The organism is Brevibacillus composti, from assembly GCF_016406105.1.
GTDB lineage: Bacteria > Bacillota > Bacilli > Brevibacillales > Brevibacillaceae > Brevibacillus > Brevibacillus composti.
The window spans coordinates 455,515-497,500 of the sequence record NZ_CP066308.1 but is presented as its reverse complement, the minus strand read 5'-3'; the positions used below and the strand labels follow the sequence as shown (position 1 = coordinate 497,500).

The window sequence follows — 41,986 nt, the reverse complement described above, 5'->3', positions numbered from 1 at the left end:
CTCCTCATTGTTCGTATTCTTTTCGTTTGAAGAAGAAAAGCAGAATAGCCGTGGCGCTGGATATCATCAAAAACAGCACGACCGCAAGCGCGGAACCCAGTCCGATCGACTCCCCGCCATCCACCGAGCCAAAGGCCAAGCGATAAAAATAGGTCGCCAGCACGTCCGTGGAATAGTAGGGACCGCCCTGGGAGCCTTGCATCGCGAAGATCAGCTCAAACGCCTCAAAAGCGCCGATAAATGTCAGGATGGTCATCACCATCACCGCAGGCATCGCCAACGGCAGCGTGATCCGAAACAGCATCGTCAGACCCGATGCCCCGTCTACTTTGGCCGCGTCATAGATCTCCGAGGGGATCGCCTGCAAGCCGGCTAAGAAGATCAGCACCGCAAAGCCCAGCCCATACCAGCTGTTCACCAGGATAATCGTGTACAAGGCGGTGTCGGGACTGCCCAGCCAGGGTCTCGCCCACTCCTCCAGGCCAATAAAGGATAGAAACGTATTGAGCGCTCCGTAGGTCGGGTTTAGGATCAGGCTGAACAGAAAACCGACGACGATCACCGAGAGAAGCTTGGGCAAAAAGATCACCGTCTTGAAAAACTCTTTTCCGCGTATTTTGCTGGTAATGAGGAGCGCGAGAATAAACGCAACCATCAGTTTGGAAATTACGGTAACGATAAAAAAAATGACATTATGGCCAAAGCCGCGGTAAAACATCTCCTGAAAGGGCGACTCCGTAAACAGGCGAATGAAATTCTCAAGTCCGATAAATGTGCCTCGCTGCAGCCCGTTCCATGAGTAAAAGCTGTTCCAGAATGCGGAAAAAATCGGGTAGACCTGAAACCAGACATAGACCACCAGAGCAGGCAGGAGCAAAGCATGCACCAAATGCTTTTTCCAGTTCATCCTCTTTTTCACGGTGATCTGCCGCTTTTTGTCCGTCCATTTTTCCAACAGGGCCACTATTTTCGACCTCCCCCAGCTGATAAAAGCGGTACAGCCGCCAGGCTTCGGAAAGCCGCCAAGCTGTACCGCTCCCCCTCTCACGCAAATGGCATGGCGCCGTCTCTCACCTATTTCACCGGCTGAAACCACTTGTCCGCAGATGCTTGCGTGGCGTCGGCTACCTGCTCGACCGTCAATTTGTCGATATACATGCCTTGAAGCGAATCTTCAAAGGTCGTTTTGGTCGTCGGGGTTCCCTCGCCAAAATGAACCAGCATCAGATACGGCACCATGCTTTTTTCACTGAGCTGCGTCATTTTTTGGACGAGCGGATTTTTGGGAGTGACTCCCGGAATGGCGCTCAGGCGATTCAATTCATCGCTGAACCGCTGACCGAACTCTTGGGAGGCGAGGAATTCCATCAAAAGCTTCGCCTCTTCGGGATGTTTGGTCGATTTGACAATCCCGTAGGAGCCATCCACCCAGTTAACCATGGGGGCATCGCCTCCCTTTTCCTTGGCAAGTCCCGGGATGAAATCCAGCTCCATGTCCGGATTTAATTTTTCAAAGGTCTCCAGACGGTAGCTTCCATTGATGTACATCCCCGCCTTGCCCGTGTAGAAAAGGGCTTGCGCATCTTTGTCGTCGATCGCGACAAAATCTTGCGGGAAAAACGGCGCCAGCTCTTGCATCCGTTGGATCGACTCCACGAAAGCGGCGTCTTTAAAATTGCTCTCCCCTCTGAGCATCTTCTCGATATAATCATTTCCCCCAATGGAGCCGGGTGCGATCACGCTGTGGGTAATCGACAAGAGGTAAGCGGCTTTGCCGGATTGGGCGATCGGCGTGATTCCTTTGGCTTTCAGGGCTTCGCACACGGCGATCAATTCGTCCCACGTCTGCGGCGGCTGCAGGCCATTGTCGGCAAACAGCTTTTTATTATAGAAGATCACGGCCGAGTTAATCGACAGCGGCACGCCGTAGACCTTGCCGTCGCTTCCGCGTGCGGCATCGAGATAATCCTTGGGGATGTCGCTCACTCCTTTGAGATCGTCAAGCGGAAGCAGATAACCGGCATCCGCGATAGAGGCAGCGATCGTATACGGCCGCAGCTGCAGAATATCGACGCCCGATCCCGCTGTCAGGGTGTTGGTCACGATCGTGTTGTACTCCGTCGACTTAAAGGGCTTGAACTTGACCTTGATGTGCTCATGCTTCTTTTCAAACTCGGCAAGGATTTTGGCGTACGCGTCCTTGTCCTCCGTCCGCCAGCTGTACATTACCAGTTCCACAGGCTCTTTCTGGGGCTCTTGGGCGGCTGGCTGGCTGGTCCCTTCGGCGGGTTTGGCTGCCGGAGGACTCGCACTGCATGCAGCCAGGAAGAATACGAGCAGGAAAGAAAACAGAATGACGCCAACTCTTCTCATTGCTTCCATCTCCTCCACTTTCATTAACTGATAACGGACCGTTCTACAGAAATTGGAGTAAAATTTTGTTGTCCATAATAAAGTCGAGAAATATTTTTACAACCATAGTATTTGTACTTTTCCAAAAATAGTACATAGCAAAGGTGTGGAGAAGAAGAAAATCGGGAATGGAAAAAAGTCGGCGAGGAGCAAAAACAGGGGCATGGGAGGAAGCGTATCAATAAAAAAGAGACAGACCCTAAGGTCTGTCTCCCACGAAACGGCGGTCCGTTTCTTACATCATGCCCATGCCGCCCATGTCTGGCATGCCGGCCGGTCCTTTGTTTTCTTCTGGTTTGTCGGCAACGACTGCTTCTGTCGTCAGGAGCATAGCTGCGACGGATGCAGCGTTGGACAGAGCGGAACGAGTTACTTTCGCTGCGTCCACGATACCTGCTTCCAGCATGTTTACCCACTCTTCGGTAGCAGCGTTGAAGCCGATGCCTACCGGTTCTTTTTTCAGGCGCTCAACGATAACAGAGCCTTCGAGGCCTGCGTTGGCAGCGATTTGACGAACTGGCTCTTCCAGCGCGCGGAGTACGATTTGTACACCCACTGCCTCTTCGCCTTCTGCAACTACCTTCTCAACTGCTTTGATTGCATTTACGAGAGTCGTACCGCCACCAGGTACGATACCTTCTTCCACAGCAGCGCGAGTGGAGTTGAGGGCATCCTCGATGCGCAGTTTCTTCTCTTTCAGTTCGGTTTCGGTAGCAGCGCCCACTTTGATAACCGCTACGCCGCCGGACAGTTTCGCCAGACGCTCTTGCAGTTTTTCGCGGTCGAACTCGGAAGTGGTGTCTTCGATTTGTTGACGGATTTGAGCCACGCGTGCGTCGATGTCGGCTTTGTTGCCTTCGCCTTCGACGATGGTGGTGTTTTCTTTGGTAACGACAACTTTGCCGGCACGGCCCAGTTGATCCAGCTTGGTGGATTTCAGTTCGAGACCCAGTTCTTCGGTGATCACTTCACCGCCAGTCAGAGTCGCGATGTCACCCAGCATAGCTTTGCGGCGGTCGCCGAAGCCAGGAGCTTTTACCGCTACTGCTGTGAAGGTACCGCGCAGTTTGTTTACCACGAGGGTAGCCAGCGCTTCGCCTTCTACGTCTTCTGCGATGATCAGGAGAGGCTTGCCGCTTTGTACGACTTGCTCCAGAACAGGCAGGATTTCCTGGATGTTGGAGATTTTCTTGTCAGTGATCAGGATGTACGGGTTGTTCAGAACCGCTTCCATCTTGTCCGTATCGGTGATCATGTACGGAGAAGCATAACCGCGGTCGAATTGCATACCTTCTACTACATCCAGCTCAGTAGTAAAGCCTTTGGACTCCTCAACGGTGATGACGCCGTCTTTGCCCACTTTTTCCATGGCTTCCGCGATCAGTTCGCCTACTTCTTTGTCGTCAGCGGAGATAGCGGCTACTTGTGCGATCGCACCTTTGCTTTCTACCGGCTTCGCGATCGACTTGATTTCTTCTACAGCAGCGCGAACAGCTTTGTCCATACCGCGACGGATTACCATCGGGTTGGCGCCGGCTGTTACGTTTTTCAGACCTTCACGAATCATGGCATAAGCCAGAACGGTTGCAGTCGTAGTACCGTCACCGGCTACATCGTTGGTTTTGGTCGCGACTTCTTTTACCAGTTGCGCACCCATGTTTTCATAGGCGTCTTCCAGTTCGATTTCTTTTGCGATGGTCACGCCGTCATTGGTGATCAGCGGGGAACCGAATTTTTTCTCCAGAACCACGTTGCGGCCTTTTGGACCGAGGGTTACTTTAACGGCATTTGCCAATGTTTCAACACCGCGGAGCATCGCGCGGCGAGCATCTTCAGAGAACTTGATTTGTTTTGCCATCTGTACTCAACCTCCTGCGTTATGTGTATAACGATTGAAAATGGGTTTGGTCTGTACCTTGCCGTTTACATCCTTAGCCGATGATAGCCAGGATGTCGGATTCGCGAAGCACGAGGTATTCTTTGTTATCCACTTTCACTTCGGTGCCGGCGTATTTGGAGAAAATAACTTTGTCGCCTTCTTTTACTTCCAAAGCAATGCGCTCTCCGTTGTCGGAAACACGACCGGAACCTACTGCAACGACACGCCCTTCTTGCGGTTTTTCCTTCGCAGTGTCAGGGAGAACGATGCCGCTAGCGGTTGTCTCCTCTTTGGAAATTGGTTCGAGTACTACACGGTCACCCAATGGCTTCAGCACAAAAAACACCCTCCTCAAAAATGTTGGTTCAAGAAGTTTTTGTGTTGTTAGCACTCACCACGATGGAGTGCTAACACCCAATACTTATAATAATGAATCGCTATGTACTTTGCAAGTATTTTCCCTCACAATTTTCCAATCTGGTGTGCTGCCCTCCTGGTGACTCGGAAAGTATTCTCTCTTTCGGTTCTATCAAATCGGTTTGGCCATATACTCATAGAGAGAAACCTAGAATCGACCACAGTTCAAAGGGAGGATACCTGCATGAAAAAATGGCTCTGGATCGGCGTGTTTGCTCTCTCCGCAGCAGGCATAGGCAAGCTGTACCCTGCGGATGGCTCGTCCATGATTCTCGCATCCATCCAGCCTGTGAAACTATATTGGGACGGAAAAGAAGTAACGGCCCCGGACAAGCCCGGCTACTACCCGACGCAAAGCGGCGACCAACCGGCCACGCTGTCGTACAAGGGGAATATGTACATCCCCCTGACCCTGGCCGGCCGACTCGAAAATAAACCGGTGAAGCAGGACCACACCGCTGCTTTTGTGGGACAGGCTCCCGTCGGCGGGGATGATCAAGCTGCCGGAGCACGGAGCGGATCAGGCAAAGCCGACGGGGAGCCGCCGCAGATGCACGCGGCAGACGGAGCGCAATCCGGTCAGCCGGCCACCCGCCGCTCCGATGCCGCTGCTCCCGCCGATTCGTCCGCCAAACAGCCTGCTCCCTCATCCCCTGCCACTGCCGCCCGGACGGCTGCCGCCAGGGAATCTGTGAAGACAGCGGCAGAGACTACCCTGTTCGGAATTGCGCTGGGAATGACTGAGGCCGACGTGATCGAGTCGCTGGGCCGGCCCGACCGGGAGGAGCCGAGCGGACTGGGCTATCAATGGCTCATCTATAACCGCAATCCGGCCCGCTATCTGCAGGTGGGGATCATGGACGGCAAGGTGGTGGACCTCTATTCCAACGCCGCCGAAGTGAAGCTGGGCCAAGTCGGGATCGGCACCAGCCTGTCTGCCTTGGGCCGCCAGTACAAGCTGCAGCCCACGCTCTCCTTTTCCTATCAGCGCGCCCAGGTGCAGATCACCAATCAACCCAGCCTGCGGCCGCTGGTGATTGAGGACGGCATCCCCCGTATCTTCTATCTGGACAAGCAAAACCGCGACAAAGTGACAGGCATTCGCCTGATCGACACCTTGATTCTGATGAGAGGCGGCTACTATGAGACACGCTGGACCTACCAAGGAGAAGCGCCCCATTTTGACCCGCCGCCCCTGACCATCAAGCAGCAGGAGGCCGTCAATGCCGCTCGGGAAAAACAGGTGCTCGACCTGGTCAATGTGATCCGCTACCGCTACAACCTCCCGAAAGTCCAATGGAGCGAACAGGCTGCTCAGGTCGCGCGCGGACACAGCCAGGACATGAAAAACCATGACTACTTTGATCACGTCTCGGCCACCACCGGGATGGATCCCTTCGAACGCCTTCGCAAGGCTGGACTCTCCTACAGCATGGCCGGAGAAAACATCGCCGCCGGCTATCCGGACTCCATCGAAGCCCATGAGAGCTGGATGAACAGCCTGGGCCACCGGAAAAACGTTCTGGAGAAAGGCTTTACCCACCTGGGCGTGGGCGTGAAAGCTGATTACTACACGCAGGCATTTTTGACACCCAAGCCGTGACAAAGAACTGCCTCTTCCCGCTTAAATGCCCGACTGCATGCGTTAAGGCAGTCGGGCTCTTCCCTTCTCCCTGCCCTGCTTTCCTCTCGTCATTTTTACGGCAAGCGAGCCAGCTTGCGAAGCTGTCCCACATCCCCGGCGAATTCCACCAGCAAGGTCTCTTCTTCTTTTGTATGCAGGATCATCCACGGCCGCCGGCTCCCTTCCTTTGGCATGATGACAAACATACTGGCGATCATCGTATCGATCTGCGCTTGCCGGTGGACCAGTTTCTGAGGAGGAGCCAGCGGAATTTTGACAATCAAGGCATGCGACAGAGACGGCTGCAAATCCAGGACTCGTCCGCTGACGGTCTTGAGCAGCGTTTGCGCCTCTTGCTGAAACAAGGTGGTATTTTCGTAGGTTTTGACTACGCGTTCTTTGTCCGTGTCAAACAGCTCCACCTGCTCCGCCGCAATCGTGTCGGCCCTGTCGATTGCGCCGCTGTCCCCGTCCTGGCGCTGTGCGGAGACGATCCCGCTGCTGTTATGCTGGACCAAGAGAATCGCTCCTCCCAAGAGCCCCAGCGTCAACACGATAAAAGAAGCGGTCCGCCACATTTTTGTCACCTCCCATGCTTTCCCTCACTAGTATGTCCGCTTTTCCTCCATAGCTCCGGTCAAAAAAAAAAAATCTTCCGCCATTCGGCAGAAGATTTTCCTCGGGTCAGCGGACGGCCTCATCCGCTTCCAGTTTGTATTCTTGTTCCCATTCTTCGTCTGTTTTCAACTGTCTGCGATAGACGATCTTGGATAGCCAGATGCTCACCTCGTACAAGAGCAGGAGAGGCACCGTCACCAGAATGTCGCTGACGATCTCCGGGGGCGTCAGGGTAATCCCGACCACAGCCAGTCCAAAATAGGCGAATCTGCGCATCTTGGCCAGGCGCATCGGGTTTAAAATTCTCAGCCTGGTCAGGAAGATGACGATAATCGGCAACTGAAACAAAATCCCAAACGGTATCACCAGATTAAACAAAAAGCCGAAATACTCCGCGATTCCGTAGTTGGGCTTCACGTCCATCCCCAGCGAGATGCCTGTTACGAACAGCATGATCATGGGAAAGACGACATAGTAGCCAAACAGGACGCCGAGGATAAACAAAAAGAATGCGGCCGGAATGAAGTACAGGGTAACCCGCCGTTCATTTGCCTGCAGACCCGGAGAGACGAACCTCCAGATATGGAACAAGGCCACCGGCAGCGTAACCACGGCCCCTACCAAAAACGCGAACTGCATGTAGACGCGCAGGGTATCCGAGGGATGCAGGGAGATGAGCGGTACTCCCTGTGTGATCGGTTTTTCCTTCAAGTATTCGATGAGCGGACCGGCGCAGAAGAATCCGGCGATCAGGGCGACGACGAATACCGCCAGCACCCAGATGATGCGCGTGCGCAATTCGGTCAGATGCTCAACTACCGTCATTTCACGATCTTCAGACATGGCATCCACCTTATCCGGTTACGCCTTTTGTTGGGCGTTCTCTGCCTGCAAGCGTTCCTGCTCCAGTTTTTCCCGGATTTCCTTCTCGATACGCTCCCGCTCCAGTCTTTCGCGAATTTCCTGCTCCATCTTTTCGCGGTCAAAGGCGTCCTTTTCCGTAACGACCGTTGTCTTTGCCGCCTGCTGCTGCGGCAGCTGCTGCTGCGCCTTAGCATCGTCATCCTCGTCGTCGTCGCGGGTCAGGCCGCGGGTCGCATTTTTAAATTCCTTCAACGTATGGCCGACCGCTCTTCCCAGCTCGGGCAGCTTTTTCGGCCCAAACAGCACCAACGCCAGCACCAAGATTAAAATAAGACCAGGTACTCCAATCGTACTCATGCACTTCACTCCTTTTTTCCTGTCATTTGACAGTGTAACCAGCTAGCACTTCCGCAATCCGCCGTATCCCAAGCGGGTCATATCCGCCTCGACGATTTTTTCCCCCGCGAGGATCCGCGGCAAAAAGACGTCAAAAGAGGTGAACGGCTCGTGCATGACCGCCCCTGGCAAGCCGAGGATGGGGATCTCTCCCTTGTAGGCGACCATCAGCATGGAGCCGGGAAGCATCGGTGTACCGTAGCGGACGACTTCTGCTCCTGTCCCTGCGATCGCCCCCGGCGTGCGGTCGTCGGGATCTACCGACATGCCGCCTGTCACCAGGATGAGATCGACACCGCTGTCCAGAAAGCGGATGATTTCCTGCTCGATCAGCTCTTTGTCGTCGGGTGCAAAACGCTGCTCGACGACCGTGGAGCCGAGTGCTTCTACTTTTGAACGGATGGTTGGACCGAATTTATCGGAAATCCTTCCCGAGAACACTTCCCCGCCTGTAGTGACCACTCCCACACGCTTTGGCAAGAAGGGCTTCACCTCTACGATGCTGCCCGCAAACTGGCGCGCCAGCTCTTCCAGGCGCACGATCCGCTCTTCTTCGATGATCAGCGGAATGATACGGGTAGCCGCGACCGAGTCTCCCTGCCGGACCACCTGGTCGCTGTAAATCGTCGAAAACGCGATGCCCACCAGCTCGTTGAGCGCGTGGACCGCCTCTTCGTTCACCTTGGCCAGACCGTGATGCGCCGCTTTCATCGAGACTTTTCCTTCGTAGGGCTCGGTGAGGACCAGGCCCCCTCCCGCCACGGCCTGCGCGATCCGGATGCCGGCCTCTTCCTCGTGGATATACCCCGGCGGCATTTCCAGCACGTAGATATGCTCCTTGCCGATGGAGAGCAACGGCTCGATGTCCGCCTCTGTGACGACATGTCCTTTTTTAAACAGGCGCCCCTTGAACTCTCCCGGGAGAATCTGTGTCATGTCATGCGGGAGCATCATGCCGACCGCTTCTCGGACAGGCACTTCCTTCAGCTTCGGTTTTTCTACCAACCCAATCCTCCCCAATCTTCATTGGCCTCTCCGGTTCCCTGCAGGATGTGCAAAGCGTCGGAGAGCATGTCTCCGATGGCATTGAAACAAATCTCGACGCCCTTGGGATTGCCCGGCAGATTGATAATCAGCGAATTTCCTCGCGTGCCTGCGACCGCACGGGTCAGCATCGCCCGCCGCGACTGCTGCAGGCCGGCACGGCGCATCTCTTCCGCCAGTCCCGGCACCGGCCGGTCGATGACCCAGGCGGTTACCTCCGGCGTGACGTCACGCGGGCTGAGGCCCGTCCCCCCTGTTACGATCAACAGGTCGCATTTTTCACGATCCACGCATTCGATCATGTTTTCCTTCAATTCTTCCATATCATCTGCCACAGATCGATAGACGGACACCTCAGCGGACAGCCACTCTTTTGCCAGCTTGCGGATAATCGGAATGCGGTTATCCTCCCGCTCCCCTCTCGCAATGGAATCGCTTGCCGAAATGACGCCAATTTTCCAGTTAGTCACAGCCCATTCCTCCAATAGTTCTTCTCTGTATTGTACACGTTTTTGCCCACGATGTAGATAGGGCAGGGGCAAATGACGCAATCCTGACACAAAACGTCATTTCCAGAGAGTGGCAAGGCTGCTAGCGGCCTTTTTCGCCGCATACGGCGACACCCGCCTCGGTGGCGATGAAATCAAGCGGAATGTCGTGAGGCTCCATCGGGACGCGCGAAACGACCTGCAGCTCAAACGCACAGCCAATCAGCAGCGGACGCCGGGAAAGGGAGGAGAGAAAACGATCGTAATACCCTGCTCCATAGCCCATTCGCCCTCCCCCTCGGTCGAAGGCCACACCGGGTACAAGCACTGCATCCAGGTCGCGCGTGTTGCCCTCTTGGGCCCGAGCTGGATCCGGTTCGCAGATGCCGTACGCCCCCTGCTTCAGGTCGGCTGCCCCGGTGTAGATGTACGGTACGATCCTCCGCTCTTTTTGAACCGTCAGCGGCAGCCAGATCTCCTGTCCGCGTTCGCGCGCAGCTTCCAAAAACGGCACGATATCCAGCTCGTCGCGAAACGGGAAAAAGGCCATGATCACGCGGCATTCCTGCAAGGGGTCAAACGCGAAAAGGGAGCGGCAAAACTCCGCGGAACGGCGGCGGTGCTCCTCCGGACTCAGTTTGGCCCGCTCCGCCAAGATTCTCTGGCGCAGCTCCTTCTTTTGGTTGATGAGTTCCATGCGCACCCTCTCCTCCCTTATATTTCGTGCGATTCTTCCGGTGGCAGGGTTGTCCCTGAGACGGTCCCTACGCTACACTGGACAGATAGAATTCTTTTTATCTAGTTATTTTCTCGGCATTTCGCAAAGAGGTGGAATTCATGATATTGCTTCAAGCTGAACATATACAAAAAACCTATGGAATCGAGACCATTTTACAGGACATCTCCCTGCAAATACAAACCGGGGAGCGCGTCGGACTGGTCGGCGTCAACGGTGCCGGAAAATCGACATTGATGAAGATTTTGGCCGGGCAGCTCAGCTATGACAGCGGCACCGTGCGCATACCCAAAGACGTAACGCTGGGCTATCTGGCCCAAAACAGCGGACTGGAGTCGGAGCGCTCCATCTGGGACGAGATGCTTACCGTCTTCGCCCACTTGCAACAAGAGGAGCGGGAGCTGCGCAAGCTGGAGGCGCTGATGGGCGACCCGGCTGTCCTGGCGGATGAAAAGCGCTACCAGCAGATCCTCGAGGACTATTCCCGCCGTTCGGAGGCATTCAAGGAACGGGGCGGCTACAGTTACGAAGCGATGATCCGCGGCGTCTTGCACGGCCTGCGGTTCGCCGATTTTGACTACCAGACGCCGATCAAGACGCTGAGCGGCGGACAAAAAACCAGACTCGCCCTGGCCAAGCTGCTTCTCCAGGCGCCGTCGATTCTGCTACTGGACGAGCCGACCAACTACCTGGATATCGAGACGCTGACCTGGCTGGAAAATTACCTGCAAAACTATCCAGGCGCGATTCTGGTCGTCTCTCACGACCGCTACTTCTTGGACAAACTGGTCACCGTCGTCTATGAAATCGAGCGGACCCGGGCCACGCGGTACACAGGCAACTACAGTCAATTTCTCGATCAAAAGGCGGCGCGGCTGGAGCAAGAGATGAAACGCTACGAACGGCAGCAGGAGGAGATCGCCAAGCTGGAGGACTTCATCGCCCGCAATATCGCCCGGGCGACGACGACCAAGCGGGCCCAAAGCAGACGAAAAACCCTGGAGAAGATCGATCGTCTGGACAAGCCGATCATGAACAACAAATCGGTCAACTTCTCCTTCGAGATCGCCAAGATGAGCGGCACGGTCGTGATGAAGGCGCACAACGTCAGCATCGGCTATCCGGATGCCGTCCTCTCCCGACACCTGTCTTTTGAGCTGGAGCGGGAAGAGCGCGTGGCGCTGGTCGGCCCCAACGGGATCGGCAAATCGACGCTGCTCAAAACCATCGTCGAGCAGCTTCCGGCGCTGTCCGGCAATATCCAGTTCGGCAGCAATGTCACGATCGGCTATTACGATCAGGAGCACCGCAATCTGAACGAACAAAACACGGTCCTCAGCGAGATCTGGAATGAATACCCCCTGATGCTGGAGCGGGACGTGCGGACGCTGCTGGGCAATTTTCTCTTTACCGGCGACGATGTGCAAAAACGCATCGCCGATCTCTCCGGGGGGGAGCGCGCCCGTGTCTCTCTGGCCAAATTAATGTTGAAGCAGGCCAACTTCCTGATTTTTGACGAGCCGACCAACCACCTGGATATCTTCAGCAAGGAAGTGCTGGAAAACGCCTTGTACGACTATCCGGGCACGATTTTGTTCGTCTCCCATGACCGCTATTTTCTCAACAAAATCGCCACCCGGGTGCTGGAGCTGGCTCCTGAGGGCGTCACCAGCTATCTCGGCAATTACGACTACTATGTAGAAAAGAAGCAGGAGCTGGCTGAGCTGGCCGCGGAAGAGCAGGCCCAAAAAGGGAAAAAGACCTCCCCTGAAGCCGAGCAGGAGAAGTCGAGCTATGAGCGGGACAAGGAGGCAAAACGGCGCGAGCGGCAACGACAGCGCCGTCTGGAGGAAATCGAGGCAGCCATTCAGCAGCGGGAAGCCGCCATCCAAACCTGGGAAGAAGAATTATGCCTCCCGGAAATCTACAGCGACCACGTCCTGGCCAAAGAACGCAACGACAAGATCGAACAAGCCCGGGCCGAACTGGAGAGGCTGTACGAGGAATGGGGCGACCTTACCGAGCAAGGATGATGAGCCTAGGCCGGGAACCGGTTCGATACCAGATGGGTATGGATCCGTGAGGCCCAAGAGACTTGTCGTAGCCGGCAAAAGCGGGTCAGATGAGCGGCTCAGGAGCTCGAGTAGCGCTCCTCTGCCGGCTCGGACAGCGCTGTGTAGAGGGAGGGCACGACCAGGAAAATAATGCAGGTCGCCGCCGTAATAATCCCGGAATCATTCAGCACGAGGCCGGCCACCGATCCGGCGACGATGCCCGCAAAGCCTTTGACCAGATACGGGTAGTCGCTGGCGAAATGGCGCAGATACCGCTCGTCCCTCAGTGTCAGCAGTGCCAGAACCACCAGCGATACGACGAAGACGCGGCTCCATACCGAAACGCGAATCAGCTTGAGATTCATCTCCAGCTTGCGGTTCACCATATGCATCACCTCTGCCCAGTCGCCGGAGACGATCTGTGCGGCTACCCTGGTGATATGCGTGGGCGGCTGCGCCGACAAGAGACTGACCACTGTCAACAGCCCGATCCCGATTGCCAATCCTCCTGCGAGCAGCAGGAGGATTTTTTTGCCGGGCCGCCACCCGTGAAGGCGCATCAGCACGACCGAAAAGCCGGCCAGCCCGGCGAGAAATCCGCCCGCATCCGCTCCCCATCCGGGTGCAGCCATGTACGCCAGAACGACAGCGAAGAGCAAGACCGCACTGCCGAGCGCAACTCCCCCCGGCGGGGGCGCATTCGTTTGCAGGGCGCGCCACTGGTACAGAGCGGCCGCAAAAAGAATGGTGCAGCCGATCAGGACGCCTTCGAACTCGTTTCCCAAACCGTAAAACCGGGCACCGATCACTGGGTCATAGCCCAGGTAGGAACGGCGCATCGCCGGGGTGCCGCTCCAGCCGTCGACGAGCAAAGCAAGCACCGTCAGCCCCGAGACGATGGCCAGCCCGGCCGGCAGCGATCTGCCTTCCATCAGCCAGGCGCCCGCTACCGCGAGCAGAATGCATGCACCCAGCACCATCGGCGGAGAGACCGTCCATCCGGCCAGCCCTTCGAGCAGAAACAACAGCGGAAACCACAAGAGCGAGAGCAGGGCAAGCCTCATCCCCCGTCGGGCCCACTGCAGATGCTCTCCCCTTCTCCCCCTGCTGAGGATGTACAGTACGGCCGCTGCTCCGATAATGATGATCTGCAGCATGACATAGGTGTACAATACCGAGCTGCGATTGGCATAGATATGGTGGATATGCCCCACTTCCCGCTGGAGCTCGCCGATGCCAAGTCCCCTCTCCGCCACCATCGGATGGCCAGCCAGTCCGGCCGGGACCTCCACCCCCAAAAAGCGGAGGATCGTCGGCACGACATCAAGACCGCTCACCAGCCCGGTTTGCCTGGTCGTCACCGAAGTGAGCAGCCCGGCCTCTTCTCCCCTCCAGAGAAAAAGCGGCGGCAGCATCTCTTTGGCCTGCAGCGCCTTGGGATTCGGCAGCGGCGAGAGCAGCATAACCATTTGCCCCGGCTGGCGGGAGGCGAGCACCCGGTCGAGGAAGCCGCCGAGGTCTTGCATAATCTGCTCGTACTGGGCGGCAAACCGCTCAGGGGCCATATCGTCCGCGACCTGGTGCAGCCGCGCGAGATCGGAAAGTTGAACCGCGATCAATCCGGAGCTGCTTTCTCGCTGGATGCTTTCCCAGATGTACGTGTAATTGGTTTTCACCCCGTACGGATAGGCGGAGGACTCCTCGACACTCTCACCTGCCAGATTGCCGTAGGGGACCCCGCCGCGCTCGTCCATGGCAAAAAGGACGGCAAGCCGGGAGCGGGTGTCGTCATAATCGCCATTACCGTAGCTGATGACAGATAAGTGATGGCGGGCCAATGTCTCCCCCAACAGGCCAATCCGGGCGGTGAACGGCTTGTCGCGATTTTCTGCCAGCAGCCGGTAAATGCCGGGAAAAACGATCCGGTACCGGGACAGCGGTGCGATTTCCGGCGGACTTACTTCGACCATCCGCTCGCCGGCCGTCTCGTTTTTGGAGAGGTACTCCTCCGGATGGTACGCCATGCCGCTTTTATCCGAATAGAGGGCCGGCCCTCCGCTCCCCAGGAGCAGATACGCATTGGCAGCAGTGCGCGTACCGGGGGAGCGGATCGACAGGGCGCCCGCTTCCGATTGGCTGAGCCAATTATCCACATGTGGATAGCTGCGGAGCCGCTCCACATCCTGAAAGGAGAGGCCTTCCACAAACAGCATGATGACCTGTCTTTTCCCGGAGTCAGCCGTCGCCTCCTGGACAGGGCGGCTCGCCTGGATTTCCACCGCCTGCGCCTGCCAGAAGATGGCCCAGGCCAGCCAGATCAGCATCCACTTTTTCATCAATCTTCCCCCATTGTTGATAAAATGTTCTGATTATCCACATATTCCACAGATTCATCCACAGAAAAAACATGATTTTCCCGGTAAATGCCTCTAGTTATCACCAGTATTCACAGGTGTGGGGAAGAAAAAACACAACTATTATCCAGAAGCTGTGGAAAAGTGCCGGCCTGCCCATAAAGAAAAAAACTGCCCGCAACCGAGCAGTTTTTTCTTGCATCAGGAGAGCGGCAATCCCGGCACTCCATTCAGATCCAGCGAGGCAAACTTTCCCTTTTGATAGGAAATATAACCGGCAGCGGCAATCATCGCCGCATTGTCCGTGCAGAGAGAAAGCGGCGGAATCACCAGCGGAATCCCTTCTTCCTGGCAGCGCTTCGCGAGCCTCTCCCGCAATCCGCGATTGGCAGCCACCCCTCCCGCTAGCAAAACCTGCTGCGCGCCGAATTCCTTGACGGCCCGCGTCGTTTTTTCCACCAGAACCTCCGTCACAGAATCCTGAAAGCTGGCGGCCACATCAGCCGGGTTGATGGTCTCGCCGCGCTGGGATGCGTTATGCAGCGTATTGAGCACGGCCGACTTGAGACCGCTGAAGCTGAAGTCATACGAGCCGGGCTCCAGCCAGGCCCGGGGAAGCGGTATGGCGGCGGCCGTCCCCTCGTGGGCCAACCTGTCGATATGAGGGCCGCCCGGATAAGGCAGCTGCAGGGCCCGCGCCACCTTGTCGTACGCTTCGCCGGCGGCGTCATCGCGCGTCTCGCCGAGGATCTCGTAATGGCCGTGCTCCTTCATCCAGACGAGCTCCGTATGCCCCCCGGATACGACCAGGGCAATCAGCGGAAACTCAAGCTCGGTGACCAGGCGGTTGGCGTAAATATGACCCGCGATATGGTGGACGCCGATCAACGGAATGCCGCGCGCATACGAAATCGCTTTGGCGGCCGCTACTCCGACCAGCAGCGCGCCTACCAGGCCCGGCCCGTACGTCACGGCGATCGCCTGGATGTCGCTTAGCGTTTTCCCGGCCTCGCGAAGCGCTTCCTCTATGGTCAGCGTGATGTTTTCCACATGGCGGCGGGAGGCCACCTCCGGCACCACTCCGCCGAACCGCTTGTGAATATCTGCCTGCGACGCGATCACATTGGACAGGACGATCCGGCCATCCTGCACCACCGATGCCGATGTTTCGTCACAGCTGGTCTCAATCCCGAGGATGAAGACCGGCCGGCCCGACTGCTGATGAGCCTCGTATGCCCGCTGCACCCGTTCTTCATAGCGGGATGGTTGTCTATTCTTCATGCAATGTCACCCACATTATCAGAGCATCCTCATCGTTATCGGAATAATAGCGTTTGCGGCGCCCCTGTTCTGTAAAACCCAATTTGGCGTACATATTGCGAGCCACCGTATTGGATGGCCGCACTTCGAGCGTCATGCCCCTCGCCCCGTACAAATAGGCCAGCCCCATCATTTGGCGCATCAGCCTCTCGCCGATCTTTTGTCCGCGGCAAGCGGGGTGGACAGCCACGTTGGTGATGTGGGCTTCATCCAGCACGATCCACATCCCGCAGTAAGCGATTACCTGGCCATCCCGCACAGCGACGACGTACCGGGCATTGGGATTGATCGTCAGCTCGTTGACAAAAGCATCGCGCGGCCAGGGAGTGGGAAAGGCAAGCCGCTCCAGCTCCCAGACGGCATCCACGTCCTCTAGCGCCATCAAGCGAAATACAAGATCGGTCTGTTCGCTCATAGCGCCGGCTACTCCTTTTCCGGGCAGGCCGCATTTTGAGCCAGCCATTTGGCTTCGGCTTCCGCCAGCTGCAGGTATTCCGGCACCAGCTCATGCGGATGGCCCGCTTCTCCCTCGGCCAGTCTGCGGAGAGCCGCCAGGCCGATATGGGCCGCCCTCGGGTGATTGCAGGACGCCGGCGCAAAAACGGCACGCTCTCCCAGCTCCGTCCTGATCGCCTCCCGGTGCAGGCCGAGATCCTCTCCCATAAACAGAATCGTCTCTTTCCCCGGCTGCTGCCCGAGCAACGCACACCAGTCGCGAAGCAGCACGAGGCGTTCCGCCGCCTCCGCGGTTACGCGCTGAATACCTGCCGAACGGTATGCCGCTGTGTATACTTGACCACGCCGGGCATCAAACAGGGGGACAATCAGGCCGGGTGCGCCCAGTGCGTTCATCGCCACAGCCTCCAGGCTGGAGACCCCGATCACCGGGATTTGCAGCGACCAGGCCATGCTCTTCGCTGCCGCTACGCCTATGCGCACACCCGTGTACGAGCCTGGTCCCTTGGCCACTCCGATCCCTGTCAGCTGCTCAGGGAGGGTGTTCGTCTCGTCCATCAGCAGCGAGATGGCATCCATCAGTCTGACGGAGTGATTTTTCTGCTGATTGGTCGTCATCTCCGCGAGGACGCGCCCTTCTTCCACGACCGCTACACTTAACACCAGATTGGATGTATCGATTGCCAGTACACGCATTACCACTCAATCTCCTCGCACAGTTTCACGTAACGATCGCCCTCTGGAACCAGTTGGATCAGGCGAGCACTCTCGCCTGTTGTCCGCAGGGTCACCGTCAGACGCTCCGGCGGCAGGACCTCTTCGATCAGGGAGGCCCATTCGACCACGGTGACGCCCTCGCCAAAAAAATAATCGTCCAGCCCGAGGGAATCCACATCCTCTCCCACTCGGTAGACGTCCATATGATACAGCGGCAAACGCCCCTGATATTCCTTGATAATCGTAAAAGTCGGACTGTTTACCGTCCCGCGCACCTCAAGGCCCCGCGCCAGTCCCTGGGTAAATGTCGTTTTGCCCGCTCCCAAATCCCCTTCCAAGGCGAGCAGATCGCCGGGTGCCAGTCGGGAGCCCAGCATCTCTGCGAAGCGCTGGGTTTCCTCCACCCCGTAAACATGCCACTCATACACCATTCTCCGTCATCCTTTCCCTGCCTCCGCTCCGCCAAAATGGTTGTAACCCGCTTTGGCGATCTTCATCCGGCCCTGCTCCCGGTCCATCCAGACAGAGGGCTCGCCGGCTTCCACCCGGCCGATCACCGTGAACGGGATGCCCTTTTCGGCAAAGCGGAGCTCCGCCTCCTTGACCTCCGCGGCCTCGAGCGTTCCTACCAGCTGATAATCCTCGCCCCCGTACAAAGCCCAGCCAAGCGGGTCTTGGTCCGTCTCTATGGCGTAGGCGCGGGTGATGTTTGCCACCGGGATGCTCCTCTCGTCGATCACCAGCCGGACACCGCTGGCTTCGGCAATCTCCGAAAGCTCGGAGGCCAGGCCGTCACTTACATCGTTCAGCGCGCCGGCCCAAGGAGAGGCGGCCAGGATGCGGCCTGCGGCCACCTGGGCTTGCGGCCTCTGGTGGAACCATGCGAGCGGCCTCCACTCCTCAGCTACAGCTTCTCCCTTTTTCGCACTGCGTAACAACAGATCGAGGCCGGCTGCCGAACCGCCTACCTGCCCCGTCACAAACACCAGCTGTCCCGGCCGTGCTGCGGAGCGGCGCAGCGCCCGCCCTTTTTCCACTTCCCCCAGCAGCGTGACGGAGAGGGTCAAGGCGGCGGGGCTGGACACGGTATCGCCGCCAATTACGCGGACGCCATACGCTTCACACGCGTCGTAGATGCCTTCGTAAATCTGCTGGCAGTCATCTGCGGACCAGCCGGGGGACACAGCCACGCTGATCAGCGCAAAGCGAGGTAGGCCGCCCATCGCGGCGACATCGCTGATATTGCTCATGACCGCTTTGTAACCAATATCGCTCGGATTCATCGTCTCCCGCAGAAAATGGACGGTTTCCACCATCGCATCGCAGCAGGCGACGACCTCCATCCCGGGCGAAAGCGAAAAAACCGCTGCATCGTCGCCAATCCCTACGGAGAGACCGTCTCCGTGCTGGCCACTGGAGCGGCTCGTCCACTGTCTGATCAGGGAAAATTCGTCTTGCGTCACGGTTTATGCTCCTTTTGTGTCTTCGTGCCTTCATTATACCGCCCTGCCGCAAAAGGGTGCAAGGAACGGGGTTTTCCTCTACGAGCCGGGGGAAATCTCCACCAGCCGCAGTCTTCCCCCGCATCGGCCGCAGCGGTAACGGGCCGGATCCATCTTGCGTTTGCGCTTGTACCGCATGGCGCAGGCGCCGCAGACCAGCTCATACCGGTACGGAAGCCTCGTCCGTCCCCCGCCCACCTCTTGGCAGTACCGGCTTCCTCCGACCTGCCGCAAGAGCTCCTGAAAGTCCCGGTCCCGATGCTTGTACCCCTTCTTTTCCAGGTGCAGATGATAATGGCACAGCTCATGCTTGATAATCCCGATCAGCTCCGCTTCCCCGTACTCCTCCAGGTGGCGGGGGTTCAGCTCGATGTCGTGAGAGCGGAGCAGATAGCGCCCCCCTGTCGTGCGCAGCCGCTTGTTAAAGCGGGCCTGATGCCGAAACGGCCGGGCAAAAAACTCGGCCGAGATCGCCTCGACCAGCGCTTGCAGCTCCTGATCCGTCATCTTGATTTCTCTCCCGTCGTCTCTTTGTACCAAGACGATAACAGTTTTGGTTGAAAAGTGCCAGTGCAAACAGTACACTTGTTTGATGAGATCATCAGATGGGTGGGGGAACGTATGCGCTATTTGATCCTGCAAGAAAAAACCGGGCTGCGCTTTGTCGCCATGCCTGAATCCTATATGTACCAATTGGTCGCTCTTCTGAAGCGGCTGCAAAAGGAAATCGACAAACTGACCATCGAAGGACGCCCCGAGCTTCCCGCCGTGGTCGCCGAATGCAGCGGCCTGGAGCTGCTGGGAGATGGTACCGAGATCGAGGACGGCCTGGCGTATGTCAGTCAGCTGGAAAAACGCTTCTCCGCGCTGAAGGAAGATGTCTATCCGCTGATCTCGCTCTTGACCGAGATTCGCGCCCTGCAGGCCCAGTTGGAATTCCTGCAAGAAGAAGAGTAAGACGCAAGAAAAAAGGTACCTCCTGTGCATCTGCCGCATACATTGCGAGTAGAGGAATGACACCAGGAGGTAGCACTTATGCCACAATGGATGCGAAGACAGTTGCAGCGTGCCTTCTCCGGGAAGGACGTGCGGCAAATTCGGTTGCTGAACAGCTGTTGGTTCTTATATTGGGAAAAACACGGCGGCCGCCCGCAATAGGGTGGCCGCTTTTGCATGTTCAATCCCCGGGAGCGATCAGCGACAGGCCGACGCGCTGCCGCTTTTCGTCGATCTCCACCACCCAGACATCCACGATGTCCCCTACGGTGACGACATCCAGCGGGTGTTTGACAAAGCCTTTTCGCAGGCGCGAGATATGCGCCAGTCCGTCGTTTTTCAAACCGATGTCGATGAAAGCCCCGAAGTCCACGACATTGCGCACCGTGCCCTGCAGCTTCATGCCCGCGCTCAGATCGGACAGTTGCAGCACATCGCTGCGCAGAAGCGGCTTGGGCAGTTCGTCGCGGGGGTCGCGGCCGGGACGGAGCAGACTGTCCACAATATCGCGCAGCGTCGGCTCCCCGATGTCCAATTGTGCCGCTACAGACGGCAGATCGAGCGACTCCAGGCGGGAGCGGCAGGCTTCGCTGCCAATTTCCGCCGCCGAGATGCCGATCGACGCGAGCAGCCGCTGCACAGCCGGGTAGGATTCCGGGTGAATGGGCGTCCTGTCGAGCGGGTCTTCCCCATCCATGATGCGCAAGAAACCGACGCACTGCTCAAAGGTCTTGGCGCCCAGCCGGGGGACCTCCTTCAATTGCTTGCGGCTGGTAAACTTTCCGAGCTCCTCCCGCTTTTTGACGATGTTGCCCGCTACCTGCCGGCTGATGCCGGACACGTACTGCAAAAGCGACGGCGAAGCCGTGTTGACGTCCACGCCGACGTGGTTAACCGCCGACTCCACGACGAATTGCAAACTTTCCGCCAGCCGCGTCTGCGACACGTCATGCTGGTATTGCCCCACACCCACCGATTTGGGGTCGATTTTGACCAGTTCCGCCAGAGGGTCCTGCAGTCTGCGGGCAATCGAGATCGCGCTGCGCTCCGCGACGTCCAGCTCCGGGAACTCCTCTTTGGCCAGCGCGGATGCCGAATACACGGAAGCGCCCGCTTCGTTGACGATGATATAGGACAAGTCCCGCTTCATTTCTTTGATTACGCCGGCGATAAATTGTTCCGTCTCCCGGGATGCGGTTCCATTCCCGATGGCGATGATATGGACGCCGTAGCGGTCGACCAGTTCCTTCACCTTGGCGGATGCCTCCGCTACCTTGCTGACCGGGGGGGTCGGATAGATCACGGCTACCTCCAGCAGCTTGCCGGTGTCATCGACGACAGCCAGTTTGCAGCCTGTCCGGTAGGCCGGGTCTACGCCCAAGACTACTTTTCCCTTTACCGGCGGCTGCAGCAGCAGATTCCGCAGATTTTCCGCGAAAATGTGGATGGCCCGCTCCTCAGCAGCTTCGGTCAGCTCTCCCCGCACTTCACGCTCGATGGAGGGCTGGATCAGCCGCTTGTAGGCATCCTCGGCTGCCGCTTCCAGCCATGGTCTGGCGACCGTCTCCTTTGGAACCAGGCGTTTCTTCAGATAAAGCAAGATTTCTTCGACAGGCGCCTCCACGGATACCTTCAAGATTCCTTCGTTTTCCCCCCGGTTGATCGCGAGCACCCGATGCGGCGCCGCTTTTTTGAGCGGCTCGCTGTATGCGTAATACATCTGGTAGATATTTTTCTCGTCGGCCTCCTCAGCCTTCTGCTCCGTGACCAAGACGCCCTTTTGCAAGGTCCGCTCCCTCGTCCATTGGCGGACCTGCGGATCGTCCGATACCTGTTCCGCGATGATATCCATCGCTCCTTGCAGGGCTTGCTCCGCCGATTCGACTCCTTTTTCCTCGTCTATGTACCGGGCTGCCTCCGCCAGGGGATCGCCCGCCTCAGGCCGCGCCAACAGGTAGGCGGCCAAGGGCTCCAATCCCTTTTCCTTGGCCATCGTCGCGCGGGTTCGCCGCTTTTGCCGGTAGGGCCTGTACAGATCCTCCACTTCTTGCAGCTTGGTCGCCTTTTCGATGCAGGCCTTGAGCTCATCCGTCAGCTTCCCCTGCTCCTCGATCAGCCGGATAACTTCCTCTTTTCTGACCGACAAATTGCGCAGGTAGCGAACGCGCTCCTCAATGGCGCGAATTTGCGTCTCATCTAGCTGCCCTGTCATCTCCTTGCGGTAACGGGCGATAAACGGGACGGTATTGCCCTCGTCCAACAGGGCGATAGTCCGCTCCACCTGATGCCTCTTAACCTCTGTCTCCTGAGCGATCGTCTGGATCATCAACGTTAAGTCCATAGTTTCCCTCCTGCGCTCATGCTAACTTGGATATTGTACCATATCCGGACTGGTCTTCACCCGGGGCTATCCATATGGCATACTCCAGTTCCCCTTTATCCCGTCATGCACCTGGCAACCACACAAAAAAACGGAGGAATGTCCCGCACTCCCCCGTCGTTTACGTATAATATTCTTCCTGATCCACCCGCAATGCCTCCCGCAGCTTGGCCAATGCCCGCCGCTGCAGACGGGACACATGCATCTGGGACATGCCCAGCAGATCTCCCGCCTGTTTTTGACTGAGATTTTCGTAAAAGGTAAGCTGAATGATTTCTTTTTCCCGATGATCCAGGACCTGCAGCGCCCGATCCAGCAAGAGATGCTGATCGATATGCTGGTAGCCCTCGTCTTCGCTGCCGATCAGATCAAAGAGGGTAAACGTATTGCCTTCGCAGTCCGCATCCAGTTCGCTGTCCATGGAGAGCGAGAGATAGCTGCGTCCCATCTCCAGCGTCTCCAGGACTTCTTCCGGTGTCACTCCCAGTCGGGCAGCGATATCGGAAATCTGCGGTGATCTTTGCAGGGTGACGGTCAATTCATCCACGACCCGCTTGATTTTGGGACTGAGTTCCTTGACCCGGCGGGGGACGTGGACGCTCCACGTCTTGTCCCGGATAAATCGTTTCATCTCGCCGACAATCGTCGGGACCGCGAAGCTCTCAAAGGAACGGCCAAAACCGGGATCAAACCGCCGGAAGGACGCCAACAACCCGATCATCCCCACCTGAATCAGGTCTTCATAAGGAATCTGTCCGCGCACGAATTTTTTCGCCAGCGCTTCCACCAGCGGCGTATAGGCACAGACCAGCTCCTCCTGCAAGCGACTGTCCCCCGTCTCCCGGTAATCGCTGACGATCCGCGCCAATTCCTCGCGATTAGGCTTCTGTTTTCGTGATTGACCGGTCATCGCTAGACACCTCATCCTGCCGCAGGTACTTGGTCATCGCTACCTTCACGCCATCCTCCGTCGTCACCCGCACTTCGTCCATGACGGAGTGGATCAGATACAGTCCCAAGCCTCCTTCCACCACCTCATCGATGTCGATATCGACGCGAATTGGCTTCAGCCCATCCCGCTTTTCGTCAAATCCGAAGCCTTTCCCCCGGTCGATCACCTCGATGACGAGTCGGTCGGAATACAGCCGGCACAGGATGCGAAACGGCTCCCATCCCTGTTCCCCGTACGCGTGCTCCACCACGTTCGTGCACGCCTCCGCCACGGCCAGCTTGATGTCCTCGATCTCTTCATAGCCGAATCCCATCCGGTTCGCCACTCCGGATACGGTGAGCCTGGCGATGCTGACGTATTCCGAACGGGCTGGCAATGTCAATTCTATGACTTCAGCCTCAGGTTTTTGACCCATTAGTGGTTCTCTCCTTTGTGAGGCACGATTCTCTCGTATAAGCCGGTAATGCGAAACAACCTCTCTACACGGGGGGAAAGATTTTGCACTTCCAGCACGGAACCGGACTGCTTGCACGCCTTCATCGCGGCGACAAAGGCGCCAATGCCCGTGCTGTCGATATACTCCACCTCTTGCAGGTCGACCGTCACCCGTCTTCTCTCAGGGACACTCACCAAAGCGAGCAGCCGCTCTCGTAACCGGGGGACCGTATAGGCATCGATTTCTCCCGCTACGTAGAGAAAATGCTGATCATCCTGAACGGACTCTTTCATGGTCAGTTCCATGTCATTCTCCTCCCTTGCTAACCTGGTCTCGCCGAAGCACGATCATCGTGTAATCATCCTGCTGCTCAAACTGAGAGAGAAGCAGCAGTCTTTGGTACAGGCGGTTCACCAGCTCCTGTGCCGGGACATGCATCTCTTCCTGCAGATAGGAGATGAGTTCTTCTCTTTGTATGTAGGAGCGGTCGATTTTCCGCTCGGTCACGCCATCCGTCAACAGAACGAGGAAATCCCCCGGTTCCAGCTGCAGGACGTACTCCTGATACTCGCTCCCCGCCGCAATTCCCAGGGCCGCTCCCCGTCCATCCAGATCATAAAAACGGTCCTCCCGCACCCGATAGAGAAACCCGGGCTCGTGGCCCGCCGTCGCGTAGCGAAAGACGTGGTTGACCGTATCATACCGGCCGTACTGCATGGTCACGAACATGCAGGGATCGATATTTCGTTCGACGACGCTGTTCAGATGGCGGAGCATGTGAGCGGGAGGCAGCTTCATCTCCCCCAGGCTGTCCATGGCGTACCTCAGCATCGACATGCACATCGCAGCCGGTATGCCTTTTCCCGTAATATCGGCGATCGCCACGTAGAACTGCCCCTCTTCTTCATAACCAAAGTGGTAGAAGTCGCCGCTCATCTCATTGGCCGCGATGCTGACCATGCCGATGTCCATCCCGGGGCACTGGGGCAGCCTCTCGGGCAAAAGCGTCTGCTGCATGGCGGAAGCGACTGCAATCTCGGCCTGCAGCTGCTGATGGCGGCTGCGCCAGCTGTCAAAGGAGCGAAAGGCGTTGCCGTACTCGATCATGACCTCGGTGAGAATCTGAAAGGAGTCCCTCACATACAGCGGCACGTCTCCCAGCGCCTCCAGCAGACGGCCATGCATGTCGATGACCTCCTCCGGCGAAATGTTCTTGGAGAGGAGCCACTTTCCAAACTGCTGGGCCAGGTAGAGCTGGTCTTCACTCTTTCCCTCCAGATAACCGCGCAGAATACGGGTGTACATCAGCTCCGAATCTTGCCCCATGTCTGCGCTCATCTCCCCTCTTGTCCCTCTAGCCATTTTACGACGACGACCCTGGTGCCTTGCCCGGGACGGCTCTCCAGAGTAAATTCGTCCATCATTCGCCTCACGCCCGGCAAGCCTGCGCCCAGCGCTCCAGACGTAGAGAAGCCATCCTCCATGGCTTTGCGAATATCCGCAATGCCGCCTCCCTGGTCCACCGCAGATATTTTCAAACCGACACGGCTTTCCTCCACCAGCCCTTCGAGGAGAATAAAGCCGTCCCCGGCGTATAGAAATATATTTCGCGCCAATTCCGATATGGTGGTCGCGATTCGTGATTGCATAATGGTACCGAACCCAAGTTCTTTCGACATATTTCGACCTATTTGTCTAGCTGTGACGATGTCTGCCTCAGAAGAAATATTAATTTGATGTGAATGAAGCCCTGTCACAACAAGAAACTCCTTCCATTTTACAAGCTTGCCAGCAGCCTCTCGAAAAGAGAACCCGTGTCATTTTTTGTCTAAATTTTTATTAGTATCCTTTCGCTGCGCCTTTGGCCAATCCCTGCCCAGACAGCAAAAAAACCACCTGCCAATATATCAAGTGGTTTTTCCTTCCTGCCGCCAGATGAACGGATCTTCTTTTGTTAAAAGTCGATAATGCCCAGGCTGATTTGCAGAGATTCATTGACACGCTCCATCATCTCATCGTCCAGATGCGTGATTTTATCGGTCAGCCTCTGCTTATCAATGGTTCGGATTTGTTCTAGCAAGATGACGGAGTCGCGGTCGAATCCATACATTTTTGCGTCAATCTCCACGTGCGTCGGCAGTTTAGCCTTCTGAATCTGCGCGGTGATCGCTGCGACGATGACCGTCGGACTAAATCGATTGCCAATATCGTTTTGGATGACTAATACGGGTCGCACCCCTCCCTGTTCAGAGCCGACAACCGGTGATAGGTCCGCGAAAAATACATCGCCACGTTTGACAATCACATCTTACACCCCGCTAACTAAGCGGACAAGAGTATGGTCAGCCTCTTCCTCAGCGCCAAATGCCTCCGATGCCATATTCAAGTTGATCTTAGCCATTTCCATGTACCCTTTTTGCATCGTTTCCCGGATGGCGCGTTTTTTGCGCTCCTTCAGATACAGGTGCATTGCCTGGCGAATAAATTCACTCCGATTGGATTTTTCTTTTTGAATGACGCCGTCCACTTCCTGAAGAAGGTGATGTGGCAGGCTAATCATAATACGTTTCGTATTTGACTTTGACAAGACGAATCCACCTCCAACCATGACCGTTACATCGCAGTGTGTACCGCATTCCAGTATGAGTCACTACCATTATGTCGAACCATTTGCAAAAATATACCTGTCCGGTCGCTACGGGTAGAACCCTTTTTTGCGCTCTACTAGTATTCGTGCTTTTTCGCTGAATTCCTGCCTGCTTTCATCTGCTAGTTATTTACACTGTGCGCGGGCCTATGCGTCATCGTCAAAGGGTGGAACACTTCAGTCACTTCTCCATCCCGGCGATAGACGCGCGGAATCCGGTAGTTCAGCATGCAGGGTATCTCGTAATTGATGGTTCCCACGAGCCCGGCAACTTCGTCGAGGGAGATCTCCTCCATCCCTTGGCGACCGTACAAGACAACCTCGTCTCCCACCTGGGCGGTCTCACTTTGGATCTTGACCATGATCTGGTCCATACATACCCTCCCGACGATCGGCGCGCGGCTGCCTGCATGCAAGACAGCACCGCGATTGGACAACAACCGGGAAAAGCCGTCCGCGTAACCGATCGGAAGCGTCGCGATGGTCTCACCCGGTTTGGCGGTATACGTAGCCCCATAGCTGACAGTCATCGCTTCTGCCGCAGTTTTCACATGGGCAATGCGCGTTTTCAGGGACAGCGCCGGCGTCAGCTGGAGCACGGCCTGCTGCTTCAGGTAAGGCGAAGGATATAACCCGTATAAACCTATGCCCAAACGGATCGTATCATACCCCCATTCAGGGAAGACCATGGCCGCTGCGGTATTGCAGCAATGAACCCGCGGCAGAGTTTTGCCGGCAGTGCGCAGGGCGGACAGCAAGGCCTGGAAGCGCTCGTGCTGAGCGCGGGCGTGAGACGTGTCCTCCTCGTCCGCGCAGGCAAAGTGCGTGAAAATTCCCGTCCAGTTCAGATGGGGACTATGCTCCAGCGCCTCCACCACTTGCAGCAGCTCATCGGCGTCTCGCACGCCCAGTCTGCCCATGCCTGTGTCGGTTTTGATGTGGATGCCGATCGGCTGGGCTCCCGCGCGAGTCAGTTCCGCCTCTGCCTGCTCCACCCATTCCGCATGGGAGGCGGTCAGCTCGATCCCCCATCTGCTGGCGATCGCGACGGATTCGACCGGCGTATAGCCCAGCACCAATACCGGCGCCGTGATTCCCGCTTCCCGCAGCACCACGGCTTCATCCAGCATCGCGACAGCCAGGGAATCGGCACCGCTGGAGAGCGCCTCTTGCCCGACATGAACCGCTCCGTGGCCGTACCCGTCTGCCTTGACGACGGCCATGATGCCCGTAGCTGCTGGAATATGTCTGCGAAAGGCTTCGACATTTGCCCGAATCGCATTCAGATCTACCTCTACCCATGTATCCCGACAAAACGGTTTCATCAGCTATCTCCTCTTTTTGCCCTTGTGATATAGATACAAGCGTTCATTCAATTTATTCAAAAATACCTTGGATACCATCAGCGAATGGCGCTTCCCCGACAATCTGTAGAAGTGGCGCCCTTCGTAAATCATCTCTACCTCGGAGAGCGGGTAACTCTCTTCCCTTCCGCTCATGGTGATAATCAAGTGGGTTTTGGTCAGCTTGTAGGTAGGACGGAGAACCCATTTGTACAAGAAAGGTGCCAGTCCGACAACAGCGATGGCGATGGCAAAAGCCATGATTTTGAAGGTGTCCGTCTTGGAGTTGAAGAACGACGACAACAGGAGCATGCCGATGACAAACGCGACGGTCTCCATCAACCGCATTTTCATGCTTTTTCGCAAGAGAAGATCCTTGTATCCGGATTCTTCTTGATAAAGTATTTCATTGGCCTGATTCTTCATGTATTCCGTTTCACCTCATCGCATAGTTACTTTGACTTTATCTCTTTTGGACAGAAGGTGTCAATTCACTCGAGAGGAATACACGTTTTTTTTAGAAGCCACTTTCCCATCAACCTAGAATAGTGCTTACAGGTGCCGCAGGTCAAAAGCTAATTACTGGGTATCCCTTCAGACCGCGGGGAAATGCGCTTCAGCTCGCGGCCGCTCCGTCCCGGGGACGTGCACTTTTGCTTGCGGCCACCGGCTCGGGGAAGCACGCTTCTTCTCGCCCAAGCCCCGATACCAGCACTCTTTTATACGTCTACGTCAAAAAACGCCCGGCCCCAGAGCGGGACCGAGCGCGTACGCGAGTGCAACCTATCTTTATTTTCCGCCCAAGCCGTAGGTGGACTGCGCGACCTTCACCATTTCCTCTTCCGGCAGGTCTCCCGTCAGCGTAAACTCCACGCCGTCCAGCTCCCATGTCAGGTAGCGCTGGTTGTCGGCTGTCTGCGTCAGCACACCGATGGTAAATCCGAGATCGAGCGGCATCCCTTGCTCGTAGGAGACGGTGGCTTCCGTAGGCCGGGATTCGATCAGCTTGTAGTTGTAAGCCCCTTTGTACTGGAGGACGACGGTCTTTTGACCATTTCGGGTAACCGGCTCGATGTCCCCCTGTTTGACCCCTTCCGGCAGATACGTCGGGACGATGACGCCGAACTGGCTGCTGGGCTGCTGGGCGGAATCGGTAGCCTGCGCCATCGTCGGAATGACGGACATGGAGCTTGCCGTCATATTGCGGTCCTTGTCAAAGGAATCCTTATCAAACGGCGGATTGAAGACAAATTCCGTGAAGTTAATTTTTACCAGCGTCTCCAGATTGGAATCCATGATTTCCGCACGCTTCGGCTTCAAATCATCGGATAGCCAGATTTTTTGCTTGGTCAGCGAACGGTTTCCGCTGTAGTTGGCTTTTACCTCAAAGAGATAGTCTTTGTCATCCATGCTCATCTTGCGTTCTGCGTCGTCGATAATGCTGCGAGCGAGGGTTTCGTACAGATACAACGGCCCGTTGTTTTCCGGCCATCCGCTTTGGAAACGGAAGCTCTTGTTCAGATGGGGAGTCAGTACAAAAACACCTTCGTTGTTTCGCAGAATAATTTGTGTGATGCCTCTCTGCTTCGAAGTGAGGGCTACGCGGTAGTTCGTCGGCTTTTCATACCAGACCTCCACATCGTACTCCATCGGTGTAGAGCTGGTTTGCATGGTGAGAACCGCCTGTGACTTGTAGCCGGCCATTTTGTCCAGCGTGCTGCTCAGATCATCGACAACGTCCTCCGGTGTCTTTTGACCAAAGCAGCCGCCGAGCAGCAGAGAGAAAAGCAACATGAGCGCCAATGGAAGTGCTGCCCGTTTCATTCAATGAACTCCTCCTTGTCTGCATTTTTCGACGAAGAAGGGCTCGCCTGTCTATTTCCTGGGAAATCTGTCAGCCTTTCATTCCATTGGCGCATATCCTGTCATTCTCTGCATGTCGTGTCGTGGGCTGAGTTGACTGCTCTATCGCCAATGATCAGCAGATTTCCCGATTCTGTTAGAACAGGTAGTCCCTCCTAATCTACGCGATATAAATCTATGTTCAACCTCGTCCCAATATGCAGACAAGTTGCAGTTCTTTCATCTTTCGGCAGTTACTTCTTCCAATACCACATGAGCCACTGCGTATTCCTTGCTGTGCGAAATGCTGAGATGAATCCGCAGGCTTTCCATTTTTTTGCCCAGCCTTTCGCAGGCCGCTGCACTGATCGTCATTTCCGGCTTTCCCAATGCTGTCGAAGCGATCTGCATGTCGTGAAAGCCGATCAACCGGCCAATTCCGGTCCCCAAGGCCTTGGCGCCCGCTTCTTTGGCCGCAAAACGTCCGGCCACGTGCTCGGCCAGCCTAGTTTCGCTCATCCCGGTGAGCCGCTCTTTTTCCTCCGCGGTCAATATGCGGTCCAGCAGCTGGGGCTGCCGCTTGAGGAGCGTATGTATCCGCGCGATTTCCACGATATCGGTTCCGATGCCCAAAATCATTCCGTCACTTCTCCCTGGCTTGGTTTTGCAGTCAACATATCACTCTCCCCCGCTTGTTGCAAGTGCACAAACAAACAGCCCCCGCAAAAGAGCGGGGGGTGAAAATATCCAGTCCTGTTATTCCGTAGGTTGTTGAGGCTGCTGAGCGCGTTGCGCAGCGTTTGCAGCAGATTGCTGGTTTTGGCGGCGCACTTCCGCTACGTTGGTTTCGCTTGCAAACTCGGTAGTGGTGGTTTCGGTTTGGTTACGCATCGCTTGGTTCATAGCAGCTTTGTTTCTTTTCGGCATGGTCTATTCACCTCCTCGACGTCGCTGAATATAATGTGTGCGGAGGGGTGAGCTTGTATGCGGGCGGACCCCTTCCAAAAAAGGGGCTGCACAAAAACATCCATAAGGGGAAGGCTATTGGAGAAAGCCGGAAGGATTTATCGCGCGGGACGCGAATGTTTATACATCCCCGCTGGTATGAAAGGAGCAATCAGACAAATGGCTCGTACCGTTATCGTATATACGCAGCAAACCTGCGGACCTTGCCAGGAGGAAAAAATGTGGCTGACCCAGCAAAACATTTCCTTCGAAGACCGCGACATCCGCGCAAATGACGCCTACTTTCAGGAAGCGATCGCCCTGGGTGCCAGCATGACTCCGGTCACGCTGATCGAAGAGGAAAATGGCGACCGCACCGTCATTCACGGATTTGACAAGGAAGAACTGAAAAAAGCGCTGGATCTTTCCTGATCCAACGCTTTTTTTCGCATGACTTATCTGAGTGAATGAGCTGCTGCATCCTGTTTGACTTTCACGATTGGCGATACATCCGGCAAGTGCTGTAAAATTTGCCGAATGACAGGCGGACACTCCGTGTTGAGGGAGTAGTACACCCACGGTCCCTTACGTTTTTCCTTGACCAGCCCGTGTGTTTTGAGCTTGGCCAAATGTTGAGAGACAGATGGTTGGGACGTTTGCAGAATCTCGACGAGATCTCGTACACAAAAGGATTGGACCTGCAAGAGTGCCATGATCGTCAAGCGTGTTTTGTCACCGAGCAGCTTGTAAATCTCTGACAAATACAACACCTGCATCAAATCTGTGTCCATAAAAACCCACCTTTGCCTTGCGGTTTCTGATTATCAGTATACTACACACGCATAAGGCAGGGAAGATATGATTCGACAGAACCGTGAACGTCCCGCACTCAGAATTCGCGATGCCGCATCCCCTGGATCAGCCTGTCCGCGGTCCGTGCGGCCAGCGCCATCACGGTATTGGTCGGGTTGCTGCCGCTGGAGGTAACAAATGTGGCTGCCCCCGCTATAAACAGGTTGGGAATATCATGGGTCTGGCCGTACTCATCGACGACGGACGTGGCGGGATCTTTTCCCATGCGGCACCCCCCCATGAGATGGGCGGTATCGTCAATGACATGAGCAGGCTTTCCTCCCATCGCTTCGATCAGCCGTTTCATCTGTTCGATCGCGTGGTTGATCAGTTTTTTGTCATTTTCTCCGTAGCTGAAGGTAACCTTGGGGACGGGCATCCCGTACTCGTCCTTCTCATCGCTCAGCGTCACCCGGTTATCCGGATGGGGCAGCACTTCTCCCACCAGCGTGATCCGCGCGTAGTAGTTGTAATCGAGCATGTTCTCCCGCAGCGCTCTGCCCCACAGAAAGGTGCCGTCCTGCCTCTGGTGGGCGATTGAACCCGCCATGGCGACGGGCCGGGAGCCGTGCGCGTTTAAGGTGTAGCCCCTGGCAAATCCCCGGTCTCTGTCCGTCTCGTAAAAATGCTGGGACAGCGCCAACACAGGGGTTCCTTTGTAAAGTCTGACCTCCTCCGGCAAAATGCCGTACACATCCTGGCTGGAATGCGGCATGATCGCCTTCCCTACCCAGCCGCTGGAATTGGCCAAGCCATCAGGAAAATGAGGCGTGGCGGAATGGAGCAGAAGTCGCGGCGTCTCCACCACAAAACCGGCCAGGATGTACACCCGTGCCGTCTGCTTGTAGGATTGGCCCTGATGCTGAAAGACCACGCCTGTCACCTTGGAGCCGTCCGTCAATACCTGTGTGACCATGCAATCCGAGAGCACCTCGGCTCCCGCCTGGATCGCCTTGGGGATATGATGGATCAATCCGCTGTACTTGGCATTCGGCATGCATCCCTGATTGCAAAAGCCGCGGTTGATGCAGGGCGGCCGGCCATCAAACGGGGCGGACAGGATCGCCAGCGGCGCGACCACACTTTCCATCCCCAGCTTGGCGCAAGCCTCCCGAAAGAGCTGGGAATTGGCGCTGATCGGCTCGCGCACCGGGTAAGGGTAAGGGCCGCGAAAAGCCCCCCAGGGAAAATGATCGGGTCCGGAAACGGCAATGTCCCGTTCGATCTTGTCGTAGTAGGGAGCCAGATCCTGATAGCGGATGGGCCAGTCCTCTCCCACCCCATCGACGGTTTTGGTCATAAAATCGCTTTCATGGAATCGTAAAAAGACGCCGGTAAAGTGGACAGTGCCGCCCCCGACGCCGCGTCCGGAGTTATTGTGGCCCAGCCGCAGCGGATTTTGTCCTTCCACCAGCCTCGTCTCCTGCCAGCCCAGGTTTTTCATCGCAAGCTCGTCGCTGGCAAAATCTGTCTGCGGGTTCCAATACGGTCCCGCTTCGATGACGACGACTTTCAGCCCTGCCTGGGACAGCTCGTAGGCGAGGACGCTTCCCGCTGCTCCCGCTCCGACGATGCAGACATCCGCGCCATCCGCGTACTTGCGCTTGTCCAGCTGCTTGGACCGGTAGCCGTCGTAATGATCGCTGTGATGCGTCACCCGGTCATGACTTTCCATCCTTTTTCGCCTCCCAGGGATCAACTAATCCTTTTTCCACACGGACCCAGCCCCGCGGATAAGCAGGCCCGCCATATCCGATATCCGACCAGACCAGAGGATGAGAATAATAGGCCCCCACCACGTCGCCCAGCAGCTTTTTAAAAAAATCCTTGGGCGCGACCTGTGACCAGACCGTAGCCTGATTGGCCTTGTTCGTGGCGATGGCGTCCATGACGGCCTGCTGTTCTTCCCGCTTCAAGGCGACAAAATCGGTGCGGAAGAGAAAATGACTCTCGCCGTCGATCCCGGCAAGTCCCAGCCGGTACAATTCCTTTTTCGGCGGCGTCCCTACCTTTCGCTGCGACTCGCCGATCGGGCTGGCGAGGGAATCATCGATATGCTGGGTAATATAAGTCAGCACCTCCAGCCGGTGATCGTCGATGAGCACACTGGCAACCGCCTGGACGAGCAGAGCTTCTTGCTTGGTCAAAAACTTGCAGGCCACTTGAGGCGTCTTTCTCTGGCCGACGATTTTGCGGGTGTGGGCGTCCCACTCCCTGTTCTCTTCCCAGACATCATAGGTGGGGTAATGACTGTGCTTGGCCATCGCAAGTCACCCCCAGTACAGGGCAAGCAGCCCCAGAGCGGATATCGCCGTGATCAACAAGGGGAGAATGATCGGCGGTCCCACGAGAAAATTTTGGCTCTGCGAATAGCCGCCGACCCGCTGCCCGACACCGGCCGTATGCAGATAGCCGCCATACAGGCCGCCAACGATGCCCAGCCACATGAACAGAGCAAACAAGATGCGCAGCCAGCCCGCGTGGTAGAACGCCAAAACGATAGCCGCCAACGCAAAAATCGGGGTTTCAATCACGGGCACCCACATCGCCCAATGACGAAAATTTTGCCTTGAGTGAAACATCGTGACCTGTACAAAAATCAGGGCGAACGCCAGCCCTACAAAAAGCAGCAAGACCCTCTCCAGGGGCCATCCTTGCCACATCGCCATCTCCTCCTGGGAATCCATCCTTTGGTATATCGCGTTCCTATTTTTTCCTTCGGGAGCAAATGTTATGCCTCGCTGGAGGGACGGTTGGCCATGCCTTCATCAAAAAAAACCAGCTTTCTGTCATAAAAAGCTGGATTTCGCCAGATCCACGTGCGCCTTCCCCCGTTTTCCGAACCGCAAAAAAGAGCGACGGCTCTTCGTCGCTCTTCTCTCTTGCGCGTCTCCCCGATCAACCAAATCGTCCCGTGATGTAATCTTCGGTCCGCTTGTCGCAAGGGTTTTGGAAAATCACCGGCGTGGAGTCGAATTCGACCAGCTCGCCGTTGAGGAAAAATGCGGTTTTATCGGAGATGCGGGCCGCCTGCTGCATATTGTGCGTGACGATGACGATGGTGTACGTCTCTTTCAGCTCAGCCAGCAACTCCTCGATTTTTGCGGTGGAAATCGGGTCCAGCGCCGAAGTCGGTTCGTCCATCAGCAAAATTTGCGGATTGACGGCGAGGGCGCGGGCGATGCACAGACGCTGCTGCTGGCCGCCGGACAAACCGTAGGCCGGCTTTTTCAGCACGTCCTTCACTTCCTCCCACAACGCTGCCGCCTTCAGGCTGCTCTCGACGATTTCGTCCAGCTTCTGGCGGTCGGTGATTCCATGAAGCTTCGGACCAAATGTAATATTTTCATATATGCTTTTCGGAAACGGATTGGGCTGCTGGAAAACCATCCCGATATTTTTGCGCAGGATCTCCACATCTACCTTGGTCTGGTAGATGTCTTCCCCGACCACTTTGACGCTTCCTTCGATCCGCACGCCCTGAATCATGTCATTCATGCGGTTCAGCGTGCGCAAAAACGTGGATTTTCCGCAGCCGGATGGCCCGATGAAAGCGGTAATGCTGTTGGCGTCGATATCCATATGAATATGATGCAGCGCTTGATGTTCACCATAAAACAGGTTCAGATCGCGTACCTCGATGATACTCACGGTGGCCAGACCCCTCTCTTTATTCACACTTCGAAGTGATCAACGAATTCGTTCTTCGCCAATATTAGTAACGTTTCTGGAATTTATTGCGCAAATAGACGGCCGTCGCATTCAGGGTAAACAGCACAATCAACAGGACGATGATGCCCGCAGCGGCGATGGCGCGGAATTCATCCTGCGGCTTCGATGTCCAGCTGTAAATCTGGATGGGCAGGACCGTAAACTGATCCAGCGGCGAGCTGGGGATAAAGGCAATAAAGGTAACGGCCCCGACGACGATCAACGGCGCCGTCTCTCCGATCGCGCGGGACAGGGCCAGGATAAAGCCGGTCAAAATGCTGGGAAACGCAGCCGGAATCACCACGCCGCGGATCGTCTGCCACTTGGAGGCGCCCAGTGCGTAGGACGCATTGCGCAGATGCTGAGGCACGCTGCGGATTGCCTCCTGCGAGGCCACCACGATAATCGGCAGCACCAGCAGAGCCATCGTCAATGCCCCGGACAGGATGGTGCGGCCAAACATAAAGCCTTCGACAAACAGGCCGAGACCCAAGATCCCGAAAACAATCGACGGCACGCCCGCCAGATTGTTAATGTTCACTTGAATCAGATTGGTCAGCCAGCCTTTTTTCGCGTACTCCTCCAGGTACAGGGCCGTGCCGATCCCCAGGATAAACGCGATCGGCGCCGTAATCCCGATGATCCACAAGCTGCCGAACAGAGCGGAGAGAATGCCCGCTCTCTCGGGAAAGCGGGAGGCAAAGCTGGTCACGAATTGCCAGTCCAGCCACCCGAGACCATCGGAGAGGATGCGATATAGCAAAATGCCCAGCGCCACGACTCCCAGCATCGTTGCCAGGAGAAAGACGATCCGTGACGCCCGGTCATAGATTTTTCGACGTGTCAGATTTCCCGTTGACATTAATACTCCTCCTTAAAGCGGCGCGTAATCCACTGTGCGATGACGTTAATGGCCAGCGTAAGCAGGAACAGCGTCATGCCGACGGCAAAAATTGTTTTGTACTCGATCGAGCCGTGCTCGATGTCGCCGCCGCTGACCTGGACGATAAAGGCGGTCATCGTCTGAATGCTCTCCAGCGGATTCAGCGTCAGCTTGGGCGTCGCTCCAGCGGCAATCGTCACGATCATCGTTTCCCCGATCGCGCGGGAACAGGCGAGTACGAATGAAGAGATAATTCCGGATAAACCTGCAGGCACCACGACCTTCGTCGCTACCTCCAGCTTGGTCGCACCCAGGGCATATGCGGCATCCCGCAGGGAACGAGGGACGGCCACCATCGCGTCTTCACTGAGCGAAGCGACCATGGGCAGAATCATGATTCCGACCACGATGCTGGCGGAGAGTGCATTAAACACCCCGGTGTCGGGGAAAATCGTGCGGATCAGCGGCGTGACAAACGTCAAGGCAAAATACCCGTAGACGATCGTCGGTACACCGGCGAGAACTTCCAGAATCGGTTTAATCGTGCGACGCACTTTTTCGTGTGCGTATTCACTCAGGTAAATGGCGGTCATCAAACCAAACGGCAAGGCGACCAAGCTCGCCCCCAGTGTAATCAGGACAGAGCCGGACAACAGAGACAAAATACCAAAATGCTGGGGAATAAATAACGGCGTCCATTTGGTGTCGGTCAAAAAGGAAAAGAGCGACACTTCCTGAAAGAAGCCAATGGTTTCAAACAACAGCACCATCACGATGCCGACGGTCGTCAATACGGATACGATGGCACACGCGATCAGGAAGAAGCGGATACCCCAATCTCTCTTTTTCTTCTCGTTTTTGACGACGATCTGGCTATGTTTGGCGAGCATCTCTTTTTGTAGTGTTAATGTTTCTTGTCTACCCAACGTGAACATCCCCTTTCCGCTCACAGACAGAGGGAAATGTGGCGTTACCCTTTCATAACGCCACATTCCTCGTCATCCGCTGTCAGGATTACTGAATCTTGGCAAGCGATTCTTTATAGGAATCCTCGGTCATCGGCACGTAGAATACCGATTTCACCAGTTCCGGTGCATTTTCCAGATAGAACTTCACGAATTCTTTTACTTCCGCTCTTTGCAGAGAAGCTTTGTTCGCATAGATGTAGATCGGACGGGCCAGCGGTTTGTAGGTGCCGTCTTTAATCGTGTCAAAGGAAGGAAGCACCGCGTTGCCATCGCCGCTGTCGATCGGTACCAGCTTCAGCTTGTCTGCGTTTTCTTCGTAGTAGGCGAAGCCGAAGTAGCCCAAGCTGTTTTTGTCGCCGGCAATGCCTTGGACGAGAACGTTGTCGTCTTCGCTGGCGGTGTAGTCAGGACGGCTTTTCTTGGCCTCTCCCACGACAGCCTCGGTGAAGTATTCAAAGGTACCGGAGTCCGTACCGGGTCCGTACAGTTTGATTTCCTCTGCCGGCCAGTCAGCGCGCACGTCTTTCCATGTTTTCACTTTGCTGTCTGGTTCCCAGATCTTCTTCAGCTCGTCAACGGTCAGCTTGTCTACAAAGCTGTTCTCCTTGTTGACGACGACGGAGATGCCGTCATACGCCACGGGGATTTCCACAAACTCAATGCCTTTTTCTTTGGCTGCAGCGGCTTCGCTGTCTTTAATCGGACGGGATGCGTTGCTGATATCGGTCTCGCCAGCCGCGAATTTTTTGAATCCGCCGCCGGTGCCGGATACGCCAACGGTCACCTGCACGCCTGCATTCGCTATTTGGAACTCTTCCGCTGCCGCTTCCGTGATCGGGAATACAGTGGAAGAACCGTCTACCTTGATCGTCCCGGACAGGTTGCTGGCGTTGTCAGCAGGAGCTTTCGCTTCCGAACCAGTGGATGAACCGTTAGAGCCATTCGCAGCGGGGGCAGGAGCTGCATTGTTGGTTCCACATCCTGCGAGAACGGCACCTGCAATTGACATGACCAGCATAAGACTACCGAGTTTTTTCACGATGAAAATCCTCCTTAGAATCGGTTTGTTTTCCTCTTTCCAATTACAGATGATACAGGTCGAATGTTGTTCTATTATGTTGGCTTTGTAAATCTTTCTTAAAGTTTGGCAGAGGGCTTGATTATTTCAGAGGAAAAATGGGCAGACTGGTACTACTTTTTATGAGGAGGGAGTATTTCGATGGACAAACTTGCCTTAATCCTTGTCATCATCGGCGCGATCAACTGGGGACTCATCGGACTGTTTCAATACGATCTGGTCGCCAATTTGTTTGGCGGGCCCGATTCGATGGTCAGTCGAATCATTTACACTTTGGTGGGTCTGGCCGGAATCTACTCGATCAAGTTTCTGGTGGGGGACCGCGAGAGGACTTGACCCGGGAGCTTGTCTCCTTTTGGGCAGACAAAAAAAAGCACATCCGGTTGTCGGATGTGCTTTTTGGCGTTGATCGGGAATACGGGTTACTGCCTGGTCATCGGCTGGTCGATGCTGACATGACCCGCGAGAGTTCCTGCGGTCTTGCCGTCTACTAAGAAAACGATCTTTTCCACTTCGTCAAATTGGAAAAGCGTTTCACGCAGGGCTTCGATAGCCATGGCCTCTACGCCCGATCCCATGTTATAGACGTTCTTGCCGTCCGCATCAATGGTCAGCGTCCCCTTGTCAAACGTGACGGAGTGGTAGTGAAAGTCTTGCCACAATGGGTAATGAGCCTGATCCTGCGGCTTTTCCAAAAGAGCAATCGCTTGCTTGTACTTGTCCAGATCATCCGTATAGGCAATGTCGTGCTGCTCTTTGACGACTTCCATCACATTGCTGTCGGTGTAGTAAACCGTGATCGTTTCTTTCGTTTTGACCGGTTCTGCAGACGGGGCGGCAGATGTGCCCGGTGTTTCGGTTTGTCCGGCTGGCGGCTGTGCCTGCGGCGCTTTTCCCTGTCCGCATCCCGTCAGCAGCAAGAGCGCTGCGACGGCCGCCACCCAAAAACGGCTTTGTTTCATGAAAGGCCTCCCCTTTCCATTCAATTTGCCAAGGCAGCCTTAGTAATAAGATTCATAGTATTCGCGTACGGCAGCTGCCAGAGCTTCGGCCACCTTTTGCTGGAAAGCGGGGGAAGTCAGTTTGGCATTCTCTCCCGGATTGGAGAGGAAGCCCGTCTCTGTCAAGACTGCGGGCATGGTCGTATGCTTGATGACGTAAAAGCCCGTGCTCTTTACGCCGCGATCGAAAAACTGCGTCGCCCCCTGCAAATGCCGGTGGACCACTTCGGCAAACGTCTTGCTGTTGGCATGGTAATAGAAGGTCTCTGTTCCTTGGGCAGTCGGCTTCGTGAAGGAGTTGGCGTGAATGGACAGGAACAGATCCGCGTCCCGCTCATTGGCAAAGGCCACTCTCTCCTCCAGCTTCAGGTACTCATCTGTAGTACGTGTCGCCTCCACCTGGAACTCGGGATACTTCCTCAGCAGTTGCACCAGCTTGTTCGAGACAGCCAGGGTAAAGTCTTTCTCCAAATTGCCCTGGGTACCGGTCGCCCCTCGGTCTGCACCGCCATGCCCGGCATCGATGACGATTCGAAACCCGGTCTTCTTCGGTACAGGAGAGAGCTTGACCTCGATCCCCTCTTCCGTATACTCCAGATTATACTTGCTCTTTTGATTGAGCTCAATCACCACGCGCACCGTATGCGGCGATGCGCTGTACTGACTGTAGCGAATATCGGCGATAAGCGCGTCATCGCGGGATGCCTCGACCGATTCCCGGCCGCGGACGTCCGCGTCGGACTCATCCTCCGACTCTGCTTCGCCGTCTTCCCTCTCGGTCGCCCGGTCGCTTTCGCCTTGCTCCCGGTCATCTTCATCGGCATCTACAGCCTGCTTTTCCTCTTCGACAGTCGTTTCACCAGCCTGTTCTTCACTGGATGCGCTCTCTCTTTCCAGCTTGTCCAACAGACGCGGGTCCAGCTCTGTCTGCGGCAAATCGAGGACGATCCGGTGCGGTCCCTGAAGGACGAAGGCATCCGCCGTGACCGAGAGATCGGTACGGATGCGGATCACCTGGTCATCCTGGCTCACTCCGGTAAACCGGGCGAGACGCTCGATTTCAACCAGATTCTGCTCCGGCGTCCAGGAGTAACGGCCGCCCAATTCCTCTTCGATCAGGGACAGCGGCAGGGTCAATTGGCCATCGATGGTGATGCCCCGCTCCGGGTGCTTCCATACCTGACCTTTTTTTCCTACCTCTTTGGCGACGGCATCCGCTGCGAGGAACAGCTCGTCCCCCCGTTGAAAGGCTTTTAGCGTCTGAACCGGCTTCTTTCCATTGTAGCGAATCTCCGGCGTCTCGTTGGCGATGACAGTGCGCGTCTTGTCATCCCATCCGACAGTGACTCCGAGCGATTCCCCGACGAAACGGAGCGGCAGGAGCATGCGCTGATTGCGCATGACCGGCGCTGTATCCAGTTGTACGCGTTTGCCGTTTACCAGCGCATCCCTCGACCCGACGGTCAGCTGCAGCGTCTGCTGACCCCGGGTGATCACGGCGGTTCGCGTCTCCTGGTTCCATTCCACTTGGGCTCCCAGCCCCTCCGCAATGACTCTCACCGGAACCAATGTGCGTCCTTTTTCGATCATCGGCGGCACATCCGGCTGGACGGCTTGTCCTCCGATCATCAGCTGAACGGCCTGCTCCGCGCTGCTGCCCGCAGCCGACGCCCATCCCGGAATGAGCAGCATCGCCATCAGCATCCATAGTGGTAACCAACGTGTATTCATCCTGACCTCCTTCTTGGTGTTTTTACGTTTGGTATCAAGTGAAACCCAGCGGTATTGCGCCATACTATTAGACGCGCCACCCCCCGCAAAGTTTGTAGGCTTTTGGACTCAAATCCGGTCGAAAAAAAGAAAAAAGTGCCGAGTTTCGGCACTGGCACATGGTCTGGCTATTTACGCAAGCGAAGGCTGCCGAATCATCTCGGCAGCCTTTCGTTTGGCGTCCTCTATCTGATTACTCCTACTCCAGTTCTCTTTGTTCGAACTCGTAATCCACTTTCTTCGGAGCGACTTTGGCGTTTTCGAGCGCAGGCGTGTCCGGACGGGCGATCTGGTACACCGCTGCACCGACGATCTCTGCCACTTCCTGCAGCTTCTCCTTGCTGATCTTGTCAATCGTGTCCTCCGGCGTGTGGTACCACGGCTCGACCGGCGCGTGGATGAACAGGGCGGCAGGGATGCCTACCTCAGCGAAAGGAACATGGTCGCTGCGCCCTTCCTGGCCGTAGTTGACGGTCTCGGACAGGCGGGAACCGGCGGCCGCTCCCAGATCCGTCACGATGTTTTTCTCCCCGTCCACCGTGTACATGATCAGCTTGCCAGCGTCGCGGCTGCCGACCATATCCATCTGGAACATCCCGACCGTTCTCTCGATTTCATCTTCCGTCAGCGAGTCGACATAGGCGTAGGAGCCGAGCAAGCCGTTCTCTTCCGCACCGAATGTAATGAAGCGAAGCTCCGTATCAATCGGCATGTTGGCCATCACCCTGGCCAACTCCAGCGTCGTGGCTGTACCGGAAGCGTCATCGTTTGCTCCAGGCGCACCTTCGACTGAGTCATGGTGGGCTCCCACGATGACGATCTGGTTGGTGCTCTTTTTCTTGTCAGGCTTCTTGGTGGCGATGACGTTATAAGAGGTGCTCTCTTTCGTCTCCGCCCCTTCTACCTCCACCGTTGCCGTCAGCGACTCGCCTGCCTCCAGCCTCTCCAGCAACTCCTGGCCTTGTGCTCTGGTCAAAGCCAAGGCAGGCACGTAATCGCTGTCGGGGCCTCCGAGTGTTCCGTTAATCACGCCGGAGGTGTTGTTAAAGATGAGCACGGCCTCGGCGCCAGCCCGGGAGGCGTTCAGCACCTTTTCGCCAAAGGGGATTTCGCCGCGGCTGATCAGCGCGATTTTGCCGCTCAGATCCACTCCATCGAGATCGCTGGTTCGGCCCAGGCCGGCGTATACCAGCTCTCCCGTAGCTTGTCCATTCACGCCGTAAGAGAAATTAAGAGGTTCCCAGTCGGTGTCCTCAAAGCCGCTGACCTCAAGCGAGATGTGGTCCGGCTCCTTGTAGCTC

47 protein-coding genes (1 of these 47 cut by a window edge) are annotated in these 41,986 nt (G+C 56.2%); 6 read left to right on the top strand and 41 right to left on the bottom strand.

The window, feature by feature from the left end:
* Positions 1 to 4: 4 nt before the first annotated feature.
* From JD108_RS02675 to groES, 4 genes are all read right to left on the bottom strand, one after another.
* Positions 5 to 907 carry a carbohydrate ABC transporter permease gene (locus JD108_RS02675; RefSeq protein WP_198829959.1) on the bottom strand — a complete coding sequence of 301 codons (903 nt, stop codon included), beginning with the start codon at positions 905 to 907 and terminating at the stop codon, positions 5 to 7.
* A 167-nt stretch (positions 908 to 1,074) separates the two neighbouring features.
* Positions 1,075 to 2,373, bottom strand: coding sequence for an ABC transporter substrate-binding protein (locus JD108_RS02670; RefSeq protein WP_228728272.1), 1,299 nt, complete (start codon positions 2,371 to 2,373; stop codon positions 1,075 to 1,077).
* Positions 2,374 to 2,647: 274 nt separating this feature from the next.
* Entirely contained in the window at positions 2,648 to 4,270 is a 1,623-nt protein-coding gene (gene groL, locus JD108_RS02665; protein WP_198828468.1) for a chaperonin GroEL, read from the bottom strand.
* Positions 4,271 to 4,343: 73 nt separating this feature from the next.
* Positions 4,344 to 4,628 carry a co-chaperone GroES gene (gene groES, locus JD108_RS02660; RefSeq protein ID WP_003389758.1) on the bottom strand — a complete coding sequence of 95 codons (285 nt, stop codon included), beginning with the start codon at positions 4,626 to 4,628 and terminating at the stop codon, positions 4,344 to 4,346.
* A gap of 264 nt (positions 4,629 to 4,892) precedes the next feature.
* Between groES and JD108_RS02655 the strand changes: the two genes are divergently transcribed.
* Positions 4,893 to 6,311 carry a CAP domain-containing protein gene (locus tag JD108_RS02655; protein ID WP_198828467.1) on the top strand — a complete coding sequence of 473 codons (1,419 nt, stop codon included), beginning with the start codon at positions 4,893 to 4,895 and terminating at the stop codon, positions 6,309 to 6,311.
* 95 nt (positions 6,312 to 6,406) lie between these two features.
* On the opposite strand, the gene JD108_RS02650 is transcribed toward JD108_RS02655, so the two are convergent.
* The 6 genes from JD108_RS02650 to JD108_RS02625 form a co-directional block, all read right to left on the bottom strand.
* Positions 6,407 to 6,910 carry a hypothetical protein gene (locus JD108_RS02650; RefSeq protein ID WP_228728271.1) on the bottom strand — a complete coding sequence of 168 codons (504 nt, stop codon included), beginning with the start codon at positions 6,908 to 6,910 and terminating at the stop codon, positions 6,407 to 6,409.
* A gap of 106 nt (positions 6,911 to 7,016) precedes the next feature.
* Positions 7,017 to 7,793 (bottom strand): twin-arginine translocase subunit TatC, encoded by a 777-nt coding sequence (tatC, locus tag JD108_RS02645; protein ID WP_198828466.1) that lies wholly within the window; start codon positions 7,791 to 7,793, stop codon positions 7,017 to 7,019.
* An 18-nt stretch (positions 7,794 to 7,811) separates the two neighbouring features.
* Positions 7,812 to 8,171, bottom strand: a complete 360-nt coding sequence (tatA, locus tag JD108_RS22645) for a twin-arginine translocase TatA/TatE family subunit (protein ID WP_198828465.1) — start codon at positions 8,169 to 8,171, stop codon at positions 7,812 to 7,814.
* Between the two features lie 42 nt (positions 8,172 to 8,213).
* Complete coding sequence (locus JD108_RS02635) at positions 8,214 to 9,215, bottom strand: molybdopterin-binding protein (RefSeq protein ID WP_198828464.1); 1,002 nt, start codon at positions 9,213 to 9,215, stop codon at positions 8,214 to 8,216.
* Complete coding sequence (locus JD108_RS02630; protein WP_198828463.1) at positions 9,209 to 9,724, bottom strand: MogA/MoaB family molybdenum cofactor biosynthesis protein; 516 nt, start codon at positions 9,722 to 9,724, stop codon at positions 9,209 to 9,211. The genes JD108_RS02635 and JD108_RS02630 overlap by 7 nt, the downstream gene beginning before the upstream one ends.
* A gap of 121 nt (positions 9,725 to 9,845) precedes the next feature.
* Positions 9,846 to 10,439: a 5-formyltetrahydrofolate cyclo-ligase gene (locus JD108_RS02625; protein WP_198828462.1), complete on the bottom strand. Its 594-nt coding sequence runs from the start codon at positions 10,437 to 10,439 to the stop codon at positions 9,846 to 9,848.
* 140 nt (positions 10,440 to 10,579) lie between these two features.
* On the opposite strand from JD108_RS02625, the gene JD108_RS02620 reads away from it, so the two are divergent.
* The gene (locus JD108_RS02620; protein WP_198828461.1) at positions 10,580 to 12,511 is read left to right on the top strand and encodes an ABC-F family ATP-binding cassette domain-containing protein; all 1,932 of its coding nucleotides are present in this window, start codon (positions 10,580 to 10,582) and stop codon (positions 12,509 to 12,511) included.
* A 98-nt stretch (positions 12,512 to 12,609) separates the two neighbouring features.
* On the opposite strand, the gene JD108_RS02615 is transcribed toward JD108_RS02620, so the two are convergent.
* The 7 genes from JD108_RS02615 to JD108_RS02585 form a co-directional block, all read right to left on the bottom strand.
* Positions 12,610 to 14,868 carry a DUF2339 domain-containing protein gene (locus tag JD108_RS02615; protein WP_198828460.1) on the bottom strand — a complete coding sequence of 753 codons (2,259 nt, stop codon included), beginning with the start codon at positions 14,866 to 14,868 and terminating at the stop codon, positions 12,610 to 12,612.
* Positions 14,869 to 15,087: 219 nt separating this feature from the next.
* A complete protein-coding gene (tsaD, locus tag JD108_RS02610) occupies positions 15,088 to 16,167 on the bottom strand; it encodes a tRNA (adenosine(37)-N6)-threonylcarbamoyltransferase complex transferase subunit TsaD (RefSeq protein ID WP_198828459.1) in 1,080 nt (359 codons plus the stop codon).
* Positions 16,157 to 16,621, bottom strand: a complete 465-nt coding sequence (gene rimI / locus JD108_RS02605) for a ribosomal protein S18-alanine N-acetyltransferase (RefSeq protein WP_198828458.1) — start codon at positions 16,619 to 16,621, stop codon at positions 16,157 to 16,159. Before rimI ends, tsaD begins: the two co-directional genes overlap by 11 nt.
* An 8-nt stretch (positions 16,622 to 16,629) precedes the next feature.
* Positions 16,630 to 17,358, bottom strand: coding sequence for a tRNA (adenosine(37)-N6)-threonylcarbamoyltransferase complex dimerization subunit type 1 TsaB (tsaB, locus tag JD108_RS02600; RefSeq protein ID WP_198828457.1), 729 nt, complete (start codon positions 17,356 to 17,358; stop codon positions 16,630 to 16,632).
* Complete coding sequence (tsaE, locus tag JD108_RS02595; RefSeq protein WP_198828456.1) at positions 17,358 to 17,810, bottom strand: tRNA (adenosine(37)-N6)-threonylcarbamoyltransferase complex ATPase subunit type 1 TsaE; 453 nt, start codon at positions 17,808 to 17,810, stop codon at positions 17,358 to 17,360. The genes tsaB and tsaE overlap by 1 nt, the downstream gene beginning before the upstream one ends.
* Before the next feature lie 6 nt (positions 17,811 to 17,816).
* Positions 17,817 to 18,842, bottom strand: a complete 1,026-nt coding sequence (thiL, locus tag JD108_RS02590; protein WP_198828455.1) for a thiamine-phosphate kinase — start codon at positions 18,840 to 18,842, stop codon at positions 17,817 to 17,819.
* Between the two features lie 78 nt (positions 18,843 to 18,920).
* Positions 18,921 to 19,388, bottom strand: a complete 468-nt coding sequence (locus tag JD108_RS02585) for a SprT family protein (protein ID WP_198828454.1) — start codon at positions 19,386 to 19,388, stop codon at positions 18,921 to 18,923.
* A 114-nt stretch (positions 19,389 to 19,502) separates the two neighbouring features.
* Here JD108_RS02585 and JD108_RS02580 point away from each other — a divergent pair, with 114 nt between their 5' ends.
* Positions 19,503 to 19,838: a hydrolase/acyltransferase gene (locus tag JD108_RS02580; RefSeq protein WP_198828453.1), complete on the top strand. Its 336-nt coding sequence runs from the start codon at positions 19,503 to 19,505 to the stop codon at positions 19,836 to 19,838.
* 78 nt (positions 19,839 to 19,916) lie between these two features.
* A complete protein-coding gene (gene cmpA, locus JD108_RS02575) occupies positions 19,917 to 20,039 on the top strand; it encodes a cortex morphogenetic protein CmpA (RefSeq protein ID WP_198828452.1) in 123 nt (40 codons plus the stop codon).
* A 19-nt stretch (positions 20,040 to 20,058) separates the two neighbouring features.
* Here the strand turns inward: cmpA and JD108_RS02570 are convergent, their stop codons facing one another.
* From JD108_RS02570 to JD108_RS02510, 13 genes are all read right to left on the bottom strand, one after another.
* Complete coding sequence (locus JD108_RS02570; RefSeq protein ID WP_198828451.1) at positions 20,059 to 22,218, bottom strand: Tex family protein; 2,160 nt, start codon at positions 22,216 to 22,218, stop codon at positions 20,059 to 20,061.
* A 160-nt stretch (positions 22,219 to 22,378) separates the two neighbouring features.
* Positions 22,379 to 23,167 (bottom strand): RNA polymerase sigma factor SigB, encoded by a 789-nt coding sequence (gene sigB, locus JD108_RS02565; protein ID WP_198828450.1) that lies wholly within the window; start codon positions 23,165 to 23,167, stop codon positions 22,379 to 22,381.
* Positions 23,136 to 23,624 (bottom strand): anti-sigma B factor RsbW, encoded by a 489-nt coding sequence (gene rsbW, locus JD108_RS02560; RefSeq protein WP_198828449.1) that lies wholly within the window; start codon positions 23,622 to 23,624, stop codon positions 23,136 to 23,138. The genes sigB and rsbW overlap by 32 nt, the downstream gene beginning before the upstream one ends.
* The gene (locus tag JD108_RS02555; protein WP_198828448.1) at positions 23,624 to 23,950 is read right to left on the bottom strand and encodes an STAS domain-containing protein; all 327 of its coding nucleotides are present in this window, start codon (positions 23,948 to 23,950) and stop codon (positions 23,624 to 23,626) included. The genes rsbW and JD108_RS02555 overlap by 1 nt, the downstream gene beginning before the upstream one ends.
* A gap of 1 nt (position 23,951) precedes the next feature.
* Positions 23,952 to 24,971 (bottom strand): PP2C family protein-serine/threonine phosphatase, encoded by a 1,020-nt coding sequence (locus tag JD108_RS02550; RefSeq protein ID WP_198828447.1) that lies wholly within the window; start codon positions 24,969 to 24,971, stop codon positions 23,952 to 23,954.
* 8 nt (positions 24,972 to 24,979) lie between these two features.
* Positions 24,980 to 25,324, bottom strand: coding sequence for an anti-sigma regulatory factor (locus JD108_RS02545; protein ID WP_228728270.1), 345 nt, complete (start codon positions 25,322 to 25,324; stop codon positions 24,980 to 24,982).
* 275 nt (positions 25,325 to 25,599) lie between these two features.
* Entirely contained in the window at positions 25,600 to 25,950 is a 351-nt protein-coding gene (locus JD108_RS02540) for a type II toxin-antitoxin system PemK/MazF family toxin (RefSeq protein WP_198828445.1), read from the bottom strand.
* A gap of 3 nt (positions 25,951 to 25,953) precedes the next feature.
* Positions 25,954 to 26,253, bottom strand: coding sequence for a CopG family ribbon-helix-helix protein (locus JD108_RS02535; RefSeq protein WP_198828444.1), 300 nt, complete (start codon positions 26,251 to 26,253; stop codon positions 25,954 to 25,956).
* 161 nt (positions 26,254 to 26,414) lie between these two features.
* Complete coding sequence (gene alr / locus JD108_RS02530) at positions 26,415 to 27,617, bottom strand: alanine racemase (RefSeq protein ID WP_198828443.1); 1,203 nt, start codon at positions 27,615 to 27,617, stop codon at positions 26,415 to 26,417.
* Positions 27,618 to 27,620: 3 nt separating this feature from the next.
* On the bottom strand, positions 27,621 to 28,061 hold the full coding sequence (locus tag JD108_RS02525) for a hypothetical protein (protein WP_198828442.1): 441 nt from the start codon (positions 28,059 to 28,061) through the stop codon (positions 27,621 to 27,623).
* A 363-nt stretch (positions 28,062 to 28,424) separates the two neighbouring features.
* Entirely contained in the window at positions 28,425 to 29,459 is a 1,035-nt protein-coding gene (locus JD108_RS02520) for a DUF4367 domain-containing protein (protein WP_198828441.1), read from the bottom strand.
* Between the two features lie 258 nt (positions 29,460 to 29,717).
* A complete protein-coding gene (gene acpS, locus JD108_RS02515) occupies positions 29,718 to 30,116 on the bottom strand; it encodes a holo-ACP synthase (RefSeq protein ID WP_198828440.1) in 399 nt (132 codons plus the stop codon).
* A gap of 117 nt (positions 30,117 to 30,233) precedes the next feature.
* The gene (locus JD108_RS02510) at positions 30,234 to 30,404 is read right to left on the bottom strand and encodes a gamma-type small acid-soluble spore protein (RefSeq protein ID WP_198828439.1); all 171 of its coding nucleotides are present in this window, start codon (positions 30,402 to 30,404) and stop codon (positions 30,234 to 30,236) included.
* 198 nt (positions 30,405 to 30,602) lie between these two features.
* Here JD108_RS02510 and JD108_RS02505 point away from each other — a divergent pair, with 198 nt between their 5' ends.
* Positions 30,603 to 30,854, top strand: a complete 252-nt coding sequence (locus JD108_RS02505; RefSeq protein ID WP_198828438.1) for a glutaredoxin family protein — start codon at positions 30,603 to 30,605, stop codon at positions 30,852 to 30,854.
* A gap of 23 nt (positions 30,855 to 30,877) precedes the next feature.
* On the opposite strand, the gene JD108_RS02500 is transcribed toward JD108_RS02505, so the two are convergent.
* The 8 genes from JD108_RS02500 to JD108_RS02465 all read right to left on the bottom strand — a co-directional run bounded on the left by JD108_RS02500 (position 30,878) and on the right by JD108_RS02465 (position 37,875).
* Positions 30,878 to 31,213 (bottom strand): ArsR/SmtB family transcription factor, encoded by a 336-nt coding sequence (locus tag JD108_RS02500; RefSeq protein WP_198828437.1) that lies wholly within the window; start codon positions 31,211 to 31,213, stop codon positions 30,878 to 30,880.
* A gap of 98 nt (positions 31,214 to 31,311) precedes the next feature.
* Complete coding sequence (locus JD108_RS02495; RefSeq protein WP_198828436.1) at positions 31,312 to 32,949, bottom strand: GMC family oxidoreductase; 1,638 nt, start codon at positions 32,947 to 32,949, stop codon at positions 31,312 to 31,314.
* Positions 32,936 to 33,538, bottom strand: coding sequence for a gluconate 2-dehydrogenase subunit 3 family protein (locus JD108_RS02490; RefSeq protein WP_198828435.1), 603 nt, complete (start codon positions 33,536 to 33,538; stop codon positions 32,936 to 32,938). Before JD108_RS02490 ends, JD108_RS02495 begins: the two co-directional genes overlap by 14 nt.
* 6 nt (positions 33,539 to 33,544) lie before the next feature.
* A complete protein-coding gene (locus JD108_RS02485; protein ID WP_198828434.1) occupies positions 33,545 to 33,937 on the bottom strand; it encodes a hypothetical protein in 393 nt (130 codons plus the stop codon).
* Positions 33,938 to 34,172: 235 nt separating this feature from the next.
* A complete protein-coding gene (pstB, locus tag JD108_RS02480; protein WP_198828433.1) occupies positions 34,173 to 34,925 on the bottom strand; it encodes a phosphate ABC transporter ATP-binding protein PstB in 753 nt (250 codons plus the stop codon).
* Positions 34,926 to 34,989: 64 nt separating this feature from the next.
* Positions 34,990 to 35,847 (bottom strand): phosphate ABC transporter permease PstA, encoded by an 858-nt coding sequence (gene pstA / locus JD108_RS02475; RefSeq protein ID WP_198828432.1) that lies wholly within the window; start codon positions 35,845 to 35,847, stop codon positions 34,990 to 34,992.
* A complete protein-coding gene (pstC, locus tag JD108_RS02470; protein WP_198828431.1) occupies positions 35,847 to 36,803 on the bottom strand; it encodes a phosphate ABC transporter permease subunit PstC in 957 nt (318 codons plus the stop codon). The genes pstA and pstC overlap by 1 nt, the downstream gene beginning before the upstream one ends.
* Before the next feature lie 79 nt (positions 36,804 to 36,882).
* Positions 36,883 to 37,875 carry a PstS family phosphate ABC transporter substrate-binding protein gene (locus JD108_RS02465; RefSeq protein WP_228728269.1) on the bottom strand — a complete coding sequence of 331 codons (993 nt, stop codon included), beginning with the start codon at positions 37,873 to 37,875 and terminating at the stop codon, positions 36,883 to 36,885.
* 180 nt (positions 37,876 to 38,055) lie between these two features.
* Between JD108_RS02465 and JD108_RS02460 the strand changes: the two genes are divergently transcribed.
* Positions 38,056 to 38,250 carry a DUF378 domain-containing protein gene (locus tag JD108_RS02460; protein ID WP_198828430.1) on the top strand — a complete coding sequence of 65 codons (195 nt, stop codon included), beginning with the start codon at positions 38,056 to 38,058 and terminating at the stop codon, positions 38,248 to 38,250.
* 86 nt (positions 38,251 to 38,336) lie between these two features.
* Here JD108_RS02460 and JD108_RS02455 read toward each other — a convergent pair whose 3' ends face one another.
* The 3 genes from JD108_RS02455 to JD108_RS02445 form a co-directional block, all read right to left on the bottom strand.
* Positions 38,337 to 38,876 carry a GerMN domain-containing protein gene (locus JD108_RS02455; protein WP_198828429.1) on the bottom strand — a complete coding sequence of 180 codons (540 nt, stop codon included), beginning with the start codon at positions 38,874 to 38,876 and terminating at the stop codon, positions 38,337 to 38,339.
* A 39-nt stretch (positions 38,877 to 38,915) separates the two neighbouring features.
* Positions 38,916 to 40,646, bottom strand: a complete 1,731-nt coding sequence (locus JD108_RS02450; protein WP_198828428.1) for an N-acetylmuramoyl-L-alanine amidase — start codon at positions 40,644 to 40,646, stop codon at positions 38,916 to 38,918.
* Between the two features lie 238 nt (positions 40,647 to 40,884).
* Positions 40,885 to 41,986, bottom strand: partial view of a M28 family peptidase gene (locus JD108_RS02445; protein WP_228728268.1) — the 3' portion only. It continues 266 nt past the right edge of the window; 1,102 of the gene's 1,368 nt are visible here — the last part of the coding sequence; the start codon falls outside the window, past its right edge; it ends in the stop codon at positions 40,885 to 40,887.

Coding starts and splice junctions, on each gene's coding strand:
- JD108_RS02675 (WP_198829959.1), bottom strand. CDS start 907: ATGAACTGGAAAAAGCATTTGGTGCATGCTTTGCTCCTGCCTGCTCTG.
- JD108_RS02670 (WP_228728272.1), bottom strand. CDS start 2,373: ATGAGAAGAGTTGGCGTCATTCTGTTTTCTTTCCTGCTCGTATTCTTC.
- groL (WP_198828468.1), bottom strand. CDS start 4,270: ATGGCAAAACAAATCAAGTTCTCTGAAGATGCTCGCCGCGCGATGCTC.
- JD108_RS02655 (WP_198828467.1), top strand. CDS start 4,893: ATGAAAAAATGGCTCTGGATCGGCGTGTTTGCTCTCTCCGCAGCAGGC.
- JD108_RS02650 (WP_228728271.1), bottom strand. CDS start 6,910: ATGTGGCGGACCGCTTCTTTTATCGTGTTGACGCTGGGGCTCTTGGGA.
- tatC (WP_198828466.1), bottom strand. CDS start 7,793: ATGTCTGAAGATCGTGAAATGACGGTAGTTGAGCATCTGACCGAATTG.
- tatA (WP_198828465.1), bottom strand. CDS start 8,171: ATGAGTACGATTGGAGTACCTGGTCTTATTTTAATCTTGGTGCTGGCG.
- JD108_RS02625 (WP_198828462.1), bottom strand. CDS start 10,439: ATGGAACTCATCAACCAAAAGAAGGAGCTGCGCCAGAGAATCTTGGCG.
- JD108_RS02620 (WP_198828461.1), top strand. CDS start 10,580: ATGATATTGCTTCAAGCTGAACATATACAAAAAACCTATGGAATCGAG.
- JD108_RS02615 (WP_198828460.1), bottom strand. CDS start 14,868: ATGAAAAAGTGGATGCTGATCTGGCTGGCCTGGGCCATCTTCTGGCAG.
- tsaD (WP_198828459.1), bottom strand. CDS start 16,167: ATGAAGAATAGACAACCATCCCGCTATGAAGAACGGGTGCAGCGGGCA.
- rimI (WP_198828458.1), bottom strand. CDS start 16,621: ATGAGCGAACAGACCGATCTTGTATTTCGCTTGATGGCGCTAGAGGAC.
- tsaB (WP_198828457.1), bottom strand. CDS start 17,358: ATGCGTGTACTGGCAATCGATACATCCAATCTGGTGTTAAGTGTAGCG.
- tsaE (WP_198828456.1), bottom strand. CDS start 17,810: ATGGTGTATGAGTGGCATGTTTACGGGGTGGAGGAAACCCAGCGCTTC.
- JD108_RS02585 (WP_198828454.1), bottom strand. CDS start 19,388: ATGACGGATCAGGAGCTGCAAGCGCTGGTCGAGGCGATCTCGGCCGAG.
- JD108_RS02580 (WP_198828453.1), top strand. CDS start 19,503: ATGCGCTATTTGATCCTGCAAGAAAAAACCGGGCTGCGCTTTGTCGCC.
- cmpA (WP_198828452.1), top strand. CDS start 19,917: ATGCCACAATGGATGCGAAGACAGTTGCAGCGTGCCTTCTCCGGGAAG.
- JD108_RS02570 (WP_198828451.1), bottom strand. CDS start 22,218: ATGGACTTAACGTTGATGATCCAGACGATCGCTCAGGAGACAGAGGTT.
- sigB (WP_198828450.1), bottom strand. CDS start 23,167: ATGACCGGTCAATCACGAAAACAGAAGCCTAATCGCGAGGAATTGGCG.
- rsbW (WP_198828449.1), bottom strand. CDS start 23,624: ATGGGTCAAAAACCTGAGGCTGAAGTCATAGAATTGACATTGCCAGCC.
- JD108_RS02555 (WP_198828448.1), bottom strand. CDS start 23,950: ATGGAACTGACCATGAAAGAGTCCGTTCAGGATGATCAGCATTTTCTC.
- JD108_RS02550 (WP_198828447.1), bottom strand. CDS start 24,971: ATGGGGCAAGATTCGGAGCTGATGTACACCCGTATTCTGCGCGGTTAT.
- JD108_RS02545 (WP_228728270.1), bottom strand. CDS start 25,324: ATGTCGAAAGAACTTGGGTTCGGTACCATTATGCAATCACGAATCGCG.
- JD108_RS02535 (WP_198828444.1), bottom strand. CDS start 26,253: ATGGTTGGAGGTGGATTCGTCTTGTCAAAGTCAAATACGAAACGTATT.
- alr (WP_198828443.1), bottom strand. CDS start 27,617: ATGAAACCGTTTTGTCGGGATACATGGGTAGAGGTAGATCTGAATGCG.
- JD108_RS02525 (WP_198828442.1), bottom strand. CDS start 28,061: ATGAAGAATCAGGCCAATGAAATACTTTATCAAGAAGAATCCGGATAC.
- JD108_RS02520 (WP_198828441.1), bottom strand. CDS start 29,459: ATGAAACGGGCAGCACTTCCATTGGCGCTCATGTTGCTTTTCTCTCTG.
- acpS (WP_198828440.1), bottom strand. CDS start 30,116: ATGATTTTGGGCATCGGAACCGATATCGTGGAAATCGCGCGGATACAT.
- JD108_RS02510 (WP_198828439.1), bottom strand. CDS start 30,404: ATGCCGAAAAGAAACAAAGCTGCTATGAACCAAGCGATGCGTAACCAA.
- JD108_RS02505 (WP_198828438.1), top strand. CDS start 30,603: ATGGCTCGTACCGTTATCGTATATACGCAGCAAACCTGCGGACCTTGC.
- JD108_RS02500 (WP_198828437.1), bottom strand. CDS start 31,213: ATGGACACAGATTTGATGCAGGTGTTGTATTTGTCAGAGATTTACAAG.
- JD108_RS02495 (WP_198828436.1), bottom strand. CDS start 32,949: ATGGAAAGTCATGACCGGGTGACGCATCACAGCGATCATTACGACGGC.
- JD108_RS02490 (WP_198828435.1), bottom strand. CDS start 33,538: ATGGCCAAGCACAGTCATTACCCCACCTATGATGTCTGGGAAGAGAAC.
- JD108_RS02485 (WP_198828434.1), bottom strand. CDS start 33,937: ATGTGGCAAGGATGGCCCCTGGAGAGGGTCTTGCTGCTTTTTGTAGGG.
- pstA (WP_198828432.1), bottom strand. CDS start 35,847: ATGTCAACGGGAAATCTGACACGTCGAAAAATCTATGACCGGGCGTCA.
- pstC (WP_198828431.1), bottom strand. CDS start 36,803: ATGTTCACGTTGGGTAGACAAGAAACATTAACACTACAAAAAGAGATG.
- JD108_RS02460 (WP_198828430.1), top strand. CDS start 38,056: ATGGACAAACTTGCCTTAATCCTTGTCATCATCGGCGCGATCAACTGG.
- JD108_RS02455 (WP_198828429.1), bottom strand. CDS start 38,876: ATGAAACAAAGCCGTTTTTGGGTGGCGGCCGTCGCAGCGCTCTTGCTG.
- JD108_RS02450 (WP_198828428.1), bottom strand. CDS start 40,646: ATGAATACACGTTGGTTACCACTATGGATGCTGATGGCGATGCTGCTC.